The sequence below is a fragment of the Tenuibacillus multivorans genome (assembly GCF_900103915.1).
Lineage (GTDB): Bacteria > Bacillota > Bacilli > Bacillales > Alkalibacillaceae > Tenuibacillus > Tenuibacillus multivorans.
In genome coordinates, this window is sequence record NZ_FNIG01000005.1 from 173,014 (window position 1) to 221,873 (window position 48,860).

Here is a 48,860-nt window from a genome sequence, read left to right on the forward strand (position 1 = left end):
TCGGTGTTCCCATTGCGTTCGTGATTGGGATTGTGGCGTTACTTGGCATTATGAACATTGAGTATATCCCAGAATTAACTGTACCTATGAAGATGTTAAATGGGTTAAACTCCTTCGTTCTATTGGCCGTTCCGTTATTTATTTTAGTCGCGAATTTAATGAACTCCGGTAAAATTTCAGAGAAGCTTATTGAGCTAGCCTTAGCAATGGTCGGATGGATCCGTGGTGGTTTAGCTCACGCAAACATTTTAGTTTCCATGATGTTTGCCGGTGTTTCTGGTGCTTCGCAGGCTGATACAGCTGGTGTTGGGAAAATTTTAATTCCGAGTATGAAAAAGAATGGCTATGATAAAGAAACAGCAGTTGGAATCACATCAGCTTCATCAACAGTTGGCGTTGTTATTCCGCCGAGTATTCCAATGATTATTTTCGCTGGTTTAACGAATGCATCAGTCGGTGCGCTATTTTTAGTCGGGATTGTTCCGGGTGTATTAGTTGGCTTAGCAATGATGATTTTTGTGTATATTATCGCGGTTAAAAGGAATTATCGTAAGCAAGATCGTACAGAATTAAATAAGTTTTTGAAATTATTAGGTGAATCGATTCCGGCTTTAATTACACCCATTATTATTATTGGTGGGATTATAACGGGATTCTTTACAGCTACAGAATCTGCAGCGGTCGCAACTGTTTATACGTTACTGATCAGTATGTTCTTTTATAAAACATTAAAGATAAGAGATCTTCCTAAAATTTTATTTGATACGCTTGCGTTAAGCTCACTTTCTTTATTTGCCTTAGCTGCAGCGAGTGCGTTGGGTGAATTAATGAGCTTTTATCAATTAGGTTTACGTGCGCAAGAATTTTTCGTTGATTATGTTGATGCTAAATGGTTGTTTATTATCATCATCATTTTGTTCTTCTTGTTTATCGGAACATTTATGGACGCCATTCCGGCGATGATTTTATTCGTTCCTGTTATTTTGCCAACGGCCTTACAATTTGGAATTGATCCGATACACTTAGGCTTAATTGTCGTTATGACATTAGCAGTTGGTTTAATTACACCACCGTATGGCTTATGTCTACTTCTGGCGGCCAAAATTGGGGATATGTCAATTGAACGGTCGTTTAAAGCGGTTATCCCGTATATGATTATCATTTTAGTCGTTCTATTGTTTATTGCATTCTTCCCTGATGTTGCGTTTTATGTACCAGAGCTATTGAATCCAGATTTATTTTAGTAAGGTAACTTCTAGGAGGTAAAATAATGAATGACGTTATTACGATTGGCGATGCCATGATTGCCTTTAATCCAGTATCAACAGGGCCAATGAAATTTGTAGATTCATTTAAGCGAAATATAGGTGGTGCCGAATTAAACGTTGCAATTGGTTGTGCCAGGTTAGGATTAAAATCGGGCTGGATTAGTCGTCTTGGGAACGATGAGTTCGGCCATTATATTCGTAACTTCGCCCGTGGTGAAGGGATCGATACGACGCAGGTTGGTCTAGTGGATGGCTATCCGACCTCCCTTAACTTTAAGGAGATCATGCCTGATGGTTCAGTTAGAACGTTTTACTATCGCGAAAAATCGCCGACGTTAACGATGCGACCAGAGGATTTAGACGAATCCTTTTTCAAGGAAGCGAAAATCTTGCATATTACGGGGATTTTCCCGGCGATTGATCCAAATAATTTAGCGATTACGAGACGGGCTATTGAATTAGCGAAACAACATGATGTCAAAATCGCCTTTGATCCGAATATCCGTCTTAAGCTGTGGAGTAAGGAACAAGCTCGTGAGGTTTTATCGTCTTTCTTGCAAGATGTCGATATTCTGTTATCAGGTGTTGATGAGATGGAGCTTATCCTGGGAATAAGTAACCCGAAAGATATAATCGAAGCTTGTAAAGATAAAGGAATCGATTATATTGTGCTTAAAAATGGTGACAAGGGTTCAATCGGTTACCATGATGGTGAAACGATTGAAGCTGATCCTGTTAAGGCAACAAAAGTTGTCGATACAGTCGGTGCAGGTGACGGTTTTGACGCAGGCTTTCTATATAGTTACTTGCAAGGCTGGTCATTAGAAAAATCATTACACTTTGCCAACACAATTGGATCGATGGTTGTAAGTGTCATAGGTGACAACGAAGGTCTTCCTTATTTAGAACATGTTTTAGAACGACTCGGTGAAAAAGAACGTATCGAGCGATAAAGGAGGAAAACCATTGAAATTACAATTAGCATTAGATCGATTATCACGAGAAGAATGTATGAGGCTTGTTCAGGACACGTATGAGTCTATTGATATTATTGAAATCGGGACGAGTGTTATTAAAGAGTATGGCATGTCAATCGTTAGAGAATTTAATGATCAGTTTCCAGACAAAATGATTATGGCTGATATGAAAACATGTGATGCGGGCGGCTACGAAACAAACCAGGCGCTTGATGCTGGTGCTGATATCGCTACGGTTATGGCATTTTCCTCTAATTTAACGATTCAGGATTGCTTAAAGGTTGGCGAAGATCATGGTAAGCACGTGATGGTTGATTTACTTGAAGTAGACTCACGGGAAAAGCTCGAACATTTAAAAGAGATTGGTGTTGAATTCGTGGGGCTTCACGTCGGTAAAGACAAGCAACAAGAAGGGAAATTCGACGTTGAACTATTTAATTTAGTTGACGATTTAGGCCTTCAAGTGGCAGTAGCAGGTGGAATTAACGAGAATACGTTACCTGACATTGTTCAAAAGAAGCCAGATATTTTAATTGTCGGCAGCGCCATTACAAAAGCTGATCAACCAAAACTAGTGGCCAAGCGAATGAAAGAGATTATTAACAATGCCTAAAGTCATTAGCTTTGCGACGGTTGGGACTGGAAAAATAACCCGAAAATTTATCGAAGCCGCATCACATGTTGATGGTATTCAGTTGTATGGGGTTCATTCACGGTCGGAGGATAAGGCCAATCAATTCGCTCTAGATCATGGGGTTGAGCGTTATTATACGGATTTAAATGAAATGGCCGAGGAACCGGAAATTGATTGCGTCTATATCGCTTCACCGAACAGTTTGCATTACGAACAGGCGCAATTATTTCTATCGCATGGTAAACATGTTATTTGTGAAAAACCGATGTTTACCACCACCAAAGAATGGGAATTGTCATATAGATTAGCCGAGCAAAAAGGTGTGAAACTATTAGAAGCAGTAAGGAATATTTATACGCCTAATTTTGAGAGGCTAGCCGATCAGCTTCACCAAATTGGTCAGATCCGCAGTGCTTATTTACATCGCAACCGATACTCGTCTCGCTATGACCAATTTTTAGAGGGCCATGTCGATCGTGTTTTTACGAAAGAATTTGCGGGTGGCGCATTGATGGATTTAGGTGTTTATCCATTGACGCTAGCCATTGCCCTGTTTGGTGAACCTCAGGCGTCGACTTACTTCCCGACATTGTTAAGATCAGGTGTCGATGGTGCCGGAACACTCGTATTACAATATGAAGATTTTAACTGTACGATTATGTGTTCAAAGATATCAACTTCGTATAATCAGAGTGAGATTCACGGTGAGAAAGGCACAATTGCGATGGATCAAGTCGCTCCGATATCGAAAATTGATTTCATTGACTTGAAGGAACCATCTAAGAATAGAGTTTCAGTAAAAGAACATGAGCTTGATATGATTTATGAAATCCAAGCTTTTGTAGATATGATGAATGGCATGCGTCAACAACAATACGAAGAAAATAGAGAAATCCATCGTATTGTGGTTCATATATTAGAAAAAGTTAGAAGAGAGAATCAGATAGATAGCGTTTAAAATTAGATAAATCGGTTTTGCTAGTCTAATGTCATGTTAGGCTGGCATTTTTTTTGATAACTTGGACACTAAGTGCGAGAACTTGGACACTCGCGGGCGGAACTCGGCCACTCACTCGGCCAACTTGGACAATCAGAATGCAAACTTGGCCACTTAGAATTGAGTGAGCCAATCATGTATAATGTAAGTAGGAGGGAAGGCCAATGAAATTATTAACCTTTAAGCAGCATAACCATATCTATTGGGGCGTTAAGAAGGATGAAAAAATCTACTATTCAGAGCAATTGATATCTTATTTCCCAACATTATTATCGGTCATAGAGAATATCAACTATATGAATTTAGAGCAGGATTTGAATCGTTACGTGAATTTGGATGAGGTTCAACTATTACCTCCATACATACCGAATAAAAACATCATGTGTATCGGAAAAAATTATCGTGAGCATGCCATGGAAATGACGAAAAATGATCCGAAATCAGTTCCAGAGCATCCCGTCATTTTCACAAAATCGCCGAGTACTGTTGTCGGTCATGGTGATATGATCGAATCACATTCGAACGTCACTGAGCAGATAGATTATGAAGGTGAATTAGCTGTGATCATAGGAAAACGTGGTCGCAATATTAAACGACAAGAGGCTTTAGATTATATTTTTGGATATACCATCCTTAATGATGTGACGGCAAGAGATCTACAAAAAAGACACCAGCAATTTTATAGAGGAAAATCTTTAGATACGTTCGCGCCAATGGGACCATTTGTCGTAACGCGAGATGACATATCCGATGTTCAATCCTTGTCTGTCAAAACATATGTCAATGATGAGTTAAGACAAGATGGCAATACAACGGATATGATCTTTCCAGTCGATCAGTTAGTGGAGGCGCTATCCCAAGGGATGACGCTAGAACCAGGTGATATCATTGCCACTGGTACACCGAGTGGGGTAGGAAAAGGCTTTAACCCACCGAAGTTTTTACGAAGTGGTGATCGTGTTCGAATTGAGGTTGAGGGAATAGGAGAATTAGAAAATAAGGTGGACTAAATAAGGCAACGTGCTATGATGGCACGTTGCCTTTATCTAGTTCATAAAAAGTATCTTTTAACGTATGATAGAGCTTTTGATAGATTTCAAAGTGTTGCTGATAGATTGACGTATGTTCAAGGTTTGGCTCGATTTCCCCCTTCATCGGAATAGAATCTTTAATATCCTTTAATTGATAGCCCTCTACTGCACATAATGCTATCCAAGCTGCACCCCAAGCAGAGCTTTGGTGACTTTCAGGTATTTTGACAGGTTTTCCGAATGTATCGGCGAGAATTTGTAGCCATAATGATGATCGTGCAAATCCACCGCTAGCATATATGAGATCGTGGCGGTTTCCCAAGTGTTCCAAAGCATGTCCGATATGATAAATGGAATAAACTACCCCCTCCATACTAGCTCGGACTACGTGCTCCTTTTTATGATGTGACTGTAGGCCGATAAAACTGCCTTTAGCTTTGGCATCCCAAAATGGTGCTCGCTCGCCATTTAAATAAGGTAAAAATAATAGATTTTCAGATCCTGCTGCTACTTTCTGTGCGAGTTCGTTTAAGTCATCCATAGTATAGTGTTGTGTATCATTTGAAATCAAATTCTTAACCCATTGAAGCACAATCCCGCCATTATTGGTTGGTCCTCCCGTAATCCATAGGTCTTTTGTAAACGCATAGGAGAAAACCTCTTGATGCGAATTGAGTAATGGTTTGTCGGCAAATTGTCTAATGGCACCGCTCGTACCAATGGTGATAGCTGTCTCTCCAGGCTTGAACGCTCCGATACCAAGGTTTGCTAATGGCCCGTCACTTCCACCAATGATGAATGGTGTGTCAACGGAAATGCCTAATCTATCAGCTATATCACGGCGTAACATTGATAGTTTCGTATAAGGTGATATGGGTTGAGACAATTGATTTTCCGTAATCCCTGCCTTACTTAAGGCATTTGAATCCCACTTAAAATCATGAATGTTAAATAAACCAGTAGAGGCGGCCATAGCGTAATCAACAACTTTTTCACCGAACCAGTGAAAAAGTAAAAATTCTTTCACTGAGCCGAAGTAATCGGCTTCTATAAATGGTTTATACTCTACATTTTTCATCCAGTTCAGCTTTGCTAATGGGCTCATTGGGTGTAACGGTGTACCTGTAGCTAGATAAATCGAAGCTTGGTTTGCTTTTAATTGTTCTGCTTCGGCTGAACTACGGGTATCCGCCCAAATGATGGCATTAGATAATGGTTGTCCATTTTGATCCATACAGATTAACGAATGCATAGCCGTCGATAACCCAACTGCTAATAGGTCTTGTTTATGAATCTTCTTCGTAATATGTTGGATAGCTCTAATTGTTGCTTGTTCAATTTTCAAAGGATCCTGTTCAGCCCAACCATTTTTAGGGTGTTGAATAGAATAGGATTGTTCGTTTTCAGCCACGACCGTTCCGTTTCGCTTAAATAAAATTGCCTTAGCACTCGTCGTGCCAATATCTAATCCCATAACGTACTTCATATCTAACATCCTTTATAATCGCTTTTTAGATATAGCTTTTCGCATCTTTTTAACGGCTTCTTTAGAGTGTTCGAGATTTTTAATGTGATAATTGACGTATAGGGCATCCACAATGCTCAATTCTGCAATTCTTGATGAGAGTGCTTCTGTACGATATTCCGTCTCCTCTGAAACGGTATATAATGATAGATCAACAGCTTCAGATAGAGGTGACTTTGCGAAATTGGTAATGGCGACTGTAAAGACACCGTTCTCTTTCGCTACCTCAACAACATCTAAAATATCAATATTAGCACCTGTATGTGAGATGAAAATAGCTACGTTATTTTCAGTTAGTTGCGAGGCTGACATTAACTGTAAATGCGTATCCGTGTAAACATGGGCATTTACACCTAGACGCATGAATTTATGTTGCGCGTCTTGGGCAACTACACCGGATCCACCAGTCCCATAAAAATAAACCCCATTAGCTTTAATAAGCTGATTAGTGGCTTCATCAATTGATTCCTCATTTTGAATTTCTCGTGTCCGTTCAATAGCTTTTATATTTGATTGAAAAACTTTTTCGGTTATTTCGATTGTCGAGTCGTTTTCACTAATTTCTTCATGGATGTCTTCAATAGGGGCGACAACCTCAGATGCTAAAGCAATTTTCATCGCCTGATAACCTTTAAAATCGAGTCTTCTACAGAAACGAAAGACCGTAGCCTCAGCAATATCTAAATCATCAGCTACCTGATTAATGGTTGTATGGATAATTAATTGTGGGTTCCGCAAAATGTATGTAGCAATCTTTTTTTCTTTTTCACTAAATTGACTCATAGAACCACGTATTCGATTTAATACATGCTTGTTGGATGTATCATTCACAGGAATCCCTCCGACGTATTACTTTACTAATATACATTGTATATGAAATTTTTTTCAAACTGAAGTAAAAGTAATGAAATTTTTTTTGAAATTAGTGTTGAATTGAAAAATTTTTATTGTATAATCAAACTTAAGAAAAAAAATTTCACAACATAAGGAAGGAGTTACCAAATGCAGGTTGGATTAATTGGTCTTGGGAAAATGGGATATAACTTAGCTGAAAATCTCATGGACCACGGACACCGGGTCGTAGCAAATGATATTAATAAAGACCAAGTCCAAAGTATTGCTGATGCTGGAGCCACAGCAGCCTTCACCTTGGACGAACTGGTTGATCAGTTGCAGCCTCCAAGAACCATTTGGTTAATGGTACCGGCGGGGAAGGTAACTGAACAAGTGATTAAACAACTCGCTCATTCTTTAGACGAAGGAGATCGAGTTATAGATGGCGGTAACTCCAACTATAAAGACAGCCTTCATCATTCTAAGTATTTAAAAGAAAAAGGTATTTATTTTTTTGATGTTGGCACAAGTGGAGGAACGGATGGTGCCAGACAAGGTGCCTGCTATATGGTAGGCGGTGATCAAGAGCAGTTTAAACAGATAGAACGATTATTTGCAGATACGGCAGTTAAAAATGGCTATCTTTATACAGGGAAAAATGGAAGCGGTCACTTTTTAAAAATGGTTCATAATGGCATCGAGTATGGCATGATGCAAGCGATTGCAGAAGGCTTTGAAATCCTCGATAAAAGCCCATTTGATTATGATTATCAAGCTGTATCAAACGTGTGGAACAATGGATCCGTCATTCGTTCATGGTTAATTGAATTAATGGAACAAGCATTCTCTGAAGATTCCAATCTCGACTCGATAAAAGGGGTGATGAATTCTTCAGGTGAAGGAAAGTGGACGGTTGAAAGTGCTATTGAGTTTGAGATGGCCGCACCGGTTATCGCAATGTCTTTAATGATGCGCTACCGCTCTCAGGAGAATGATACATTCTCTGGAAAAGTAGTTGCAGCCTTACGTAATCAGTTTGGTGGTCATGATGTCGTAGAAAAATAATGAATGGCGAGACTTTAGGTGAAGAGAAACTTTTACGGAGTTAATATTTTGAAAATTATAAAAATAAAAGGGGATGTTTTAAGTGAAAAAGTTTTTTCTATTCCTTGTCGTATCACTATTTGCACTATTATTAGTGGCATGTGGTGGAGAGGAAGATAACACAGGCGAGAGTCAAAATGGCGAAAATGTAAGCGCTTCAGGAGATGGAGAGGTTAAGACGATTCGTGCAGGTATCGGTCTAAACCAAGATCACCCACAGTATAAAGGGTTACTCAAATTTAAAGAGATTGTTGAAGAAGAAACGGATGGAGACATTGTTGTAGAGACTTATCACAGTGGTCAGCTGGGTGATGACCGTTCTATGACTGAAGCTTTGCAGTTAGGATCACAGGAAGTTACAGTTCCTTCTACAGCACCATTAGCAAACTTTGTTCCAGAGTTCAGCGTATTTGATATTCCATTCCTTTTCCCAAGTGAAGAGGTAGCGGATGAAGTTTTAGCTGGTGAAGTGGCACAAGATTTACTAAAAAAATTAGAAGAAAAAGACTTAGTCGGCTTAGCTTACTGGGAGAACGGATTTCGTGATTTAACTAACAGTGAAAGACCCGTTGAAACGATTGAGGATTTTGAAGGTTTAGATATTCGTACGATGGAAAACGATCTTCATTTAGAAGCATTTAAAACACTTGGCGCTAACCCAACGCCAATGGCATTTACTGAATTGTTTACAGCTTTACAGCAGGGTACTGTTGATGGACAAGAAAACCCGTATGCAACGATTTATTTAGAAAACTTCTATGAAGTACAAGATTATGTTTCAGATACTCACCACGTATACAGCCCGTTCGTATTCTTAATGAGTAAGCAGTTTTATGATGGATTAACGGAAGAACAACAACAAATTGTGCGTGATGCTGCTATTGAAGCGGGTGAACATCAGATTAAGTTAAACCGTGAGGCAAATGCTGAGTACTTACAATCTCTAATTGATGAAGGGATGCAGTACTCTGAAATTAGTGATGAAGAACGACAAAAGATGGTAGATGCTGTTCAGCCGGTTATTGAAGATTTTAAAGATGATATCGGACCAGATGTTGTAGATGGTATTTATGAAGCCGTTGAACAAGCCCAAAGTGAATAAGTGTAAATAGGTCCCCCACCTAAAACTCTTGCTGTCCCTTTTGGCGGCAAGAGTTTTGCCTATATAGAGAAAGCTTATCAAACAGCCTGGACTTATGGGGAATTCGGTAAGTATTGAGGTGAAACCATGAATGTGCTTAGAAAAATTGAACAACACATTGAAGAATGGCTTTTAGTTATTTTGGCCAGTGTGATGACCACCGTTATATTTTTACAAGTTGTCATGAGAGAGTTAGATCATTCATTATCTTGGTCAGAAGAACTCGGGCGTTATTGTTTTATTTGGCTTGTTTATATTGGCATTAGCTACGGGGTAAAAAAACAACGTCATATCAAAGTAGATGTTGTCCTCATTTTATTAAATGATAAATGGAAGATTGTCTTATCCATGGTTGCCAATATTTTATTTTTGATTTTTGCTGTTTTAGTCGTGAGATATGGTACAGAAATATCGATGAGTTTATTGCGACTTGGGCAACAGTCACCTGCTTTGCATGTGCAAATGGGGATTGTCTATTTGGCAGCCCCAATCGGAATGGGATTAACCGTCATCCGTTTGCTTCAAAACATTTACCATCAAACTTTAATGCTATTAGGTAAAGAACAAGTCGATGTTGCGGATGAACGTGAAAGAATTGTAGAAGAAGAGGAGGGGATCTAAATGACAGTCGCAGTCCTGTTTGGTAGTTTTGCTTTATTTTTATTGATCAGTGTACCGATTGGAATCGCATTAGGTCTAGCCACCCTCGTTACGATTTTATATTCAGAGTCGGTACCTCTCCTCTTTTTGATGACTGAATTAATCACCTCATTAGACTCATTCCCAATTATGGCCGTGCCATTTTTTATTTTAGCCGGTGAAATTATGGGTAAAGGTGGTATTTCTGAACGTTTGTTTAACTTCGCAAATGCTCTCGTTGGAAGTAAAACAGGTGGATTTGCGATTGCGACCATTATAACCTGTATGTTTTTTGCAGCCATCTCAGGTTCCGGTCCTGCAACCGTAGCCGCGATCGGTTCAATCATGATTCCAGCGATGGTTCGTAAAGGGTATGATAAGACCTTTGCTACAGCAACGGTAGCAGCGGCAGGCTCGATTGGGGTGATCATTCCGCCTAGTATACCTATGGTTATTTATGGTGTAACAGGTGGTGCGTCTGTTGGTGATATGTTTATTGCTGGTATTTTGCCAGGAATATTAGTTGGAATTGGTCTAATGACTTGGGCCTATATTTATTCTAAGAAAAAAGGTTATCGTGGAACATTAGAGAAAACGAGCTTAAGTTATATAGGAAAAACGTTTTGGGAAGCTAAATGGGCGATGGTGATTCCTATTATCATTCTTGGCGGTATTTACGGTGGAAAGTTCACCCCAACAGAAGCAGCGGTTATTGCTGTTGTTTATGGGTTGATTTCAGGTTTCTTCTTATATCGTGAGTTAAAGCTTAAGGATTTACCGAAATTATTGGTCGATTCCTCTTTAACGACCGCAACGGTTTTAATCATTGTGGGTACCGCAACAGCATTCGGTAAATTATTAACCATTGAACAAATCCCTAACCAAATCGCGGAATGGATGTTAACGTTAACGGAAAATAAAATAATATTAATCTTACTAATTACCCTTTTACTATTATTAGTCGGTTGTTTTATGGATACTTTGGCAGCAATTATTATTTTAACACCTATTCTACTGCCGATTGCATCGAATATTGGCTATGATCCGATCCACTTTGGAATTATTATGGTTGTAAGTTTAGCGATTGGATTTATTACACCGCCATTAGGTGTTAACTTATTTGTTGGTTCTGGAATTTCCGGGCTATCCATAGAAAAAATTTCGAAGGCTATTGTTCCGTTTTTCTTTGCGATGGTTCTTTCGGTTTTAATCATTATATTCATTCCGGAGCTTTCATTATGGCTGATTTCGTTCGGCGATTAATGTTGATAGACTGACAGATTTGGTTGTACGTTAAAGCCATTCTGTCAATTATCTTTTGTGTTTAAATTTTCGAGTCAGGAATACGTAAATCTTGAGGTGATAAAGGATGAAAATAACAACATTCACAACCTATGTTGTCCCACCGAGATGGCTATTTTTAAAAATCGAAACGGATGAAGGGATTACGGGTTGGGGCGAACCGGTTATTGAAGGACGTGCCGAAACAGTTCAAGCAGCAGTTCATGAGCTTGAGGACTGTTTAATAGGTAAAAATCCATTACACATTGAAGACCATTGGAATGTCATGTATCGTTCTGGCTTTTACCGTGGTGGTCCGATTTTGATGAGTGCGATAGCGGGTATTGACCAAGCCTTATGGGATATTAAAGGGAAATATTATGACGCACCTGTTTATGAACTAATGGGTGGTGCATGTCGTGACTCTATTAAGGTTTACTCATGGATTGGTGGCGACCGACCAACTGATGTTGGAAAAGCTGCAAAAAAGGTTGTCGAAAAAGGCTTTCAAGCTATTAAAATGAATGGAACAGAAGAACTACAATACATTGATACGTATGACAAAATTGATCAAGTTATTGAACGGGTTGCAGCTGTACGTGATGCAGTTGGACCAAATGTTGGAATTGGCATAGATTTTCACGGCCGTGTACATAAACCGATGGCCAAAATATTAGCAAAAGAACTAGAACCGTATCGTTTAATGTTTATTGAAGAACCGGTATTACCCGAAAACAATGAAGCCTTACGAGAGATTGCTAGTCTAACAGCTATTCCTATAGCGACTGGCGAAAGAATGTATTCAAGGTGGGACTTTAAGTCACTTCTTGAAGACGGTTATGTTGACATTATTCAACCGGATTTATCACATGCAGGCGGTATTACGGAAGTTAAGAAAATTGCAAGTATGGCTGAGGCATATGATGTTGGCCTCGCACCTCATTGTCCTTTAGGGCCGATTGCTCTAGCTGCATGTTTACAAGTTGATGCGACGAGTCATAATGCGTTTATTCAAGAGCAGAGTCTTGGGATTCACTACAATAAAGGTAATGATTTGTTAGACTACATAGAAGACCGTACTGTTTTTGCATACGAAAATGGTCACGTTGGGTTACCGAAAGCACCAGGGTTAGGAATTTCGATTAATGAGGAATGTGTGAAAAAGATGGCTGAGAGAGGCCACCGATGGCGAAATCCCGTATGGCGACATGAAGATGGAACTGTCGCGGAATGGTGATGAATTAGAGTTTTCTGATTGAGCAAAAGGTCAATTGTTACGATTGATAGAGTACTCAGTATGGGGGATTGGGGAATAATAGCTTTTGTATGGGTAATTAAATTGTTTAATGGGGATTCAGTACCCGTTATAGGGCAAAAAACGAGGATCATTGGGGAATTATCGACGATTATAGGGTAATTAATGAGGGTGATCGGGCACTCAGCATGGTTTATTGGGGAATTAAATTTTTCATTAGGGCTTCGGCCCCCTTATAGATCACAGAAACCGGTATAAGTCTTGACTGATGGATTCATTAGAAAGATTGAAGGGCTTTCCTTTAACCACCAAATCATATATATTTAGAATTATGAGTTTCATAGATGAAAGCTGGTGACAATATGAGTCTATTTATTGAAGTGGTTTTGCCAATTGTCAGTATTTTCGCGATTGGGTATATCCTTCAGAAGTGGCGTCATTTAGATGTCAAAACCGCTTCAGCCATCACGATTTACGTCTTTGTTCCATTTTTAGTGTTTCAAGCGTTTTATGATGGGGATTTCAGTGGCGAATTCCCGATGATTGTGCTTATAAGTCTATTAATTTTATTCGCTATAATTTTTCTAGATAAGTTGTTAGCTATGATATTTAAATGGGACAGGGGAGAGGAAAGTGGTATGATCCTCTCGACTGCCTTTATGAATGCAGGTAATTATGGTGCGCCTGTAATTTTATTTGCTTTAGGTGAAGAGGCTTTTACCTATGCGATTTTATTCATGGCGATTCAAACGATCATCATGAATGTATTCGGGGTATATTATGCGTCACGCGGTGATTACGAAATACGCTATGCGATTTATTCTGTTTTTAAAATGCCGGCTACATATGCGATAATCTTGGCCTTGCTACTCAATACCTTTGACGTACAGGTGCATGCGCGAATACTTGAGATGGTAGACTTTATGGCGGCGGTAGCTATTCCGCTCATGATGGTAGTGTTAGGGATGCAGCTCGCTAATATTACGTTTAAAGAATTCGAGATTGGAAAGGTAGCCATCGGTTCCACGATCAAACTAATATTAATGCCGTTCATAACGTGGCTGTTTGTGATCATCTTACCCATCTCGCCGTTATTAGGACAGGTTCTTGTTATCCAATCAGCTATGCCGGCAGCGGCAACGACAACGATGTTTGCATTAGAATTCCGAGCGCGGCCGGACCTTGTGTCGAGTGTCACATTAGTTACGACGCTACTCAGTATCGTGACGATTTCTGTTTTATTAGTCATCATGGTCTAATGGTGCAAACATAACGAACCCCACTCACCAACACGTGAGTGGGGTTCAATTTCTAGGGGGGAAAAGTACTCTATATCAATTAGCTTCGGATTTCTTGACGCATAAAGATGGCATAAGCAATTAAGAAGCAAACGGTACATAGAGCTAATATGCCAAACACTTGTGGCCATATTATCGTAAGACTTTCACTAATTCCAAGTGGGCTTGGAATAGCTCCTGTTGCTTGTTCCATCGTGACCGGTCCGAGTGTTCGGAATCCGGGGTTAAGTAAAACGGTCGTAATTTCAGAAATTAGATAGTTCGGTGACAACCGCATATACATGGTCATCTTTTCTTGGTTCATCGCTTGGGTTTGGTTGGCTTGAAATAGATCTTCTGGCATCGCTGCCGTTACAATAAGGTTGACAATGATCGAGTAGAAAACGCTGAAAAATAACCAGATGGCAATTCCAGATAGCGCTGATGTAGCAGCTTGTTTGAATAAAATTGAGAACAAGATCGACAGTGCTAGCCAGAAAGCGATGTATAACACGATCATCATTAAATAGACAAACACCCGTATAAATTCCTCAAACGTCGGTGGAATTCCGATGATGAGAATGCCTAGTGAGAATATAAGAGCCCCAAGCATTAACACTAAAAAGGCTATGACAAAAAGGCTACCTGTGAATTTGGCTAAGATTAAATAATCCCGTGGAATCGGCTGAGACATAATGCGCAATAATGTTTTATTATTTTTTTCAGAATTGATCGCATCAAATCCCATGGCGATTCCGAGTAGTGGACCCAATAAACTTATAAACGTAATAAAAGGAGGTAACGCACCGTTTTCTCCTGAGATGGTAAAGATTTTTAAATATAGGAATAATTCTTTTGACGAATCGATGTTACTAGCTACATCGCGAATCGATGTTAAAGCTGAATAAAGTGATCCGATACAGGTCAAAAGAATAATAACCATTAAAATGTTAAAACGAATACTCGTAATATGGTCGCGAATTTCTTTTTGAACTAAGACCCAAAAAGGACTGTTCGCTGTGTTTTGTAAAAAGAGACTAAATTTTTCCCGATCCAAGGGTGTCACCTCCTTGGAAGTATTGTTGATAGATATCGTCTAATCCGTAAGACATTTTTCTAAATGATAGAAGGTGGAACCCGTTATCGATAATAGTCTTAGACAGTTCGCCTTCATCTCGTTTCTTCGTGGTGACATGGACTTTACCATCGTAGATCGTGGTTTGGATCTTGTTATCTTGTGATGTTAAAAGCTTTGCAACGCGGTCGGCTGATTCTTTCGTTTCGATTTCATATTGATAGCTGTTTTTATCTAGTAGTTGCTGTTGTAGGGAATCGATATCACCTTCAGCGAGTAATTCCCCATGAACGAAAATACCGACACGATCACAAATTTGTTGCACTTGATGTAAATGGTGCGATGATAAAAGCACTGTAATGTTTCGTTCATCTCTAAGTCGTTGAATCATTTCAAGGAATTCTTGTATCCCTTTTGGATCAATCCCAAGTGTTGGTTCATCCATGATGACAACGGATGGGTCTTTGATTAATGTATCTGCAAGGCCTAGACGCTGTTTCATTCCTCGTGAATATTTACCTGCTTTTTTCTCTTTTGCATGGCTTAAACCGACTTGTTCTAAAAGTTCATCAGCTTTATAGTCGGATTCAAGTTTACTAAATCCGTTGAGTCTTGCTGTTAGAGTCAAATTTTCCTTTCCTGAAAGGTCTTCGTAAACACCGACATGATCAGGTAAGAAACCAACGCGCTTCTTAACCTCAATCGGTTTGACAGTCGGTGAAACGCCTTCGACAAACATTTCGCCATTAGTTGGTTCGGTTAATCCGAGTAGCATGAATATCGTCGTTGATTTCCCGGCTCCATTCGGTCCGAGTAATCCGTAAATCTCACCTTTTTTTATTTTTAAACTTAAATGATTAACGGCTGTTACTTCTTTGTATTTTTTAACAACATTAGATAGTTGGATAACGTTACTCAACCTTATCTCCTCCCATATTTACGGATGAGGAAGAATAGGCTAGCTGCAACGGCAACAATCATGAAAACTCCGATCCAACCCCAGAGCATCGATGTTTTAACACTCATACGGAAATCGGCTTTGCTTGTCGATTGTGGTGCATTGGCGGTAATCGTCATCACGTAATCTCCGGCAATGGCTTGATCGCTAGCATGTACAGTTGCTTGAACATTGACAGATTCGCCAGCTTTTAATTGTTCAATTTTGTCTTGTGAAAATTCAACATTCCATTCTGGTGGTGTACTACTCGATAAGGAAATCTCGGATAAGTCGGATGTTCCCTCGTTTTTAACGACTAAATCTAAGTTGGTATCGTCGCCAGCTTGAATATCAGCACTTAAACGACCATCTGACGTTGTTAGATTTAAATCATAAGTACCTGTCACAACAGACTCTAAAACAACTTCTGAATTTGTTTGCCCTGATTGAGCGATGACTGGAATCTCGTATGTGCCTCTCTTAACCTGTTCAGATGGATTGACCTCAACGTCAACCGTTTTCGATTCGCGTGATTTTACTTTGACACTCGTCACATCAGAACCGTCTGCTTTAAAGTTAACCTGCCAGCCCTCAGGTGCATCGGCTTGAAGCGAATAGTTCTGTTCTTCAGCTGTCTTGTTAGATAGCTCCAAACTATAAGAGAAGGTTGCATCAGCGTCACCTTCCATATTTGGCTGATCAACGGTTAATTCTGTTTGGAAGGTGCCTTGTTCCGTGATATTAACCGTAATCGGGAGTGTTGTCGTTGCACCTGTATTCGATTGGGCTACGACATTAAATGTATAAGACCCTTGATCGATCTGCAGTGGCACGTCTAAATCAATCGTAAATGTTTGTGCTTGATTCGGTGCAACAGATAATTGATTAATAGATTGTCCGCCTGCGGAAATGGAATAGTTCCACTCACCGGATAAATCTTGTAGGCTTAAATCGAGCTGCTGCACTTGTGCTGAATCATTGGTAACGTCAATATCATAGGATAATGATTCGCCAGGTGTAACAGATAATCCGGTGTAAGGTGTGAATAATGTAATCCCACCGGCCGCATTGGATGTGATCGGCTGGATGAAACTAAACAGTAATGCGAAGATGGTTAGGATTTTGAGATACTTTTTCCACATCATGAATCCCCCTGTTTTTATTTTTTTCATAAGTGATACGGGGGAAGATTTGATTTGGATTTAATTTTTTCATAAAAATTTTAAGAGAGTTTGGTTTAGGCGGACAAATGTCCTGAATGATATAATCTACCACCGGTTTTGGGGTTGACAAATAAATTTTTCTTACGCAAAAATAAAATATAGAATGAAAAGGGGTGAGGTGTATGTGGGATACGGATGAGTCTCTCGTTCATGGTATGGAACAAAAATCTAAACAAGCCTTCCAACTATTTTACGAGAGGTATATAGATTATGTTTACCGGATTGTGATCGGTGTTGTTAAAAATCACGATCAAGCATTAGATATCTGTCAGGACTTATTTTTAGAGTATTTTCAAAAAGCACATACGTTTGACCCTGAGCGAGGTAGTGTTAAGGCTTGGGTAGCGGTTAGAGCGAGGAGCCGCAGTGTTGATTATATTCGACAATCTTCGAAGGAAGTAACACTTCACGATCAAGAATATGAAAAGAGGCAAGCCGCAACGACACCTCAAGATGAATTTTTGAAAAAGGAAGAATCTCAGCATTTAGTTCAACTGCTATTTAAACTACCAGCCCATCAACGTAACGCGATTGTTGATAATTACGTGCATTCTCTTACACATCAAGAAATAGCTAAGAAGTTAGATAAACCGTTGGGAACCGTTAAGTCAACTATTCGCTACGGTATACAAAAACTACGAAAATATTATACGTCCGATAACGTCGAAAAGGATCGGGGTGATTCCATTGACGAACAATCATTTAACCGATGAACAGTTTGTTGATTATATTGAAGGGAACTTAGAAGAAACAGAACACGCAAAGGTCAGTCAGCATTTACAGGATTGTGAAGAATGTCAAGCTTCCTATCAATCATGGGCCGATCTGTTAAACACTGATATAGAGCTTAATGAGTTGGATCGCCGAAGGGTTTGGCACGGTATTCAATACAAAGTGCAGGAAAAAGAGGTCCAACAACAAACCTGGCGTAAACGTTTGATTTATGCTGGTTGGTCAGTCTCTTGTCTACTATTTTTGATCGTCGGTTATTTAGTTGGTCAAAATGGCTCGGAACAAGAATTTGCAGGGCCAATGCCTGAAGGTGAACGTCTCGGACGGTTTATGGATCAACCTGTTCAGCATTACGATATGGTGAATAGTGAAGACGGAGAAAGTCAAGGTATTGCCTGGTACAATCCGTATCAAAAACAGATGATTCTTTACCTCAACGATCCGAGAACGATTAGTGATCAAACGCAACAAATACAAATTGAAACGCTAGATCGCGTCATTCCGATACAGCCGAATCATCTTCGTGATGGTCGAATGCAGTTTTATGTCCGAGATCAAGATTTGCAAGATTTATCGCAGTTGATTGTGACAGATGATGAGTCGAAAGAAGACGAACAAACCTATTATTTCCGTATTATAGCGGAATAAAATACTTTTCTGATTAAGTAGTTCAGTTTTGGTGTACAAAAGAGCCGATTGTACCCTTAATTGAACTACTTTTTTAGCAGGTAGGAAAGTATAAAATTTTACCCTGCCTGCATAAGTGCAACAACGTCTCTGACTTCACTTAATTAGCTCGTCAATCTACTAGTTTTCTTTATAAAATTACAGAGGGGAGCTGAGAGTTCAATGCGAATGTCCAAGTTTGGGATGTGGTAATGGGAAAATTTACACTTTAAGAAAAATGAGATTAAAGTAACTAAGGCTTGTCGCTATTAAGATTTGACGACAAGCCTTAGTATGTCTCAGTACACAAACCTATTTAATTTTTCGTAGTAGGATTCTAGAAATTCAAAAAAGACTTGCTCGGACGGAGCTACTTCTCGATTCGATGGTAAGATAATACCAACTGTACGCGAAACATTCGGTTCAATGATTTCAATGGATTTGGTGTCGCGCATCGGCATATCATTTAACGTAATTTCGGGAAGTAAGCTCACGCCGAGTCCAGCTGATACGAGTCCTTTAATTGTGTCGACGTCTTCCCCTTCAAAGGCAATTCGAGGTTGAAATCCAACCTGAGAGCTAGCCTTCATAATGATGTCCCGTATGATATATCCCTGTCTAAAAATAACAAAAGGTTCATGTCTTAATTGGATTAAACGTAAATAGGGTTCGTTAGCTAATTCGTGATGTTTGGATAATAAGGCCATAATTTTTTCGGTAAAAAAGATGTGCCCTTCGATATCGTCTTGGTTTGATGGGACAGGGGAGACAAAGGCGATATCAATGTGCCCAGAGATGACGGCATCTGTTAATTCTTTCACAGTCCCTTGGTGTAATTGAAAACCAATCTGCGGGTGTTCTTTTCTAAATGCGGATATCACATTTGGTAGTGTTTTTGCAGCTAAGCTAGTCGGGAAGCCTAAGCGAATCGTCCCGCTTTCTGGGTTTAAGTATTCATAGATTTCCCGTTCGGCTTTATCGAATTCAAGCATCGCTCGTTTAACACGGTCAAGAAAAATTTCTCCCACAGGGGTCAGACGTATTTTCCTTCCACCACGTAAAAATAATTTAACTCCAAGCTCTGCTTCTAAATTAGCAATTTGTCTGCTCACAGCTGATTGAGCGACGTGTAATTCAGCTGCCGCCTCGCTCACATGTTCTAATTCAGCCACTTTGATAAAATATCTTATTTGTCTTAGCTCCATTATATCAACCCTCACGACGTATTATCTCATTTTGCGATTAATAGTATCGAATATATATATTGAAAGCATAACAGAAAAACTTTACGATTAAAATAGCATGTTGTCGCATTTTTAATACTTTTACTATTTTTATAAAATTGCTATAAAAACACAACACTCCTCGCGTAAAGCGAGTTTTTCTTTAAGTGAATATAGAAAGGGTGAGGTTATACGTGATTCAAACAGGACTTCCAGAAAAACACGGGTTGTATGACCCGAAGTTTGAAAGTGATGCGTGTGGAATAGGTTTTATTGCAAGTATAGATGGTGAAAAAACGCATCAGATGATCCAGGATGCGATCACGATTCTCTGTCGACTCGAGCATCGTGGTGGTCGTGGATCAGATCCGAATACCGGTGACGGTGCTGGGATTATGATGCAAATTCCAGATGAGCTGTACCGTAAAGAGTGGAATTCAAAGCTGCCTGAGCAAGGCGAATATGCAGTTGGGATGTTATTTTTACCGCAGGAAGAACGTTTAAGAAAACTGGCTGAGTCAGTCGTTGAGCAAGTCATTGAAGCGGAGCAGCATGATTTGATCGGTTGGCGCACAGTCCCGGTTGATGACTCCATGCTATCTGAGACGGCAAAATCGACGATGCCTTATATCCGACAAGTTTTTATTAAAAAACCTCAAAATACTTATATAGAAGAAAAATTCAAACAATCTTTATACTTAATTCGCCGTATCATCGAAAAGCGCGTGGCTAACATGGAGGAGCTCAAAAAGGGACCGTTTTATTTTGCGAGTCTTTCGCCAGGTACGATTGTGTATAAAGGTATGCTCACACCAGAACAGATGGATCAGTTTTATTTAGATTTAAATAATCCAATCGCTAAAACGGCTTTTGGCATGGTGCATTCGCGTTATAGTACGAATACGTTTCCGTCATGGGAACGCGCGCATCCAAACCGGATGCTCATGCACAATGGTGAGATTAACACGATTACGGGTAATGTCAACTGGATGAAAGCACGTGAAACGGCAGCAATTTCTCATATTTTTGAAGAGCGTCATGAGGAGCTTTTACCAATCATTGACGAAGAATCAAGTGACTCGGGGATGCTTGATCAGGCCTTTGAGTACCTTGTGACAAATGGCCGTTCCATGTCACAGACATCAATGATGATGGTTCCGGAGGCTTGGGATTTAAATGAACAGATGAAGGACCCTGAGCGTGCCTGCTTTGAATATTTAAGCACGATTATGGAGCCCTGGGATGGTCCGACAGCGATTGCCTACACAGACGGAAAACAAATTGGGGCATCACTTGACCGAAACGGGTTACGTCCAGCGCGTTATTATATTACAGAGGACAATCGAATGGTGCTATCCTCTGAGGTTGGCGTTGTCGATATTGAACCGGAGCAGGTTGTTCAAAAAGGACGCCTCGCGCCAGGTGAGATGATTTTAGTTGATTTAGAAAAACATGATGTTTTATTCAATGAAGATATCAAGCGTGATATCGCGACGAAGTTTCCATACCGTGAATGGCTGAATGAGTCATTGATTCAATTAAAAGGTTTTCAAGACCATGATGCATCTGAAGAATTATCGGATTATGAGCTATTACAGTTTCAGTTAGCGAATGGGTACACGAAAGAAGAATTAATGAAAAACATATTGCCGATGGTGACGGAACAAAAAGATCCGATTGGTTCAATGGGGAACGATACGCCACTAGCGGTTTTATCGGAACAACCGCAATTGTTGTTTAATTACTTTAAGCAATTATTTGCGCAGGTGACGAATCCGCCTATTGATGCGATTCGGGAAAAAGGTGTGACCTCAACCACTTCTTATCTTGGGCCGCGTCATAATTTCTTAGATGATGGACCTGAGCATTGTAGGCGAATTCGCTTATATACACCGATTTTAACGAAGCAGGAATTCGATGCGGTCGTTCATAATAGTCGTAGTGATTTCCGTTTTGAGCGTGTATCGACGACTTATCCGATTTCACGCGGAGCAGCTGGTATGGAATCCGCATTAGAGTCCATGTTTAAACAAGTTGAAACCGCCATCGAACAAGGCGTTTCGATGATTGTGTTAACGGACCGGGATACTTCCAGTGAACGTGTGGCCATCCCGTCATTATTAGCTGTGAGCGGTTTACACCATTATTTAGTCCGTAAAGGCTTGCGGACGAAAGCGAGCCTAATTTTAGAAACGGCTGAGGCGCGTGATGTTCATCAGTTCTCAGTTTTAATTGGCTTTGGTGTCGATATGATTTATCCGTACTTAGCTTATCGTTCAATTGAGAAGCTCGTGGCTGATCAATTTGTAGAAGATTATCGTTATGAAAAGGCAATTGAGCGGTATCGTGAAGCGGCGACGAATGGCATTGTTAAAGTGATGTCGAAAATGGGGATTTCGACGATTCAAAGCTACCGTGGTGCGCAGACATTTGAAGCGATTGGAATTGACCATGAAGTGATGGATCAATATTTTTATGGGACATCGTCTAAGCTTAGTGGTATTGGGTTAGAGAGTATTGCCGAAGAATCGATCACACGACATCTTTTAGCTTACGGTGAACGCCGAACGACTTTACCATCTGGTGGTGCGATGCAGTGGCGTAGCGATGGCGAGCATCACTCATTTAACCCGCGAACAATCCATACGCTTCAGCACGCTGCACGTATGAATAGTAAGCCATTATATGAGAAGTTTTCAGAGCTAGTCGAAAGTGAAAAAGTAACATATTTACGTGATTTATTGGACTTTAAATTAGATGAGTCTAAAGCGATTCCGATAGATGAAGTCGAGCCCGTTGAGGACATTTGGAAGAGGTTCAAAACCGGCGCGATGTCGTATGGGGCTCTGAGTCAGGAAGCCCATGAAATGCTTGCGATTGCGATGAATCGAATCGGTGGTAAAAGTAATAGCGGTGAAGGTGGGGAAGATCCTAATCGTTTTACGCCAGATGAGAATGGAGACTTACGACGCAGTGCAATTAAGCAGGTGGCTTCTGGTCGTTTTGGTGTGACGAGTTATTATTTGACGAATGCCGATGAGGTTCAAATCAAGATGGCACAAGGCGCTAAGCCAGGTGAGGGTGGTCACTTGCCGGGTAAAAAAGTTCACCCGTGGATTGCGGATGTCCGTAAGTCGACACCAGGCGTAGGGTTAATTTCACCACCGCCACACCACGATATTTATTCAATTGAGGATTTAGCGCAATTAATTTACGACTTAAAGCATGCTAATCCAGATGCACGCTTAAATGTGAAATTGGTGGCGAAATCTGGTGTTGGAACGATCGCTGCTGGTGTTGCCAAAGGTAGAGCCGATGTCATTTTAATTAGTGGTTATGAAGGCGGAACAGGAGCATCTCCGAAAACGAGTATTCGTCATGCTGGTCTTCCGTGGGAGCTCGGTTTAGCCGAAGCTCATCAGACATTAGTTTTAAACGGCTTGCGTGAGCGCGTTCGTTTAGAAACAGACGGAAAGCTCATGACCGGTCGTGATGTGATTAAGGCAGCATTACTTGGAGCAGAAGAATACGGATTTTCAACGGCACCTATGGTCGTGCTTGGCTGTATTTTAATGCGTGCATGTCATTTAGATACGTGTCCAGTCGGTATTGCGACACAAGATCCCGAGCTACGGAAAAAGTTTGCAGGCAATGCCGATCACGTGGTCAATTATATGCGTTTTGTCGCTGAGGAAATGCGGGAAATTATGGCTCAGTTAGGTGTTCGCACATTAGATGAATTAATTGGTCGTACGGACTTCCTTACTGTTAATCATAAAAAAGCAGAGCATACCAAGGCAAAGCAGCTTGATTTAGAGCCATTGTTAATGACAGCAGATGTTGGCTGGCTTGAAAACGAACGTCCGGATCTTAACGTTTATGATGACCACCATATGGATACGACTGAGTTGATTCCGAAATTGGACCGAGCACTTGAAAATAGTGAATTAGTTCAGTTAGATTTACCAATCGAAAACACGAATCGAACCGTGGGAACGACACTCGGTTACGAAGTTTCCAAGCGATACGGTGAAGAAGGCTTACGAGAGGATACGATTGACTTACGTTTTACAGGTTCCGCCGGTCAAAGCTTCGGTGCGTATGTACCGCATGGTGTTACGATGCATGTTAATGGCGATGGTAATGACTATGTAGGTAAAGGTTTATCCGGTGGTAAATTAATATTCCAACCTAATCTGCCGCCTGCCTTACACCGTATGGAAGAGGTCATCATCGGTAACGTTGCCTTATTTGGAGCAACAAGTGGCGAGGCTTACATTAATGGCGGAGCAGGTGAACGTTTTGCCGTTCGAAATAGTGGCGCACGTGCTGTCGTTGAAGGTGTTGGCGATAATGGCTGTGAATATATGACAGGTGGTCGTGTTATTGTTCTCGGAGGCATTGGTAAAAACTTTGCTGCCGGGATGTCAGGCGGTATAGCCTACATTTGGGCTAACGACATACAGGACGTTAAAAAAAAATGTAATAAAGAGCTCGTTTTATTTGAGGCATTGGAAGACTCAGATGAAATGAGTGAATTAAAAGATATGTTATTAAAGCATGTCCAATATACAGGTAGTAAACGCGCGAAATATATTCTGAATCATTGGGATACGGCTGTGCATCAGTTTGTAAAAATCATTCCTGAAGAGTTTAAAGCGATGCTATCTAAAGAAAGTCAGGAAAACCAGGAGAAAGTCGTTCAGTAAACAACAAAGGAGGGAGAGGTAGCATGGGATATTTAAAAGGTTTTATGGATTTTAGTCGAAAAGACCAGGATGTACGTGATCCTATCGAGCGGATTAAAAACTGGGAAGAGTACGTCGTTCGCTTTGACGATGATGAGTTAAAACGCCAAAGCTCACGCTGTATGGATTGCGGCACACCTTTTTGCCATACAGGAGCTGAATGGGATGGCGCCAACGTTGGCTGTCCAGTGAACAACTTTATACCAGAGTGGAATGAACTTGTGAGTGAAGAGAACTGGCAGGAAGCGTTGAAACGACTTGAGGAAACAAATAACTTCCCAGAATTTACGGGCCGTGTATGTCCTGCACCATGTGAGGGCTCTTGTACACTTGCAATAAATGATGATCCAGTGACGATTAAATCGATAGAAAACGAAATTATTGAACGCGGCTTTGACAACGGTTGGGTCGAAGCGAAGGTGCCAACCCGTCGTACGGATAAACGCGTAGCAATCGTAGGCTCCGGCCCAGCTGGTTTAGCGGCAGCTGATCAGCTTAATGAAATGGGACATCACGTGACCGTTTATGAACGTGATGACCGTCCAGGCGGCCTGTTAATGTATGGTATTCCGAATATGAAGCTCGAAAAAGATACCGTTGACCGACGCATTAAGGTGATGAAAGAGTCAGGCATTGAATTTGTCTGTAACACAGAGGTTGGCGTCGATGTCACGCGTGATGAACTGAACCGTGACTACGATGTGGTCATCATGTGTACGGGAGCCCAAGACCCACGCGACGTTCCATTAGAAAACCGTGAAAGTAGCGGGATCCATTTTGCGATGGACTATTTAAAGGCTTCAACAAAAGCACTTGAAACCGATCCTAAAAACACACCGATTACCGCAGAAGGTAAAAACGTGATTGTCATCGGAGGCGGTGACACAGGTGCCGACTGTGTCGCAACTGCGCTAAGACAAAACGCTAAGCGTGTCGTTCAATTCGGCAAACACCCAGCCAGTCCTGAGGAACGTACTAGTGACAATCCTTGGCCAGAGTTTCCGATGACCTTTAAACTAGACTACGGCTATAAAGAAGGCCTTGAGTCTCAAGGCGAAGACCCACGAAAATATGAAGTGCTTACCCAGCGATTTGAACAGGGAGAAGATGGGAACGTAGCGGCCTTACATACCTTAAATGTCGAGAAGGTATATGAGGACGGAAAGCTCGTCACGAAAGAAATCCCTGGCACTGAGCAAGTGTGGGACGCAGACCTAGTCTTAATTGCGATCGGATTTTTAGGCCCTGAACAAGAAATATTAGAACACTTTAATCTACAAACAGATGAACGTGGCCGCATTTGGACACTGGATGGCAGTAAAGACTACTGCACAAATGAACAAGGCATTTACGCAGCCGGCGACGCACGTCGCGGCCAAAGCCTCGTCGTTTGGGCGATTCGAGAAGGACGCGAAGTCGCAGAGCAAGTCCACGAATATTTAACAGAGGAAAGTAAGATGAATATTGTTTAATAGGAAAAAATTCCGCCTTTGGGGCGGAATTTTTATTATAAGTTATGAGGATTGGGGTCTGGACTCACCAATCCGAGGTGTAACTCGTTAATCTGATGAGTGCACTCACCAATTTGAAGGCTCGACCAGTCAAGAAGAGAAATCAATCCGTAGAATAGTGAGACCATCCGCCAAAAAGAGAGGTCGATCCGCCGAAAAGAAGGGTCAATCCGCCAAAAAGAGGAGACCATCCGCCAAAACAAGGGGTCGAACCGCCGAAAAAGGAGTTCAATCCGCCGAAAAGAGGGGTCGAATCGCCAAAACGAGGGGGTCAATCCGCCAAAACGAGGGGTCGAACCGCAAAATCAATGGAGAATTAGCGAATAAATTATTTAAATGGTTCGATGATAAGAATGTGACTTGGCATTTCCATCATTTAGCGTTATGATATCAATTAACTCATTACCAAAAAAATGAAAGGGGTGTGTTTATGGCAATCCAGAACATTGGTTTTATCGGTTGCGGTAAAATGGCTCAGTCAATCATTAATGGCATGATTACATATGGTGGTTATGCCCCCGAACAAATTCAAGCTACAGCCGTAACGGACAAGACAATTAGTTATGTGACGGAGAAATTTGGAATAGAAATTGGCAATGATAATCAAAAAGTAGCCGCGGAAAGCGATGTGCTTTATTTAGCAGTGAAACCGTATGTCTATCCAAATGTCATTGAGGAAGTCCGATCACATATCAGGAAAGATACCATTATTGTCACCATTGCCGTCGGTGTTACGTTAAAGGAAATGGCAAATTTATTTTCTTCTGAAACAAGAGTGGTGCGGACAATGCCCAACACACCTGCTTTCGTTGGTGAAGGGATGACAGCCTATTGTCCGAATGAAAACCTCACCGACCCTGAACTAGAAGAGCTGCAATCACTTTTTTCAAGCTATGGTCAGGCTGAAATGGTTAAAGAAAACTTGATGGACGCGATTACCGCCGTGAGTGGTTCATCACCAGCCTATGTCTATGTGTTTATTGAAGCGATGGCGGATGGTGCTGTGAAGCAGGGCATCCCGCGGGAGCTTGCCTACCAACTAGCGACTCAGGCCGTCTATGGGGCAGCCAAAATGGTGATGGAAACGGGACTTCATCCAGGTGAATTAAAGGATCACGTGACGACGCCTAATGGCACAACAATTCGAGCACTGGCCTCATTAGAGGAAGACGGCTTTCGAGGATCTGTCATAAAAGCGATAGATCATTGTTTTAAAAAGTAAAGTTGTAAAGAACTTAGCTTTAGCTGAATAAGTAATAGCATGTGAACATTCAAAGTTTCACATGCTATTCTTTGTTGTTATTAAGATTATTTTTCTTCACGATTCTCCTATCCTAACGTCCTCCTCACAGTCTCAACCATAACCTCAACCGACTTCGGAATGGCATTAAAGTTAAATGTCATATTCGGATGGTGAAGGCCAGGTCCTAGATCACATCCGATCCCAAGCATGGTAGCTTTAAGGTGTGGGCGTTCGATCGTATAAAAATGAAAGTCGTCGCCACCTGTTGTGACAATCGGATCTTTTAAGGCATCTTCACCAGCTGCACGCTGGATCCCTTCCGCCATATGTGAAATCGCCTCGTTGTTAGTGACCGATGCGGCTACATTGGCTCCGAGTTCTAGTTCAATCTTTACTTGATGATATTCCTCAAGCATATGCACCACTTGATTCAGCTTGTCATTTATTTGATCCATTGCTTCGTTCGTTTGTGCGCGTAAGTCTAATGAAAAGGTGGCACTTCCTGGGATGATATTCTGGCTTTTTCCACCAGCTTGAAAGCCTGTCATTTTAATGGAGTGGGGAATCATCGGATTCACTTGAATGTTTCGAATATAGTGGTTTAAGTCAGCACCGATATCTATCGCGTTCGCAGTTAAATGAGGACGAGCGCCGTGTGCATCTTCTCCTGTTATTGTACCGTGTATAAAGCGTGCGGCACCATGTTTAATGACGGGGGTAAATTCACCATGATTTAATTCCTCTTTAGGACGTAGGTGCATGCCGTAGAGATAATTGACATCATCGACGACCCCTTTTTCTACAAGCTTTAAGGCACCTGTTCCTTTTTCTTCGGCAGGTTGGAAAATGAAGCGAACAGTTCCGTTAAACGCTTCACTTGAATGGTGGAAAGCTAGTAGTGTTCCTAACACAATCGTCATATGCGCGTCATGGCCGCAGGAATGGTTAGCCTGGAATTCGCCGTCAACCTGTTGCCAAAGGGCATCGATATCGGCACGAACAGCAACGACTGGTTTTCCGTGACCTATCTCAGCCACTAAACCAGTACAATCGGAAAACGTTTTAACATTTATACCTTCATTTTCAAGTAGATTTTCAATGTATTCAGTCGTTTTAACTTCCTCCCAGCTAATTTCAGGATACGTGTGAAGGTGGTTAAAAATATCTATTAACTGAGGCTTCAATGATTCTATGAGTTTATTCATGTTAACGCTCCTTTTTCTGTGAATTAAAGAAAAGATAGCACAAATTATAAATCTCTTCAATCGTATGGTAGGGTTGATAAATGCTAATAAACTATTTAATATTAAAATAGTTTATAAAATTGTGAGAGCGATGGTGTCTATATGGTTTATGTGATTGGAATAGATGGTGGTGGCACTAAAACGAAAGCGGTTCTGGCTGACCAAACTGGCCAGGTTTTTGCTACTGCTGCAGGTGGTCCGAGCAATCCGAATTCAGTAACGGAACATGAGATATATGAATCATTATCGGAGCTATTTAAATCTCTAAAAAAACAGTCACCTGAGGCGTTTGATCAAGTGTCTATTTGTTTTGCCGGTATGTCTGGTGTCGGATTAGATCCTAATCAAAGCTCTTTAAAAACGGTTTTAACAAACATATGTCAACCTTATGATATGGATGTCGAGTTAGCCCATGACGGTGTGATTGCGCTATATGTTGGTACGGGTGGTCAGGATGGTATTGTTCATATTTCTGGAACTGGCTCAATTACATATGCCATAAAGGATAATCTTATAAAAAGAGCAGGGGGCTGGGGGTATCTTTTCGATGATTTAGGTAGCGGTTATTCTATAGGTAAGGAGACGTTGGCCGCCGTTCTCCAGGAATATGATGGTCGGGGCGAACGTACGGTTTTAACCTCAAAAGTTTTACAATACTTTAATGCAGACATTCCACCTGACCTTGTTTCGTTAATCTATCAGGCCTCAAACCATCGCACACTCATTGCGCAACTATCTAAATTAACGTTTGATGCCTATGAAGAAGGGGATGACGTCTCCATTCAAATCATCAAACAGGCTGCCAAGGATATTAGCCATTCGATCAAGTCATTAGCTAACGATGTATATGCTAACCATGATCAAGTGAATGTTGTGTTATCAGGCGGTTTATTTAAACGGGACCACATCATGATTCCGTTAATAAAAGATGATTTAAAGGGTACGGGTCACGCGTATAACCTTCAATTATTATATGCTGAACCTGTTTTTGGTGCTGTCATTGGGGGATTAAAGCATTTAGGACTAGAGATTTCAGAGGGATTTATGGAAAATATATTAGTTAAACATAATGTTTAAGTCCCTTTAATAAGAAACAAATAACATCACCCGTAGATATCAATTCCAACTACACTCTTATCCTTTTCATCAACAACTAAAACAATTTGTTTTTGCCAATGTACTGAAAGCACGAATAGTCACTGACTCTTTTATTTACAAAAATCACTACTCTTGTTCTTTTTGATCAGATAAAATTTCGACGTTTATTATTTGTAGATTCTTGCCAAGCTCTTTTAACCAGTTATGTATATCAAGATCGTTATCTTTGATATTATTAAACTCATCTTTTGTAAGAAGTTCTTTCCCTAACTCAGTAAGGGAAGTTTTGTTTGTATATTCGTTTTCATCAAATGAAACAAAATCACCAGCTTCTTGGATGACACGTCGAAATTTTGAACCCACCTTAGAAGAAGATTTTATCTCTGGAACATCATTTTGTTCGTTATATTCAACCACACGGTAGGTCGTTGCTTTCTTTGTTCCATTAACCTCAACAAGAAAAATTTGTCCTTTTCCTTTCGCAACTTTAAAAAGTCTTTCTTCTTGATCCTCTATCCATTTCCCTAAATAAGGGAATAACTTTTCTTCTAATTGTTGATGTTCCTTTAATAATTCTTCTCTTTCACGCCAATCCATTCGCAACAACTGATCTGATGATAATTCAGTACCGCAAACATTACAAACATGCGTGTATGGGAATACAAAAGGGATCCAGCAAAAGAAAATGCCATATGGAATGAATAAAAGAATTACGCAGACTACGACACGTAAACCTATGGAATATGTTTTTTCCACATCATCACTTTTACATTCTGGACATATATCCATAAACACCCTCCTACTCATAAGTATTTCATATAAAATCAGCCTTACTAAAAATTCATTCAAATTAAACTGCGTTGTTTCTCAATAAATCCTTCATGTTAAGCCAACTTCCACATAGTTTAACAAGGACAATCAATCCATAACTTATTCTTGAACCATTTGTTTCAAAATGTATAATTTTTCCTTTTGTTTTTGGCTATGTTCGATATACATTTGTAGATTATATACACTATCGTAATTTATCATTCTCAAATTCATATTCGAAACCTAATACATTTTCATATAGAAAAAAATCTCTTATTATTGTGAAATACCTTGTTCATACTTTAAATTTATACTTTTCGATAATCCTAATAGTTCTCCAATGTCCATGATTGTTCTCATCCTTTCTTTCCCCAGATAGTACAACACCTTAGTTGCTACATTATTCTTATATCGATTTTAACATAATTTTCTATTTAATCTTCAATAAAATAAAAATTCACACAAAAAGTACACCCACCACAATATTTAATTCGGCTTCATGAATAGCAACAGCAACGTGGGTTTATGTGTACCTCTAAACAGAATGAACACTTTGATTTTCTTTAGAATAAAAAAATATTTTATAATTATTCTGAAAACATTGATATATTATTTCAATTCGATTATGATAAATTTAAGTGATTACATCAAAAAGGGCTGTTTTTTATGAATGAGCAAAATCAAATGACGGTATGTGGTGTCATGTCAGGGACCTCTTTGGACGGAGTCGATGTGGCTATTGTTCATTTCGAGAATATAGAGGATGACCTGCAGTTTGAATTAAAATATTTTACAACGATTCCATATACTCATGATTTGCAAAAACGTCTACAATCAATCGTTCAACTGACAAGTCAGTCCCCAGACATCTCATCGATGAATATGCTACTTGGTGAAACATATGCCAAAGCTGTCAATCAGGCCATTGAACAATCAGGTCTGGAAAAGCACCAAATTGATTTGATTAGTTCACACGGCCAAACGATTTTTCACAACCCAACACCAACTCAACAGGATCCACTCCACCGTCCCAACACTTTACAAATTGGAGATATTAGTGTTATCGCAGAATTAACGGGCATTCCTACAATAGGTGACTTCCGGACGAGGGATATGGCGGTTGGTGGGCAAGGGGCCCCGTTAGTCCCTTATGCCGATTACGAACTCTTTCGTTCCCAAGATGTTGGTCGAATACTTGTTAATATAGGTGGGATTTCTAATATGACCTTATTGAAAAAAGGGTGTCATGCAGATGAGGTCATTGCCTATGACACGGGTCCAGGGAACATGCTGATTGATGCCTTTGTGACTTGGCATTCCAAAGGTGAGATGACGTTTGATGAAGATGGCCAATTGGCAAGTCAAGGACAGGTTAACCATCAATGGCTCAATGAACTCCTAAAACATCCTTATTTTTCAGAGCGCCCGCCTAAAAGCACGGGGAGAGAGCAGTTTGGGATTGATTACGCCAAAACATTATGGCAGCAAGCGAAGGCAAAAAACATCTCGGAGTTGGATCGAATAGCCACTATAACAGATCTAACCGCTCATACATTAGCTGATTCACTTAATCAACACATTAATGAAGATGATATAAAAGAAATTTACATAAGTGGTGGGGGCTTTCGAAATCAATACTTGATGGCTAGATTGAAAGAAGCGCTACCGGAACATATTAATCTACAATCCACCCAAACATTAGGGATTGATCAGGACGCGAAGGAAGCGATTGTGTTTGCTTTACTCGGTTATTTAGGTTTTAACCGAAAAACAAATAACCTACCATCAGCAACTGGAGCTCGTAAAAGTGTCGTGATGGGGAAAATTTCTTGGTAATCGAAAACTATAGCTAGGAAGGTTGAAAAATGGAGAGACTTACGAAATTAACTACCGAAATGTATAATTCAAAATCGAATCATTTAGACCAAATGTCAACAGGTGAGATCTTAAGATTGATGAATGAAGAAGATCGACTCATACCTGCAGCAATCGAAAAAGTTTTACCCCATGTGGAAAAGGTCATTGAAGCCGTTTATGAAGCGTTTAAAAATGATGGTCGTTTATTCTATGTAGGTGCTGGCACTAGTGGTCGAATTGGGCTGTTAGATGCCGTTGAATGTCCGCCAACTTTTAGTACATCGTCAGATAAAGTTCAAGCTGTTCTAGCTGGTGGGCCTGATGCCATGATGGTTTCCGTTGAAGGCGCCGAGGATGACCCTGAGTTAGGTGCTCAAGATTTAAAAGAACGTCACTTAAATGAACGTGATGTCGTTATAGGTATTGCTGCTAGTGGTAGAACGCCTTATGTTAAAGGGGCATTAAGTTACGCGTCTGATGTCGGAGCAACAGTTGTTAGTCTAACGAGTAATGAAAATGCTGAAATTAGCAAGCATGCGGATATCGCCATCGAAGTGATGACGGGACCAGAAATTTTGACAGGGTCAACGCGGTTAAAAGCAGCAACCGCACATAAAATGATTCTCAATATGATTTCAACAGCTTCCATGGTTAAGTATGGAAAGGTTTATCAAAATTTAATGGTCGATGTTAACGCGACGAATTATAAATTGCGAGAACGTTCTAAGCAAATCATATGTGAAGCGACCCAAGTAACATATGACGAGGCGGAAGAGGTTTTAGAAGAGACGAATTATGAAGTAAAACCAGCCATCGTTATGATTTTAGCAAATGTCGATTACAACGCTGCCAAACGGTTACTCGATCAGACAAATGGTTTTGTAAGAGATGCCATTAATTATCATTCGAAAAATATTTAAAACGCTTACATCTGACGAGGTGTTTAGATGACCCATTTAAACGATCAGTTAAATACTATTCTGCTCGATTATATGAAACAAAACTATTTTACTGGAGCTGTTTGTTTAGTCAAGAGAGGAGATGAAACGCTTTATGAGGCCTCTTTTGGCTATACCAATAGAGATAAAACTCAAAAAGTTAATCCAAATACGATGTTTGATCTTGCTAGTTTAACGAAACTTTTTACTTCGACGTTAATCTTGAAGCTCATCACAAACGACAAACTTTCCTTAGATACGCAGCTATATGACTGTTTACCAGCAACGAAGCATCATCCCATCCTATCATCAATCACCATTTTTGAGTTATTAACACACACATCTGGATTAAGAGCCTGGTATCCATTTTACTCACATTCTAAAACTAATTTGTTTGAAATCTTATGCAACATCGATTTAAAGCACCATAAGGAAGAGGATGTCGTTTACAGTGATCTTAATTATATTCTACTTGGAAAGGTGATTGAATATCAGTATTCACAGCCTCTAGATCAAGTCGTTAGCACGGTTTTATCTAAATACATAAATAGTAACAGCTTAACCTATGGAACTGTTGACCCTGTTCGAGTCGCGGCAACTGAATTCGGTAATCAAATCGAAATGAACATGTGTGAAGAGCGTGGTATTCCATTTGACCAATGGCGAACAACGAATCAACCCATCATGGGTGAAGTTAATGATGGCAATACATTTTATTTTTTTAATGGTGTTTCAGGACATGCTGGACTTTTTGGTACAGCAGAGGATGTCAGTAAATTAGGGGCTATTTATTTGAAAGGAGGGAACGGTGGTGCATCGTTTATAGACGATAGACTTTTAAAAGAAGCCTATCAATCTCAAAAGGGAAACCGCGGATTGGGTTGGCATTCTGGTGCGCCTTTTCCTAGAGGCGTAGGTCATACAGGCTTTACAGGTACGGCTCTATGGATTGTACCTGAAGATCAACTCAATGTCACGTTATTAACCAATCGGCTAAACGTCGATCAACCTAAAGATATTCAACCTTTACGTATGGAAATTTTTGAAACAATTATAAGGGGGATAAAACATGTTTAATCGTAAATGGTTTTTAGCAACTGTCATGATGTTACTTGTTTCATTATTGTTGGTTGCTTGTTCCAACGAAGAATCATCATCCGATGTTGAACAAGTCCTTAAGATTGCGAATGATCAAGAGCCAGCAGGGTTGGATCCACATAAAACGCCTGCGCACTCATCGGTTAGAATTTATTCACAAGTTTATAGCGGTCTTGTTGCCTTTAATGAAAATATGGAAATTGTAGGTGATTTGGCGTCTGAGTGGGAGCAGCCAGATAATCAAACATATATATTTAAGCTACGTGAAGGTGTTACATTCCATAATGGAAGCGAAGTGACAGCTGAGGACGTCAAGTATAGTTTTGAAAGAATTATGGCGGAAGAAACGGCTTCTCACATTGCCTCATATTTTTCAAATGTCGAGAGCATCGAGGTTTTGGGTGAATATGAAGTCCAGTTTAATTTAAGCAGTCCTGATGCAACCTTTTTATCTAATTTAACTAATGCGAGTGCGGCGATTGTTGATCAGGAAGTTGTTGAGGAAAATGGAGATTTACAGCAAGTAGCGGTCGGAACAGGTCCGTTTAAGTTTGTGGAATGGGTGCCTGACAACCGCGTCAGTTTAGTCAAAAACGAAGATTATTTTATCGATGGTCAGCCAAAATTAGATGAAGTGATTTATTACACGATGAAAGAAGAGTCGGCAAGGTTATCCGCGATACGTACAGGTGAAGTTGATATGACGACTTTAACAGCACAATCGGCTTCACTCATTGAAGGAGAAGAAGCAATTGATATTAAAAGCTATCAATCGCTAGAGTATAGTTACGTCGGGTTTAACGTTAATTCGGAGCCACTCAATAATCAAAAAGTAAGGCAGGCATTAAGCTTAGCAACGAATCGTGAGAGTGTGGCAGACATTGTCTGGAATGGCGATGCGGTCGTATCTGGTCCAGTAGCTCCTTCGATGGGGGATTGGGCAATCGATGTTGGAAGTCATGAGCTTTATCAAAACGATATCGAAAAAGCAAAATCATTACTAGAAGAAGCGGGTTACCCAGATGGTTTTGAGATTACGATTACAACGGCTTCTACTTATGCAGACATGGTTGATACAGCACAAGTCCTACAGCAGCAATGGGAAGAAATTGGTGTTAACGCCGACATTAAACAAATTGAGTGGGGCGAGTATATTGATACGTGGTCCAATACATCTGCTGATATTTTAATCGGTCGTAATGGATCGGGAACAGACCCAGATCGTGCGTTAAATTATTTCTTCCATACAGATGGTTCAGCCAATGTTTGGGGATTCAGTGATTCAGAGTATGACGCACTAGTGGAACAAGGTGTCGTAACCGTTGATCAGGCAGAACGTCAAGAGATTTACAATGAAGCTCAAAATCTATTACTAGACTTATCGCCAAATCTATTTTTAGTTTCACCGATGAAATATGTAGCGGTAAGAGATTCGGTCGTAGACTTTACGCCTTATCCGCATGACGGTGAAGACATTGTCGAAGTATCAAAACAATAAACAAAAACCGAGGCTGCTTGTAATAAGTGGCCTCTCATTTTAAGGGTGAGCACGATGTACGCTTATATTATTAGACGTTTATTGATGTTAATACCGGTACTTTTTGGGGTGTCGGTTGTTATTTTTTTCACACTTAGAATTATTCCGGGTGATGTCGCTCAAACCATTTTAGGAACGGATGCAACGGAAGATGCCTTAGCCCAATTAAGAAAAGACTTTGGCTTAGATCAACCCGTTATGAAACAATATTTTAGTTGGATGGGTGGCGTTTTAGTCGGAGACTTTGGCGAATCAATGCGTACAGGAAGGGACGTACTCCCAGATATTTTAAATCGCTTTAAAATCACGTTTGAATTAGCGATTTTATCGGCTATCATCTCATGGATCATTGCTATTCCATTAGGCGTCATAGCTGGTATCAAGCGTAATTCAAAAACAGATTTTACGGTAAGGATTATTTCATTATTGGGCGTATCAATTCCTAACTTTGCGCTAGCAACCGTTTTAATCCTAGTACTAGCTTTAACTTTTTCATACAGTCCACCAGTCGGTTATGTGGGTTTCTTTGAAGACCCGATAAAAAATCTCCAAATCTTAATATTACCGGCTATTGTGCTCGGAACAGCTATGGCTGGAGCGGTTATGAGGATGACGCGTTCATCCATTTTAGAAATCTTAAGACAAGATTTTGTTCGAACGATTCGCGCAAAGGGTGCTAAAGAACGACTAGTGATTTTTAATCATGCACTTAGAAATGCTATGATTCCGATTTTAACGATTATTGGTATGCAAATTGGTGTTTTATTAGGTGGAACGGTTATCATTGAACAGATTTTTTCATTACCTGGGTTAGGTCAATTAGTGTTAACTAGCATAAACCAAAGGGATTTCACCGTTATTCAAGGTGCTGTGTTATTTATTGCCTTTGTATTTGTCATGATCAACTTACTAGTCGATTTACTCTATTCATACTTGGATCCAAGAATTACGTACAAGTAAAGCAGGCAGTTTATGTCGCACTTTAAGAATGTTTAAAGATGTTAAAGGAAGTGTGTGATAAGACATGAAGGATTTTACTCAACGCTTAATAGAAGACAAGGTCGGGTTAATAGGTTTTATAGGCATATTTATCGTCGTCTTGTTAGCGATATTTGCCCCTTTAATTGCACCATATGAACCGGATGAAATGTTTACGAATCATGTCATGGAAGGACCGAGTAGTCAGTTTTTATTTGGAACTGATGAATTTGGACGAGACATTTTTTCAAGAATTGTTTACGGTGCACAGGTGTCACTTCAGGTCGGACTGATTGCCGTAAGCATTGGAGCCATTGGCGGGCTTATTTTTGGACTCATTAGTGGTTACTTTCAAGGAAAACTTGATCAGGTCATTATGCGAATCATGGATGTGTTTTTTGCCTTTCCAGATATACTACTAGCTTTAACCATAGTGGCAGTATTGGGGCCAAGTCTTACGAATACGATGATTGCCATCGGGATTGTATTTATGCCTGTGTTTACAAGGCTTGTTCGTTCTGCGGTGATGACTGTTAAGGAAAATGAGTATATTACGAATGCTCAAGCGATCGGTGTTCGACCATCAATGATTATTATTAAGCATATCATCCCTAATATTATGGCGCCATTTATTGTGCAAATAACATTAGCCTTATCGGGAGCTATTTTGACTGAAGCAGCCTTAAGCTTCCTTGGCTTAGGCGTACAACCGCCGGATCCTTCTTGGGGTATGATGTTGAATGATGCTAGAGCTTATATGGAATTCGGACCTTGGACGATTCTATTTCCTGCTGCAGCGATCGTTTTCACCATTTTTTGCTTTAACTTACTAGGAGATAGTTTAAGAGATCTATTGGACCCTAAGTTAAAACAATAGTTCACTTAAACTGGTGTAAGGAGGTTTACCATGAAACCTTTGTTAGATATTAATCGTTTAAATATTGATTATCAATCCAATAAAAAAGAGTTTAATATTATCAAAGATATTAATATTCAAATTGATGAAAAAATGAAATATGGAATTGTTGGTGAATCTGGCAGTGGTAAAAGTTTGACCTCATTGGCGATTTTGAATCTTTTACCAGATGCTTTAAAAGTTGATCAAGGCCATATTAAGTTAAATACGGATTCAACCAAGGATTTAATCACACTTTCTAAAAAGGAAATGAGAAAAATTCGTGGTAACGATATCGCGATGATTTTTCAGGAGCCCATGACAGCGTTAGATCCCGTTTATACGATCGAATATCAGCTATTAGAGGTTTTAAAAATTCATAAGAATTATAGTAAAAAAGAGATGCATCAAAAAGGGTTAGACATGCTGAATAAGGTCGGTATATCACGTTCGGAACAGATTATGAAAGCGTATCCTCATGAGCTCTCAGGTGGGATGCGACAGCGCGTCATGATTGCGATGGCTTTAATTTGTGAGCCTAAACTGTTAATTGCCGATGAACCGACGACAGCTTTGGACGTGACGATTCAGGCGCAGATTCTAGATTTAATGAATGACTTATCTGAATCACATCATACGGCGATTTTAATGATTACCCATGACTTAGGGGTAATTTTAGAGACGTGTGAACGGGTTGCGGTGATGTATGCAGGGCAGATTGTAGAAGAGTCGACGGTTGAAAACATTTTTGAAGAAGCGGCTCATCCCTATACGAAGGGACTGTTATCTTCCATTCAATCACTTGGAGAAAGATCCAATGAACTCTATTCAATTCCAGGAAATGTGCCAACACCAGACAACTATCAAGAGTTGGGGTGCCGTTTTGCCACGCGTTGCCCGTTTGCGATGGATAAATGCTATGAACAAGAACCGCCGATGTTCGAGGTGCAAGACGATCATGCTAGCAAGTGTTGGTTACATGTAGAGGAGGCACAAGACGATGAGCGAAGAACAAGTCGTGCTGGAAGTTAAACATTTGAAAAAGTATTTCCCGATTAAGGGTGGCATATTAAAGCGTACCCAAGGCCATGTCAAAGCGGTTGATGATATTAGCTTCGATGTTAGAGAAAATGAAACGTTCTCATTAGTCGGTGAAAGTGGCTGCGGAAAATCAACGACTGGGCGTGCCATTCTTCGCCTTCACGAACCGACTGATGGAGATGTTCTGTTTAATGGGGAAAACTTAATAGATGTTTCCAAGTCATCTTTTCGCCATTTAAGAAAAGATATGCAACTCATCTTTCAGGATCCATACAGTTCACTTAATCCAAGAATGACCGTAAAAAAATTATTGATGGAACCTCTATTAACGCATAAACTTGCAACACCTAAAGAAGCGGAAGAAAAAACAGTTGAAATGGTTGAAAAGGTTGGGCTATCAACTGAACATCTAGATCGTTACCCTCATGAATTTAGTGGGGGACAAAGACAGCGGATTAGTATTGCTCGGGCATTAATACTTCGTCCTAAGTTGGTTATCTTAGACGAAGCCGTATCGGCATTAGATGTGTCGATACAGTCTCAAATCTTGAATCTATTAAAACAGCTTCAAGAAGAATTTCAGTTAACCTATATTTTCATTTCGCATGATTTAAATGTCGTCAAACACTTGAGTGATCGTGTTGGGGTCATGTATCTGGGACAAATGATGGAGCTTGCGGAAACGGAAGCATTATACGATAATCCGCTGCATCCCTATACGAAAGCCTTGTTATCGGCTATACCGAGTATTAATCCGAAAGAAAAGGAAAACAAAGAACGGATTATATTACAGGGAGATGTCCCTGATCCGAGTGATCCTCCTTCAGGTTGCCCGTTTAGACTAAGATGTCCAATGGCCCATGATCGATGTGCGGAAGAGATACCCAGATATATTGAGGCAGAAAGGGACCATTGGGTTGCTTGTCATCTCTATGATGAATAAGCGATAATAGGTGTAGAGTTTGATATGAATCGAAAGTGGTGAACCATAATGTCTAGAACGAACGCAGGAATATTTATGCTAAACGAAATGAAAGATAAATTACCACCATCTGAAAAGAAGATTGCAGAGTACATTTTAGAACACCCTGAGAAGGCGATCGGTATGACAGCGACTGATCTGGGCCAGGAAAGCCAAACGAGTAGCGCAGCTGTCATCCGTCTGTGTAAATCGTTGAATCTAAAAGGTTTTCAGGAGTTAAAGCTTCGGATCGCAGGGGATTTGCAACGCAATGAGGTCGTTGAATTCCGTGATATAGAGCCGAATGAACCCGTCTCCTCTACAATCGCGAAGGTTACGTCTCATAGCTTGCAGACGATTCAAGAGACAGGCGATTTATTGGATACGAACGAACTAAACGAGGCTGTCGATGTGTTATTAAACAGTAAGCGCGTTTATTTATTTGGTGTTGGTGCGTCAAGCATACCAGCCATTGATGCCGAGCAAAAGTTATTAAGAATTAATAAATCGGCATCCGCCTTTACTGACTTACATATGGGAGCTACCGCCGTTGCTAACGCAGATGAGGATGATGTCGTCTTTGGTATATCCTTTTCTGGCGAAACGCATGAGGTGGCGAAGATTTTAGAAATCGCGAATAATCAAGGGGCAAAAACGATTAGTTTGACTCGTTATGGGAGCTCGACAGTGGCCGAGCAAGCCGATATTAGCTTATTTACATCAGCGACGAAAGAGGCGACCTTCCGTAGTGGCGCAACGTCATCTCGTATGGCGCAATTACACGTGATTGATGTCTTGTTTATGTGTGTCGCCTCAAGGTCATACAATCAGACCGTTAATTATTTAGATTCCACCAGAGGTGCGATTGAATCGCTAAGCGAAAAAGTGAAGAAGAAAAAGTAACTAATTATTCCAGTTTTGGCGTACCAACAACAAAAATAGAGCATTGCTATGCAAAGTAATGCTCTTGTTATAGTTATGCAATGTTTACTTGTGTTTTAGGGAATTAAATGTACACATTATTCGTTATTCATCCGTGAAGTTGTCTATAACGTCCCATTTGTAGATTTCAACTGCACGATAAATAGCGCTACTAGTATCTGTATCCTGGGTATCATAAGGAATCGTAATAGACATATCCTCATTTGAGAACGTATAAGACAAAACTCGTAAGGAGTCTTCCTCGACTAAACGAGATACTTTCTCTACATCATCCCACGCCATACTGTCCACAGAAAACGACCAAAATGAATTGCTATGAATTCCCTCTTCGTCTAAGTAGTAATAATGATAAATGGAGAGAGCAAAAATAACAAAACCAAATGTAAGGAAAACTAGGTGAAGCCCAGTTAGTTTATACTTCCTGGCTTTCTTTTCAAAATATATTTTCGTAATCAAGAAAGAGAAAAGAACGATGGCTATCCAGATCATCCCAACGCCAAAACCAACATAAGCTGCCGTGGGGCGGATAAAGGACAAATGGTCGTATGAAAAAAACAACATATCCTGAATAAAAAGAATGGCCGGGAAAGGAACAATAAAGGAAAAAATGATTAAAAAAAGCCCGGTTGCTGTGATAAAAGGCATAAGGTCATCAGAATCAATATTTCTTAAGTAATGCAATGATAATCACTCCTACTTATGTATCATTTATAAAGAACTACGTTTTTCGAAGCCAAAAGTTTCATCTTTAAATCGTCCTGTCCGATACATCAGTAAGAAAAAGCTATTCTTCGTCTCGAAGAATAGCCTAGAATATTAAACTAATATTCAAACTCTACTGATGGTTTAGAGCTTCTAATAAATAGTCAGCTAAATGTACTGCTCTTACCGAGTCGGTTAGCCCCTCACGTTCAATCCCGAGCCTCATTTGTAGTAAACAGCCCGGGTTTGTCGTGATAATGGTTGTGGCATTTGTTTCCATCATGCTTTCCATCTTATGATCGAGAATTTGCATAGACATCTCTGGCTGAGTCAGATTATAAATCCCTGCTGAGCCGCAGCAATGGTCGGCCTTTTTCATTTCAATAAAATGGGCTCCGGAAACAGCATGGATGAGTTGTCGTGGAGCTTGTGATACGCCCATTACGTTTCTTAAATGACAGGAGTCTTGATAGGTCACCCTATGATTCTCGATATTTAATGATTTTTCGGTAAAATCCAAATCGACTAAAGCCGTCGTAAAGTCGACAATTTTAGAAACAAAAGCTTTGGCACGTTCAGACCACTCATCATCATCCTGAAGTAGATGGTCGTAATCGTGTAAAAAGGCACCGCATCCACCTGCGTTCGTGATAATATAATCGCAGTCGACGGATTCAAAGGCTTCAATATTTTTCTTAGCTAAATCGGTTGCTCCAGATTTTTCACCGCTGTGTCCGTGTAATGCACCGCAGCAGCCCTGTGTATCAGGTACGACGACATCACATCCAGCTTCGTTCAGCAGTTGAATCGTCGAGCGATTCGTTTCCCGAAATAGTGTATCCATTAAACAGCCGCGAAACATCGCGACTGTTGCTTTAACCCCTCCGACAGCTGGAAAATGGGCTTCCGGTTCACGTTTTCGTTTTGACATCTTTGGTAGGACGCGTTCCATTTGTTGCATATGCTTCGGGAATAGTTTCATGAAGCCTAGCTTGCGAGTCGTTTTTTGTAAGCCTGATTTTTGGTAAAAACTCAGCAGACTCGTCGCTTGTTCCATACGTTTTTGATTCTTGAACAGGTGATTAAAGGCAGTGCGCCGGGCGGCCTTTTCTTTCATGGATGGTTGATGGTGTTCATTAAAAATCGCAAGGGCTTCTTCGAGCATATGTCCATAATTGACACCCGCTGGACACGCCGGCTCGCACGCTCGACAGCCAAGGCAAACATTAAGCGATTCTTCAACTTGTTCATAGGTTTCGATCTCGCCATCACGGACAGCCTTCATCAGGGCAATTCGTCCACGTGGCGAGTGGACTTCGTTTTGCGTTTCAATATAGGTTGGGCAAGCTGGTAAGCAGAAGCCACAACGCATACAGTTGAGCAACTCATTTTCTTCAATCCGATCCTGAAAATCGGTTTGAATGGACATGTGAATCACCACCTTAAATGGTTATTCGTTTCTTCGTATCCTTGGCGAACATCTTGCCAGGGTTCATAATGTTGTGTGGGTCGAAAGCTGTTTTAATGTTTTTCATCGCTTCAAGACCGCGTTCACCAACTTTCCAGGCAAGATAGGGTGACTTCATCTCGCCAACGCCGTGTTCACCGGTGATTGTACCGCCGCATTCAATCGCATGGGCAAAGATTTCTTCAAAGGCCTTTTCGACGCGTTCCATTTCGTCTTCATCACGAGCGTCCGTCATGCAGGTTGGATGCAAATTACCATCACCCGCATGACCAAAAGTAGCGATGCCGACGTTGTATTTTTCGGCGATTTGATTGATGGCCTGAACCATTCTAGCAATCTCTGAACGCGGCACCGTGGCATCCTCCAAAATCGTTGTCGGGCTAAGTCGTGCGATCGCCGATAAAGCGGCACGTCGTCCTTCTCGTAGTTGATTAGCTTCCTGCTCAGTTTCGGCAATCGTCACCTCGAGCGCGCCGTGTTTTTCGCATATATCAGCTATTTGCTCGATATCGTTTTCGACAATCGCCTGTGGGCCATCTTGTTCGATTAAAAGGACTGCCTCAGCCTCTGTTGGTAGGCCGATATGTGCGTATTCCTCGACGGCACCAATCGTCGGTTGATCCATAAATTCAAGCGTGGCTGGTGTTATTTTTTGTGCAATAATACTAGAGACCGTTTCAGCAGCTTGATCCATAGATTGATAGACGGCGAGTAAGGTTTGTTTATGTTCAGGCTTTGGAATGAGTTTTAATATCGCTTCCGTCACAATGCCTAATGTTCCTTCAGAGCCGACCAGCAATTTGGTTATATCATAGCCCGCAACATCTTTAGCGAGCTTGCCGCCGGTTTGAATAATGTCACCATTAGGGAGGACGACTTCAAGTCCGAGGATGTAATCTTTTGTGACGCCGTATTTTAGCCCCCTTAAACCACCGGAATTTTCGTTAATGTTCCCACCGATTGTTGAGATTTTCATTGAACTCGGGTCAGGGGGGTAGAATAGGCCTTGACTTTCTACCGTTTCACAAATTGTCTGCGTAATCACACCAGGTTGAACGGTTGCGGTTAAATTTTCTTTGTCGATTTCGAGAATTTGATCCATGCGATTAAAAAGTAAAACGAGACCGCCTTGAGTTGGCGCCGTTCCCGCAGCAAGATTCGTACCTGAACCACGTGGAACAATCGGGACCTCGTGTTCTAAACAAAGCTTGACGATTTTAGAAACTTCTTCGGTATTTCCAGGCATGACGACGACATCTGGCTTCGATTGAAAATTTGGTGTAGCATCATAAGCATAGGTTAATAATCCTGCCTCACTATGATCAACGTGCGAAGGGCCGAGGATGTCTTTTAAACGGTTCAAAAAAGAATCGCTTATCATATAAAACTCTCCTTTTATATTCCTATGTTTTATTATAGTATAGATGTAACGGGATTGAAATAATATTACAAATATTTAAAACATTGAATGAAATATTAATTCATGGGTGATGGTATGAGAACAATTATTAAAAATGTTGATATTTATTTAGAAGATAGCTTAATTAAAAAAGGCTCCGTTTTGATTCGTCATGGGAAAATTGAATCGATTAGTGAGAAGCACTTGAATCAATCCGATACACAAATGATTGATGGGCGTGGGAAACGGCTCATTCCTGGGTTTATTGATGGGCATATTCATGGGGCTGTTGGGTATGACGTGATGGATGGAGTAGAGGCGCTAAAACGGATGTCTCAGGCACTTCCGAGAGAAGGGACCACGTCGTTTGTTGCGACGACAATTACGAATCCATTAGAAGAGATTGAACAGGCGATTCAAGCTATTCATCAGTTCGAGTCTTCGCCGGGTAACGCTGAGGTTCTCGGGGCGCATGTCGAAGGTCCGTTTATTGAAAGAGGCAAGGCGGGGGCTCAGCCATTAAACCATATTTTGAATCCTGACTTGGATGTCGTTAAACGGTGGCTAGATTTGGCTGATGATTCGATTAAGACGATCACCATCGCACCAGAATTAGATATAGATGGAAGGTTTATCCAATTTTTAGTTGAGCATGATGTGAATGTATCTGCTGGGCATACTGCGGCTAATTATGGTGATATCAAGCAATCCGTTGAAAAAGGTGTCTCACAAATAACGCATCTATGTAACGCGATGCCTGGGATTCACCATCGAGATGTCGGTGCGGTTGGGGCAGCGATGTTAATGGATAATTTAATGAGTGAGCTGATTGCAGATCGGATTCATGTTTCAGATGAAATGCTCAAGTTAATTTTTCAAACAATCGGGCCAGAACGCTTAATCATGATTACAGATGCAATGCGGGCCAAAGGAATGTCAGAAGGTACGTATACGCTCGGTGGACAGCAGGTAACTGTGAAAGACGGTAGAGCGACGTTGTCTAATGGAACCTTAGCTGGAAGTGTTTTAACGATGGATCAGGCCGCTCGAAATTTATTAGAAGTAACCGAAGCTAATTTCCGGGACATTATTCAGATGGCTTCAGTTAATCCAGCCAAACAGCTAGGCGTCTTTGAACAAAAAGGAAGTATAGCCGTCGGGAAGGATGCGGATTTACTCATAGTTGATGAGCAATTTCATATTGAACATACCTTCTGTAGAGGAGTATTAAGTTAGTTGAGGGGATTAGCATGAAAAAAATAAATGTAAAAAGCTATGAAGAATTAAGCCGAATCGCCGCTGGGTTTGTGAGCGATCTCATTTTAGCTAAACCAGATGCAACGTTAGGATTAGCGACAGGAAGTACGCCGGTTGGACTTTATAATCAATTGATTGCGATGGTTCAAAAGCGAGATATTCGTTTTAGCCAAGTGAAGACGTTTAATTTAGATGAATATGTTGGGTTAAATCGATCGCATCCACAGAGTTATTTTCGTTTTATGCAGGAGCATTTGTTTGAAAAGGTTGATATTCCTTTTTATCAAATTCATATTCCGAACGGGGAAGCGATTGATTTACAGGAAGAATGTCAGCGGTATGAACGTCTAATTGAAGAAAATGGACCGATTGATTTACAAATCCTAGGCCTGGGTGTGAATGGCCATATTGGGTTTAACGAACCCGGGACTAGTTTTAATTCAAGGACACATGTCGTGAGTCTCGCACCATCGACAAGAGAGGCGAATGCACGGTTTTTTTCATCGATAGAAGATGTACCTGATCAAGCCATCACCATGGGAATTGACACGATTATGAGGAGTCGTCACATTGTGCTATTGGCATATGGAGATCGAAAGCAGGAGGCTATTAGGCGGTTATTCGATGGGGATGTTGATGAGGATTTTCCAGCTAGTATTCTTAAAAAGCATCCAAATGTTACGGTCTTATACGGTTAAAACCCCAGCTCGACTCGCAAGCTGGGGTTTTAACATTTATGATTAAAGGGGATATTTAAACCTCTTGGGTTTCTGTTACATCTTTTTCTTGATAATCAATCCGAAGTTCTGTATCGACATCAAAGAAATGGACCTTGTTCATATCAATCGCAAGTGTAATATCTTGACCCGCAGAAACATTCGAACGGGCATCAACACGCGCAGTAAATTCCTGTTCGCCAATTTTTGAGTAAAGGTAAGACTCAGACCCCATTAGTTCAGCTACGTCAATATTTGCTGTAAACGTTGAGCCTTCAGCACTTTGGATAAAGGCTAGTTCATCGTGTAAGTTTTCCGGACGAACCCCGAGCATGACTTCTCTACCAACATAGTCTAAATCGCGTAGAACCTTCATGCGTCCTTCAGGGATTGTAATGTCGTTTCCTTCAATCGTGATGGAATTTTCATTAAGCGTTCCGGTTAAGAAGTTCATAGATGGTGATCCGATAAATCCACCGACAAAGACGTTATTAGGTTTGTCATAAACGTCCTTCGGTGAACCAACCTGTTGGACGATACCTTCCTTCATAACAACTAAACGTGTCGCCATCGTCATCGCTTCTGTTTGGTCGTGCGTAACATAAATGGTTGTCGTTTGTAGACGCTGGTGAAGCTTTTGAATTTCAGCACGCATTTGTACACGAAGCTTAGCATCCAAATTTGATAGCGGTTCATCCATAAGGAATACCTTCGCATCACGTACGATCGCGCGCCCAAGTGCTACACGCTGACGCTGTCCACCAGAAAGTGCTTTCGGCTTACGGTTAAGTAGCTCCTCTAGTCCTAGAATTTCCGCAGCCCTTTTAACACGCTCATCAATTTCTTTTTTCTTAACCTTGCGAAGCTTTAAACTGAACGCCATATTGTCATAAACATTCATGTGCGGATATAACGCATAGTTTTGGAAAACCATCGCGATGTCACGATTTTTCGGCGCGACATCGTTCATACGCTTTTCATCGATGTAAAAGTCGCCGGCCGTGATTTCCTCAAGCCCGGCAATCATTCGTAGAGTTGTAGATTTCCCGCAACCCGACGGACCAACGAACACGATAAACTCCTTATCCTTAATATGTAAGTTAAAGTCTTGAACTGCATGTACGTCCTTATCATAGATTTTATTAATATTATCAAGACGTAACTCAGCCATATGGACCCCTCCCTAATGTTGTTAAGTATAGTTTACTCGATTGGAAAGCGGTTTCATATGGTGGATGTGCACAAAGATTGGAGAATGTTTTGTGCAAGAGTAATGGATTGGGTTGAAGGTGGTGGGCTACCAATTGCCTGAGTGAGATTTTGAGTTACTGAGTGCTCAATGAGGGGAATCCCCGATCGAGTGTGTTGATTCCCCAATGAGGTGCTGTGATTCACCAATGGAGCCTGCTAAATCCCCAATAAAGTGTTATGAGTCCCCAATGAAGCCCTCTGAATCCCCAATAAAGTGCTCCAATTCCCCAATGAAACCTATTTTTTGCCCGAAGAAGGTGTATAATTCCCCAATGAAGCCCTCTGAATCCCCAATCGAGTGCACTGATTCCCCAATGATTGAAGCTGAATTCCCTATCAAACTAGTAATAATATCGCTAAATAAACTTGTAGCATATGGTCAAACCGTCGAATATCATTGCCAGTTAAGTCCGCGAACTTATCAATTCGATATTGTACACTATTACGATGCATAAAAAGGGCTTTTGCGGCTGATGAAACGTTTCCCTGGTGTTCAATCACAACTTTAATCGTATCAATCAATGAGCGGTCCTCGATGCTAGATTTTAAGATGGACGATATAAAAAATTGCTGGTCGTTTTGATCAAATAGAGTAGGGAATAGATGGATAATGCTATCTTGTTGATAGATAATTCGTTTCCCTGTTAAAGGAAAAATAGCCCTGGCCACTTTTATGAGCCATTGATAATAATCCACCATCTGATCGACAGATTGCTGGATATCGCTAATAAATAGTTTGAGATTGATTTTTAAATCATCGCTCATAACGTCAATCATTTCATTGAATGCAATTGGTTCTCCTGCGATTTCTTCAATCATCACTACTTCATTTTTACTTTTCCAAGTTAAAACAAGCTCCCGATTGAGCATCATATGTAAGGTATTACGAAACGTATCTAAATCGATGCTTCCATCTTGAATGTTAGCGATAATGAAGCGATATTGAGTGAATTCTTCAGGAGGAGTTGATGTCTTTCGATGTAAAAAATCAAGCCAAGCTTGTTCGCGTGACGTGTGTATCGGCTCAGTCGTCGTTAGTGCCTGTAGGAGTTGTTTTTGTTCATGAGTTAGATCCGTTTCCGGGATTGCGAACAGCCGACCGTCCGTTTGAAACGTAAAGCAGTCTTCAGGTGGTATATCTACACGTTTAATATTTGGAAAAAGCTGAGACAGTTTTTCTAAATCCATCGTAAAACCCCCTTTATAAGCGTTATGGTTATTATATCAAAATAGTCACAAGAGTAACTATTTATTAATAAATGTAGCGAGTCGATCCGCTTGCGAGTATCGACTCGCCAATCAAGGAGTTGGAGTCGCAATCAAGGAGTTGGAGTCGCAATCAAGGAG

41 protein-coding genes (1 of these 41 running past the window's edge) are annotated in these 48,860 nt (G+C 40.6%); 28 read left to right on the forward strand and 13 right to left on the reverse strand.

Annotated elements, in window-relative coordinates; all coding sequences use genetic code 11:
- From BLP77_RS09545 to BLP77_RS09565, 5 genes are all read left to right on the forward strand, one after another.
- On the forward strand, positions 1-1,244 hold the 3' portion of the coding sequence (locus tag BLP77_RS09545; protein ID WP_093856894.1) for a TRAP transporter large permease. It extends 43 nt beyond the left edge of the window; only the last 1,244 of its 1,287 coding nucleotides appear in the window; the start codon falls outside the window, past its left edge; it ends in the stop codon at positions 1,242-1,244.
- A gap of 26 nt (positions 1,245-1,270) precedes the next feature.
- Positions 1,271-2,221 carry a sugar kinase gene (locus BLP77_RS09550; protein ID WP_093856895.1) on the forward strand — a complete coding sequence of 317 codons (951 nt, stop codon included), beginning with the start codon at positions 1,271-1,273 and terminating at the stop codon, positions 2,219-2,221.
- Between the two features lie 13 nt (positions 2,222-2,234).
- Complete coding sequence (gene hxlA / locus BLP77_RS09555; RefSeq protein ID WP_093856896.1) at positions 2,235-2,858, forward strand: 3-hexulose-6-phosphate synthase; 624 nt, start codon at positions 2,235-2,237, stop codon at positions 2,856-2,858.
- A complete protein-coding gene (locus tag BLP77_RS09560; protein WP_093856897.1) occupies positions 2,851-3,837 on the forward strand; it encodes a Gfo/Idh/MocA family protein in 987 nt (328 codons plus the stop codon). The genes hxlA and BLP77_RS09560 overlap by 8 nt, the downstream gene beginning before the upstream one ends.
- Positions 3,838-4,040: 203 nt before the next feature.
- Complete coding sequence (locus tag BLP77_RS09565; protein WP_093856898.1) at positions 4,041-4,886, forward strand: fumarylacetoacetate hydrolase family protein; 846 nt, start codon at positions 4,041-4,043, stop codon at positions 4,884-4,886.
- A gap of 13 nt (positions 4,887-4,899) precedes the next feature.
- Here the strand turns inward: BLP77_RS09565 and BLP77_RS09570 are convergent, their stop codons facing one another.
- Together BLP77_RS09570 and BLP77_RS09575 are read right to left on the reverse strand one after the other, a co-directional pair.
- Entirely contained in the window at positions 4,900-6,393 is a 1,494-nt protein-coding gene (locus BLP77_RS09570) for a gluconokinase (RefSeq protein WP_093856899.1), read from the reverse strand.
- 12 nt (positions 6,394-6,405) lie between these two features.
- Positions 6,406-7,263 (reverse strand): MurR/RpiR family transcriptional regulator, encoded by an 858-nt coding sequence (locus tag BLP77_RS09575; protein ID WP_093856900.1) that lies wholly within the window; start codon positions 7,261-7,263, stop codon positions 6,406-6,408.
- Between the two features lie 171 nt (positions 7,264-7,434).
- Here BLP77_RS09575 and gnd point away from each other — a divergent pair, with 171 nt between their 5' ends.
- The 6 genes from gnd to BLP77_RS09605 all read left to right on the forward strand — a co-directional run bounded on the left by gnd (position 7,435) and on the right by BLP77_RS09605 (position 13,945).
- Positions 7,435-8,331, forward strand: coding sequence for a phosphogluconate dehydrogenase (NAD(+)-dependent, decarboxylating) (gnd, locus tag BLP77_RS09580; protein WP_093856901.1), 897 nt, complete (start codon positions 7,435-7,437; stop codon positions 8,329-8,331).
- 82 nt (positions 8,332-8,413) lie between these two features.
- On the forward strand, positions 8,414-9,472 hold the full coding sequence (locus tag BLP77_RS09585; protein ID WP_093856902.1) for a TRAP transporter substrate-binding protein: 1,059 nt from the start codon (positions 8,414-8,416) through the stop codon (positions 9,470-9,472).
- Positions 9,473-9,598: 126 nt separating this feature from the next.
- Positions 9,599-10,132, forward strand: a complete 534-nt coding sequence (locus BLP77_RS09590) for a TRAP transporter small permease (protein ID WP_093856903.1) — start codon at positions 9,599-9,601, stop codon at positions 10,130-10,132.
- Positions 10,133-11,413, forward strand: a complete 1,281-nt coding sequence (locus BLP77_RS09595) for a TRAP transporter large permease (protein ID WP_093856904.1) — start codon at positions 10,133-10,135, stop codon at positions 11,411-11,413.
- A 106-nt stretch (positions 11,414-11,519) separates the two neighbouring features.
- A complete protein-coding gene (gene dgoD / locus BLP77_RS09600) occupies positions 11,520-12,668 on the forward strand; it encodes a galactonate dehydratase (RefSeq protein WP_093856905.1) in 1,149 nt (382 codons plus the stop codon).
- 362 nt (positions 12,669-13,030) lie between these two features.
- Positions 13,031-13,945: an AEC family transporter gene (locus tag BLP77_RS09605; protein ID WP_093856906.1), complete on the forward strand. Its 915-nt coding sequence runs from the start codon at positions 13,031-13,033 to the stop codon at positions 13,943-13,945.
- Positions 13,946-14,024: 79 nt separating this feature from the next.
- Here the strand turns inward: BLP77_RS09605 and BLP77_RS09610 are convergent, their stop codons facing one another.
- Genes BLP77_RS09610 through BLP77_RS09620 form a run of 3 tightly spaced genes read right to left on the reverse strand, consistent with a single transcriptional unit; the run spans position 14,025 to position 17,117 of the window.
- Positions 14,025-15,020, reverse strand: a complete 996-nt coding sequence (locus BLP77_RS09610; RefSeq protein WP_093856907.1) for an ABC transporter permease — start codon at positions 15,018-15,020, stop codon at positions 14,025-14,027.
- Positions 15,001-15,957, reverse strand: a complete 957-nt coding sequence (locus BLP77_RS09615) for an ABC transporter ATP-binding protein (RefSeq protein ID WP_093856908.1) — start codon at positions 15,955-15,957, stop codon at positions 15,001-15,003. The genes BLP77_RS09610 and BLP77_RS09615 overlap by 20 nt, the downstream gene beginning before the upstream one ends.
- 2 nt (positions 15,958-15,959) lie before the next feature.
- The gene (locus tag BLP77_RS09620) at positions 15,960-17,117 is read right to left on the reverse strand and encodes a COG1470 family protein (protein ID WP_093856909.1); all 1,158 of its coding nucleotides are present in this window, start codon (positions 17,115-17,117) and stop codon (positions 15,960-15,962) included.
- 203 nt (positions 17,118-17,320) lie between these two features.
- Here BLP77_RS09620 and BLP77_RS09625 point away from each other — a divergent pair, with 203 nt between their 5' ends.
- Both BLP77_RS09625 and BLP77_RS09630 read left to right on the forward strand, forming a co-directional pair.
- On the forward strand, positions 17,321-17,911 hold the full coding sequence (locus tag BLP77_RS09625; RefSeq protein ID WP_093856910.1) for an RNA polymerase sigma factor: 591 nt from the start codon (positions 17,321-17,323) through the stop codon (positions 17,909-17,911).
- Positions 17,886-18,578, forward strand: coding sequence for an anti-sigma factor (locus BLP77_RS09630; protein WP_093856911.1), 693 nt, complete (start codon positions 17,886-17,888; stop codon positions 18,576-18,578). Before BLP77_RS09625 ends, BLP77_RS09630 begins: the two co-directional genes overlap by 26 nt.
- Before the next feature lie 317 nt (positions 18,579-18,895).
- Here BLP77_RS09630 and gltC read toward each other — a convergent pair whose 3' ends face one another.
- Entirely contained in the window at positions 18,896-19,801 is a 906-nt protein-coding gene (gltC, locus tag BLP77_RS09635) for a glutamate biosynthesis transcriptional regulator GltC (protein ID WP_093856912.1), read from the reverse strand.
- Positions 19,802-20,013: 212 nt separating this feature from the next.
- Here gltC and gltB point away from each other — a divergent pair, with 212 nt between their 5' ends.
- The 3 genes from gltB to proC all read left to right on the forward strand — a co-directional run bounded on the left by gltB (position 20,014) and on the right by proC (position 27,300).
- The gene (gltB, locus tag BLP77_RS09640; RefSeq protein ID WP_093856913.1) at positions 20,014-24,528 is read left to right on the forward strand and encodes a glutamate synthase large subunit; all 4,515 of its coding nucleotides are present in this window, start codon (positions 20,014-20,016) and stop codon (positions 24,526-24,528) included.
- Between the two features lie 23 nt (positions 24,529-24,551).
- Positions 24,552-26,039: a glutamate synthase subunit beta gene (locus BLP77_RS09645; RefSeq protein ID WP_093856914.1), complete on the forward strand. Its 1,488-nt coding sequence runs from the start codon at positions 24,552-24,554 to the stop codon at positions 26,037-26,039.
- Positions 26,040-26,508: 469 nt separating this feature from the next.
- Positions 26,509-27,300 carry a pyrroline-5-carboxylate reductase gene (gene proC / locus BLP77_RS09655; RefSeq protein WP_093856916.1) on the forward strand — a complete coding sequence of 264 codons (792 nt, stop codon included), beginning with the start codon at positions 26,509-26,511 and terminating at the stop codon, positions 27,298-27,300.
- Between the two features lie 107 nt (positions 27,301-27,407).
- On the opposite strand, the gene BLP77_RS09660 is transcribed toward proC, so the two are convergent.
- Positions 27,408-28,526 (reverse strand): M20 peptidase aminoacylase family protein, encoded by a 1,119-nt coding sequence (locus BLP77_RS09660; RefSeq protein WP_093856917.1) that lies wholly within the window; start codon positions 28,524-28,526, stop codon positions 27,408-27,410.
- A 141-nt stretch (positions 28,527-28,667) separates the two neighbouring features.
- On the opposite strand from BLP77_RS09660, the gene BLP77_RS09665 reads away from it, so the two are divergent.
- Positions 28,668-29,642: an N-acetylglucosamine kinase gene (locus tag BLP77_RS09665; RefSeq protein WP_093856918.1), complete on the forward strand. Its 975-nt coding sequence runs from the start codon at positions 28,668-28,670 to the stop codon at positions 29,640-29,642.
- A 147-nt stretch (positions 29,643-29,789) separates the two neighbouring features.
- Here the strand turns inward: BLP77_RS09665 and BLP77_RS09670 are convergent, their stop codons facing one another.
- On the reverse strand, positions 29,790-30,452 hold the full coding sequence (locus tag BLP77_RS09670; protein ID WP_093856919.1) for an LITAF-like zinc ribbon domain-containing protein: 663 nt from the start codon (positions 30,450-30,452) through the stop codon (positions 29,790-29,792).
- Between the two features lie 687 nt (positions 30,453-31,139).
- Here BLP77_RS09670 and BLP77_RS09675 point away from each other — a divergent pair.
- The 9 genes from BLP77_RS09675 to BLP77_RS09715 all read left to right on the forward strand — a co-directional run bounded on the left by BLP77_RS09675 (position 31,140) and on the right by BLP77_RS09715 (position 40,681).
- Positions 31,140-32,309, forward strand: coding sequence for an anhydro-N-acetylmuramic acid kinase (locus BLP77_RS09675; RefSeq protein ID WP_245686848.1), 1,170 nt, complete (start codon positions 31,140-31,142; stop codon positions 32,307-32,309).
- 29 nt (positions 32,310-32,338) lie between these two features.
- Positions 32,339-33,250 carry an N-acetylmuramic acid 6-phosphate etherase gene (gene murQ, locus BLP77_RS09680; protein WP_093856920.1) on the forward strand — a complete coding sequence of 304 codons (912 nt, stop codon included), beginning with the start codon at positions 32,339-32,341 and terminating at the stop codon, positions 33,248-33,250.
- A 27-nt stretch (positions 33,251-33,277) separates the two neighbouring features.
- On the forward strand, positions 33,278-34,345 hold the full coding sequence (locus BLP77_RS09685) for a serine hydrolase domain-containing protein (protein WP_093856921.1): 1,068 nt from the start codon (positions 33,278-33,280) through the stop codon (positions 34,343-34,345).
- A complete protein-coding gene (locus BLP77_RS09690; RefSeq protein WP_093856922.1) occupies positions 34,338-35,864 on the forward strand; it encodes an ABC transporter substrate-binding protein in 1,527 nt (508 codons plus the stop codon). Before BLP77_RS09685 ends, BLP77_RS09690 begins: the two co-directional genes overlap by 8 nt.
- Positions 35,865-35,918: 54 nt before the next feature.
- Complete coding sequence (locus BLP77_RS09695; RefSeq protein WP_093856923.1) at positions 35,919-36,863, forward strand: ABC transporter permease; 945 nt, start codon at positions 35,919-35,921, stop codon at positions 36,861-36,863.
- A gap of 64 nt (positions 36,864-36,927) precedes the next feature.
- A complete protein-coding gene (locus tag BLP77_RS09700; RefSeq protein WP_093856924.1) occupies positions 36,928-37,758 on the forward strand; it encodes an ABC transporter permease in 831 nt (276 codons plus the stop codon).
- A 30-nt stretch (positions 37,759-37,788) separates the two neighbouring features.
- Positions 37,789-38,808, forward strand: coding sequence for an ABC transporter ATP-binding protein (locus BLP77_RS09705; protein ID WP_093856925.1), 1,020 nt, complete (start codon positions 37,789-37,791; stop codon positions 38,806-38,808).
- Positions 38,777-39,760, forward strand: a complete 984-nt coding sequence (locus BLP77_RS09710; RefSeq protein ID WP_093856926.1) for an ABC transporter ATP-binding protein — start codon at positions 38,777-38,779, stop codon at positions 39,758-39,760. Before BLP77_RS09705 ends, BLP77_RS09710 begins: the two co-directional genes overlap by 32 nt.
- Positions 39,761-39,808: 48 nt before the next feature.
- Positions 39,809-40,681 carry a MurR/RpiR family transcriptional regulator gene (locus BLP77_RS09715; RefSeq protein ID WP_093856927.1) on the forward strand — a complete coding sequence of 291 codons (873 nt, stop codon included), beginning with the start codon at positions 39,809-39,811 and terminating at the stop codon, positions 40,679-40,681.
- 123 nt (positions 40,682-40,804) lie between these two features.
- Here the strand turns inward: BLP77_RS09715 and BLP77_RS09720 are convergent, their stop codons facing one another.
- From BLP77_RS09720 to glcD, 3 genes are all read right to left on the reverse strand, one after another.
- Positions 40,805-41,401 carry a hypothetical protein gene (locus BLP77_RS09720; protein WP_245686849.1) on the reverse strand — a complete coding sequence of 199 codons (597 nt, stop codon included), beginning with the start codon at positions 41,399-41,401 and terminating at the stop codon, positions 40,805-40,807.
- Between the two features lie 154 nt (positions 41,402-41,555).
- On the reverse strand, positions 41,556-42,851 hold the full coding sequence (locus tag BLP77_RS09725) for a (Fe-S)-binding protein (protein WP_093856928.1): 1,296 nt from the start codon (positions 42,849-42,851) through the stop codon (positions 41,556-41,558).
- A gap of 13 nt (positions 42,852-42,864) precedes the next feature.
- Positions 42,865-44,271: a glycolate oxidase subunit GlcD gene (gene glcD / locus BLP77_RS09730; protein ID WP_093856929.1), complete on the reverse strand. Its 1,407-nt coding sequence runs from the start codon at positions 44,269-44,271 to the stop codon at positions 42,865-42,867.
- Between the two features lie 114 nt (positions 44,272-44,385).
- On the opposite strand from glcD, the gene nagA reads away from it, so the two are divergent.
- Together nagA and nagB are read left to right on the forward strand one after the other, a co-directional pair.
- On the forward strand, positions 44,386-45,525 hold the full coding sequence (gene nagA / locus BLP77_RS09735; RefSeq protein WP_093856944.1) for an N-acetylglucosamine-6-phosphate deacetylase: 1,140 nt from the start codon (positions 44,386-44,388) through the stop codon (positions 45,523-45,525).
- 14 nt (positions 45,526-45,539) lie between these two features.
- Positions 45,540-46,244: a glucosamine-6-phosphate deaminase gene (gene nagB, locus BLP77_RS09740; RefSeq protein WP_093856930.1), complete on the forward strand. Its 705-nt coding sequence runs from the start codon at positions 45,540-45,542 to the stop codon at positions 46,242-46,244.
- Between the two features lie 55 nt (positions 46,245-46,299).
- On the opposite strand, the gene BLP77_RS09745 is transcribed toward nagB, so the two are convergent.
- Both BLP77_RS09745 and BLP77_RS09750 read right to left on the reverse strand, forming a co-directional pair.
- On the reverse strand, positions 46,300-47,433 hold the full coding sequence (locus BLP77_RS09745) for an ABC transporter ATP-binding protein (RefSeq protein WP_093856931.1): 1,134 nt from the start codon (positions 47,431-47,433) through the stop codon (positions 46,300-46,302).
- A gap of 416 nt (positions 47,434-47,849) precedes the next feature.
- Complete coding sequence (locus BLP77_RS09750) at positions 47,850-48,701, reverse strand: PucR family transcriptional regulator (protein WP_093856932.1); 852 nt, start codon at positions 48,699-48,701, stop codon at positions 47,850-47,852.
- Positions 48,702-48,860 lie beyond the last annotated feature (159 nt).

Bases quoted from the DNA above. Each gene is read 5' to 3' on its own strand.
- BLP77_RS09550 (WP_093856895.1), top strand. From the start codon at position 1,271: ATGAATGACGTTATTACGATTGGCGATGCCATGATTGCCTTTAATCCA.
- BLP77_RS09560 (WP_093856897.1), top strand. From the start codon at position 2,851: ATGCCTAAAGTCATTAGCTTTGCGACGGTTGGGACTGGAAAAATAACC.
- BLP77_RS09565 (WP_093856898.1), top strand. From the start codon at position 4,041: ATGAAATTATTAACCTTTAAGCAGCATAACCATATCTATTGGGGCGTT.
- BLP77_RS09570 (WP_093856899.1), bottom strand. From the start codon at position 6,393: ATGAAGTACGTTATGGGATTAGATATTGGCACGACGAGTGCTAAGGCA.
- gnd (WP_093856901.1), top strand. From the start codon at position 7,435: ATGCAGGTTGGATTAATTGGTCTTGGGAAAATGGGATATAACTTAGCT.
- BLP77_RS09590 (WP_093856903.1), top strand. From the start codon at position 9,599: ATGAATGTGCTTAGAAAAATTGAACAACACATTGAAGAATGGCTTTTA.
- BLP77_RS09595 (WP_093856904.1), top strand. From the start codon at position 10,133: ATGACAGTCGCAGTCCTGTTTGGTAGTTTTGCTTTATTTTTATTGATC.
- dgoD (WP_093856905.1), top strand. From the start codon at position 11,520: ATGAAAATAACAACATTCACAACCTATGTTGTCCCACCGAGATGGCTA.
- BLP77_RS09605 (WP_093856906.1), top strand. From the start codon at position 13,031: ATGAAAGCTGGTGACAATATGAGTCTATTTATTGAAGTGGTTTTGCCA.
- BLP77_RS09620 (WP_093856909.1), bottom strand. From the start codon at position 17,117: ATGTGGAAAAAGTATCTCAAAATCCTAACCATCTTCGCATTACTGTTT.
- BLP77_RS09625 (WP_093856910.1), top strand. From the start codon at position 17,321: ATGTGGGATACGGATGAGTCTCTCGTTCATGGTATGGAACAAAAATCT.
- gltC (WP_093856912.1), bottom strand. From the start codon at position 19,801: ATGGAGCTAAGACAAATAAGATATTTTATCAAAGTGGCTGAATTAGAA.
- BLP77_RS09645 (WP_093856914.1), top strand. From the start codon at position 24,552: ATGGGATATTTAAAAGGTTTTATGGATTTTAGTCGAAAAGACCAGGAT.
- proC (WP_093856916.1), top strand. From the start codon at position 26,509: ATGGCAATCCAGAACATTGGTTTTATCGGTTGCGGTAAAATGGCTCAG.
- BLP77_RS09660 (WP_093856917.1), bottom strand. From the start codon at position 28,526: ATGAATAAACTCATAGAATCATTGAAGCCTCAGTTAATAGATATTTTT.
- BLP77_RS09665 (WP_093856918.1), top strand. From the start codon at position 28,668: ATGGTTTATGTGATTGGAATAGATGGTGGTGGCACTAAAACGAAAGCG.
- BLP77_RS09670 (WP_093856919.1), bottom strand. From the start codon at position 30,452: ATGGATATATGTCCAGAATGTAAAAGTGATGATGTGGAAAAAACATAT.
- BLP77_RS09675 (WP_245686848.1), top strand. From the start codon at position 31,140: ATGAATGAGCAAAATCAAATGACGGTATGTGGTGTCATGTCAGGGACC.
- murQ (WP_093856920.1), top strand. From the start codon at position 32,339: ATGGAGAGACTTACGAAATTAACTACCGAAATGTATAATTCAAAATCG.
- BLP77_RS09685 (WP_093856921.1), top strand. From the start codon at position 33,278: ATGACCCATTTAAACGATCAGTTAAATACTATTCTGCTCGATTATATG.
- BLP77_RS09690 (WP_093856922.1), top strand. From the start codon at position 34,338: ATGTTTAATCGTAAATGGTTTTTAGCAACTGTCATGATGTTACTTGTT.
- BLP77_RS09695 (WP_093856923.1), top strand. From the start codon at position 35,919: ATGTACGCTTATATTATTAGACGTTTATTGATGTTAATACCGGTACTT.
- BLP77_RS09700 (WP_093856924.1), top strand. From the start codon at position 36,928: ATGAAGGATTTTACTCAACGCTTAATAGAAGACAAGGTCGGGTTAATA.
- BLP77_RS09705 (WP_093856925.1), top strand. From the start codon at position 37,789: ATGAAACCTTTGTTAGATATTAATCGTTTAAATATTGATTATCAATCC.
- BLP77_RS09710 (WP_093856926.1), top strand. From the start codon at position 38,777: ATGAGCGAAGAACAAGTCGTGCTGGAAGTTAAACATTTGAAAAAGTAT.
- BLP77_RS09715 (WP_093856927.1), top strand. From the start codon at position 39,809: ATGTCTAGAACGAACGCAGGAATATTTATGCTAAACGAAATGAAAGAT.
- BLP77_RS09725 (WP_093856928.1), bottom strand. From the start codon at position 42,851: ATGTCCATTCAAACCGATTTTCAGGATCGGATTGAAGAAAATGAGTTG.
- glcD (WP_093856929.1), bottom strand. From the start codon at position 44,271: ATGATAAGCGATTCTTTTTTGAACCGTTTAAAAGACATCCTCGGCCCT.
- nagA (WP_093856944.1), top strand. From the start codon at position 44,386: ATGAGAACAATTATTAAAAATGTTGATATTTATTTAGAAGATAGCTTA.
- nagB (WP_093856930.1), top strand. From the start codon at position 45,540: ATGAAAAAAATAAATGTAAAAAGCTATGAAGAATTAAGCCGAATCGCC.
- BLP77_RS09745 (WP_093856931.1), bottom strand. From the start codon at position 47,433: ATGGCTGAGTTACGTCTTGATAATATTAATAAAATCTATGATAAGGAC.
- BLP77_RS09750 (WP_093856932.1), bottom strand. From the start codon at position 48,701: ATGGATTTAGAAAAACTGTCTCAGCTTTTTCCAAATATTAAACGTGTA.